Source organism: Collinsella sp. CLA-ER-H7, from assembly GCF_040092345.1.
In the GTDB taxonomy this organism is placed as follows: Bacteria; Actinomycetota; Coriobacteriia; order Coriobacteriales; family Coriobacteriaceae; genus Collinsella.
In genome coordinates, this window is record NZ_JBBNLT010000005.1 from 1 (window position 1) to 56,218 (window position 56,218).

59 protein-coding genes and 5 tRNA genes (1 of these 64 cut by a window edge) are annotated in these 56,218 nt (G+C 58.0%); 42 read left to right on the forward strand and 22 right to left on the reverse strand.

Translation table 11 applies throughout. The features are described 5' to 3' along the window. Nucleotides 1-142: 142 nt before the first annotated feature. Entirely contained in the window at nucleotides 143-1,663 is a 1,521-nt protein-coding gene (locus AAAX75_RS03945) for a hypothetical protein (protein ID WP_349091179.1), read from the reverse strand. Between the two features lie 170 nt (nucleotides 1,664-1,833). Between AAAX75_RS03945 and AAAX75_RS03950 the strand changes: the two genes are divergently transcribed. Then, nucleotides 1,834-2,043, forward strand: coding sequence for a hypothetical protein (locus AAAX75_RS03950; protein WP_147357156.1), 210 nt, complete (start codon nucleotides 1,834-1,836; stop codon nucleotides 2,041-2,043). A 7-nt stretch (nucleotides 2,044-2,050) separates the two neighbouring features. Here AAAX75_RS03950 and AAAX75_RS03955 read toward each other — a convergent pair whose 3' ends face one another. Genes AAAX75_RS03955 through AAAX75_RS03965 form a run of 3 tightly spaced genes read right to left on the reverse strand, consistent with a single transcriptional unit; the run spans nucleotide 2,051 to nucleotide 3,955 of the window. After that, complete coding sequence (locus tag AAAX75_RS03955; RefSeq protein WP_349091180.1) at nucleotides 2,051-2,614, reverse strand: hypothetical protein; 564 nt, start codon at nucleotides 2,612-2,614, stop codon at nucleotides 2,051-2,053. Between the two features lie 5 nt (nucleotides 2,615-2,619). Further along, nucleotides 2,620-2,847: a hypothetical protein gene (locus AAAX75_RS03960; RefSeq protein WP_349091181.1), complete on the reverse strand. Its 228-nt coding sequence runs from the start codon at nucleotides 2,845-2,847 to the stop codon at nucleotides 2,620-2,622. Beyond that, the gene (locus AAAX75_RS03965; protein WP_118267980.1) at nucleotides 2,840-3,955 is read right to left on the reverse strand and encodes an ATP-binding protein; all 1,116 of its coding nucleotides are present in this window, start codon (nucleotides 3,953-3,955) and stop codon (nucleotides 2,840-2,842) included. The genes AAAX75_RS03960 and AAAX75_RS03965 overlap by 8 nt, the downstream gene beginning before the upstream one ends. Nucleotides 3,956-4,484: 529 nt before the next feature. Between AAAX75_RS03965 and AAAX75_RS03970 the strand changes: the two genes are divergently transcribed. From AAAX75_RS03970 to AAAX75_RS04155, 38 genes are all read left to right on the forward strand, one after another. After that, on the forward strand, nucleotides 4,485-5,558 hold the full coding sequence (locus AAAX75_RS03970; protein WP_349091183.1) for a hypothetical protein: 1,074 nt from the start codon (nucleotides 4,485-4,487) through the stop codon (nucleotides 5,556-5,558). A gap of 94 nt (nucleotides 5,559-5,652) precedes the next feature. After that, nucleotides 5,653-6,471, forward strand: coding sequence for a hypothetical protein (locus AAAX75_RS03975; RefSeq protein WP_118267984.1), 819 nt, complete (start codon nucleotides 5,653-5,655; stop codon nucleotides 6,469-6,471). Between the two features lie 243 nt (nucleotides 6,472-6,714). Beyond that, the gene (locus AAAX75_RS03980; protein WP_055287420.1) at nucleotides 6,715-6,981 is read left to right on the forward strand and encodes a hypothetical protein; all 267 of its coding nucleotides are present in this window, start codon (nucleotides 6,715-6,717) and stop codon (nucleotides 6,979-6,981) included. A gap of 941 nt (nucleotides 6,982-7,922) precedes the next feature. Next, complete coding sequence (locus AAAX75_RS03985) at nucleotides 7,923-8,591, forward strand: DUF3990 domain-containing protein (protein WP_349091184.1); 669 nt, start codon at nucleotides 7,923-7,925, stop codon at nucleotides 8,589-8,591. Further along, nucleotides 8,572-9,261 (forward strand): helix-turn-helix transcriptional regulator, encoded by a 690-nt coding sequence (locus AAAX75_RS03990; protein WP_349091186.1) that lies wholly within the window; start codon nucleotides 8,572-8,574, stop codon nucleotides 9,259-9,261. The genes AAAX75_RS03985 and AAAX75_RS03990 overlap by 20 nt, the downstream gene beginning before the upstream one ends. A gap of 11 nt (nucleotides 9,262-9,272) precedes the next feature. Next, entirely contained in the window at nucleotides 9,273-9,458 is a 186-nt protein-coding gene (locus AAAX75_RS03995; protein WP_349091187.1) for a hypothetical protein, read from the forward strand. Next, nucleotides 9,458-9,970, forward strand: coding sequence for a Fic family protein (locus AAAX75_RS04000; protein ID WP_349091188.1), 513 nt, complete (start codon nucleotides 9,458-9,460; stop codon nucleotides 9,968-9,970). The genes AAAX75_RS03995 and AAAX75_RS04000 overlap by 1 nt, the downstream gene beginning before the upstream one ends. Before the next feature lie 45 nt (nucleotides 9,971-10,015). Beyond that, entirely contained in the window at nucleotides 10,016-10,804 is a 789-nt protein-coding gene (locus tag AAAX75_RS04005; RefSeq protein ID WP_195644992.1) for a DUF3825 domain-containing protein, read from the forward strand. Nucleotides 10,805-10,942: 138 nt separating this feature from the next. Next, nucleotides 10,943-11,017: transfer RNA gene (locus AAAX75_RS04010), tRNA-Val, on the forward strand. 379 nt (nucleotides 11,018-11,396) lie between these two features. Next, a complete protein-coding gene (locus AAAX75_RS04015; RefSeq protein ID WP_349091189.1) occupies nucleotides 11,397-12,554 on the forward strand; it encodes a hypothetical protein in 1,158 nt (385 codons plus the stop codon). Between the two features lie 121 nt (nucleotides 12,555-12,675). Next, nucleotides 12,676-12,748: transfer RNA gene (locus AAAX75_RS04020), tRNA-Ala, on the forward strand. Between the two features lie 198 nt (nucleotides 12,749-12,946). Beyond that, a tRNA-Ile gene (locus AAAX75_RS04025) sits at nucleotides 12,947-13,022 on the forward strand. Nucleotides 13,023-13,637: 615 nt separating this feature from the next. Further along, nucleotides 13,638-13,710 (forward strand) — tRNA-Ala (locus AAAX75_RS04030). A 75-nt stretch (nucleotides 13,711-13,785) separates the two neighbouring features. Further along, entirely contained in the window at nucleotides 13,786-15,816 is a 2,031-nt protein-coding gene (locus AAAX75_RS04035) for an ABC-F family ATP-binding cassette domain-containing protein (RefSeq protein WP_349091190.1), read from the forward strand. Further along, nucleotides 15,803-16,099, forward strand: a complete 297-nt coding sequence (locus tag AAAX75_RS04040; protein ID WP_168170409.1) for a hypothetical protein — start codon at nucleotides 15,803-15,805, stop codon at nucleotides 16,097-16,099. The genes AAAX75_RS04035 and AAAX75_RS04040 overlap by 14 nt, the downstream gene beginning before the upstream one ends. 9 nt (nucleotides 16,100-16,108) lie before the next feature. After that, nucleotides 16,109-16,792 carry a site-2 protease family protein gene (locus AAAX75_RS04045; RefSeq protein ID WP_138112570.1) on the forward strand — a complete coding sequence of 228 codons (684 nt, stop codon included), beginning with the start codon at nucleotides 16,109-16,111 and terminating at the stop codon, nucleotides 16,790-16,792. An 84-nt stretch (nucleotides 16,793-16,876) separates the two neighbouring features. Beyond that, a complete protein-coding gene (locus AAAX75_RS04050) occupies nucleotides 16,877-17,689 on the forward strand; it encodes a segregation/condensation protein A (protein WP_349091191.1) in 813 nt (270 codons plus the stop codon). An 11-nt stretch (nucleotides 17,690-17,700) separates the two neighbouring features. Then, the gene (gene scpB / locus AAAX75_RS04055; protein ID WP_138112574.1) at nucleotides 17,701-18,429 is read left to right on the forward strand and encodes an SMC-Scp complex subunit ScpB; all 729 of its coding nucleotides are present in this window, start codon (nucleotides 17,701-17,703) and stop codon (nucleotides 18,427-18,429) included. Continuing rightward, the gene (locus AAAX75_RS04060) at nucleotides 18,416-19,387 is read left to right on the forward strand and encodes a pseudouridine synthase (protein ID WP_349091192.1); all 972 of its coding nucleotides are present in this window, start codon (nucleotides 18,416-18,418) and stop codon (nucleotides 19,385-19,387) included. Before scpB ends, AAAX75_RS04060 begins: the two co-directional genes overlap by 14 nt. 66 nt (nucleotides 19,388-19,453) lie before the next feature. Beyond that, nucleotides 19,454-20,140: a (d)CMP kinase gene (gene cmk / locus AAAX75_RS04065; RefSeq protein WP_349091193.1), complete on the forward strand. Its 687-nt coding sequence runs from the start codon at nucleotides 19,454-19,456 to the stop codon at nucleotides 20,138-20,140. A gap of 3 nt (nucleotides 20,141-20,143) precedes the next feature. Then, a complete protein-coding gene (locus tag AAAX75_RS04070) occupies nucleotides 20,144-20,872 on the forward strand; it encodes a lysophospholipid acyltransferase family protein (protein ID WP_349091194.1) in 729 nt (242 codons plus the stop codon). A 2-nt stretch (nucleotides 20,873-20,874) separates the two neighbouring features. Continuing rightward, nucleotides 20,875-21,774, forward strand: coding sequence for a 4-hydroxy-3-methylbut-2-enyl diphosphate reductase (locus AAAX75_RS04075; RefSeq protein ID WP_349091195.1), 900 nt, complete (start codon nucleotides 20,875-20,877; stop codon nucleotides 21,772-21,774). Nucleotides 21,775-21,776: 2 nt separating this feature from the next. Then, a complete protein-coding gene (locus tag AAAX75_RS04080) occupies nucleotides 21,777-23,219 on the forward strand; it encodes a DUF512 domain-containing protein (protein ID WP_349091196.1) in 1,443 nt (480 codons plus the stop codon). 10 nt (nucleotides 23,220-23,229) lie between these two features. Then, a complete protein-coding gene (gene der, locus AAAX75_RS04085; protein WP_006236029.1) occupies nucleotides 23,230-24,564 on the forward strand; it encodes a ribosome biogenesis GTPase Der in 1,335 nt (444 codons plus the stop codon). Next, nucleotides 24,557-25,240 carry a glycerol-3-phosphate 1-O-acyltransferase PlsY gene (gene plsY / locus AAAX75_RS04090; RefSeq protein WP_349091197.1) on the forward strand — a complete coding sequence of 228 codons (684 nt, stop codon included), beginning with the start codon at nucleotides 24,557-24,559 and terminating at the stop codon, nucleotides 25,238-25,240. Before der ends, plsY begins: the two co-directional genes overlap by 8 nt. A gap of 9 nt (nucleotides 25,241-25,249) precedes the next feature. Beyond that, a complete protein-coding gene (locus tag AAAX75_RS04095) occupies nucleotides 25,250-26,257 on the forward strand; it encodes an NAD(P)H-dependent glycerol-3-phosphate dehydrogenase (protein WP_349091198.1) in 1,008 nt (335 codons plus the stop codon). A gap of 18 nt (nucleotides 26,258-26,275) precedes the next feature. Beyond that, entirely contained in the window at nucleotides 26,276-26,947 is a 672-nt protein-coding gene (gene rpe / locus AAAX75_RS04100; RefSeq protein ID WP_349091199.1) for a ribulose-phosphate 3-epimerase, read from the forward strand. Between the two features lie 6 nt (nucleotides 26,948-26,953). Beyond that, complete coding sequence (locus AAAX75_RS04105) at nucleotides 26,954-28,132, forward strand: aminotransferase class V-fold PLP-dependent enzyme (RefSeq protein ID WP_349091200.1); 1,179 nt, start codon at nucleotides 26,954-26,956, stop codon at nucleotides 28,130-28,132. Beyond that, the gene (locus AAAX75_RS04110; protein WP_349091201.1) at nucleotides 28,129-28,938 is read left to right on the forward strand and encodes a Nif3-like dinuclear metal center hexameric protein; all 810 of its coding nucleotides are present in this window, start codon (nucleotides 28,129-28,131) and stop codon (nucleotides 28,936-28,938) included. The genes AAAX75_RS04105 and AAAX75_RS04110 overlap by 4 nt, the downstream gene beginning before the upstream one ends. After that, entirely contained in the window at nucleotides 28,935-29,654 is a 720-nt protein-coding gene (locus AAAX75_RS04115) for a hypothetical protein (RefSeq protein ID WP_349091202.1), read from the forward strand. The genes AAAX75_RS04110 and AAAX75_RS04115 overlap by 4 nt, the downstream gene beginning before the upstream one ends. Nucleotides 29,655-29,656: 2 nt before the next feature. Next, the gene (coaBC, locus tag AAAX75_RS04120; protein WP_349091203.1) at nucleotides 29,657-30,871 is read left to right on the forward strand and encodes a bifunctional phosphopantothenoylcysteine decarboxylase/phosphopantothenate--cysteine ligase CoaBC; all 1,215 of its coding nucleotides are present in this window, start codon (nucleotides 29,657-29,659) and stop codon (nucleotides 30,869-30,871) included. An 80-nt stretch (nucleotides 30,872-30,951) separates the two neighbouring features. Next, nucleotides 30,952-31,028, forward strand: a tRNA-Pro gene (locus tag AAAX75_RS04125). A gap of 294 nt (nucleotides 31,029-31,322) precedes the next feature. Next, nucleotides 31,323-32,027 carry a CDP-alcohol phosphatidyltransferase family protein gene (locus AAAX75_RS04130; RefSeq protein WP_035138471.1) on the forward strand — a complete coding sequence of 235 codons (705 nt, stop codon included), beginning with the start codon at nucleotides 31,323-31,325 and terminating at the stop codon, nucleotides 32,025-32,027. Nucleotides 32,028-32,093: 66 nt separating this feature from the next. Further along, nucleotides 32,094-32,528, forward strand: a complete 435-nt coding sequence (locus AAAX75_RS04135) for an FHA domain-containing protein (RefSeq protein WP_349091204.1) — start codon at nucleotides 32,094-32,096, stop codon at nucleotides 32,526-32,528. 3 nt (nucleotides 32,529-32,531) lie between these two features. Next, on the forward strand, nucleotides 32,532-33,410 hold the full coding sequence (locus tag AAAX75_RS04140) for a MerR family transcriptional regulator (RefSeq protein ID WP_118227236.1): 879 nt from the start codon (nucleotides 32,532-32,534) through the stop codon (nucleotides 33,408-33,410). Nucleotides 33,411-33,450: 40 nt separating this feature from the next. Beyond that, a complete protein-coding gene (locus tag AAAX75_RS04145; protein WP_006235999.1) occupies nucleotides 33,451-33,981 on the forward strand; it encodes an adenine phosphoribosyltransferase in 531 nt (176 codons plus the stop codon). A gap of 32 nt (nucleotides 33,982-34,013) precedes the next feature. Continuing rightward, nucleotides 34,014-35,141, forward strand: a complete 1,128-nt coding sequence (locus AAAX75_RS04150; protein ID WP_346978494.1) for an NlpC/P60 family protein — start codon at nucleotides 34,014-34,016, stop codon at nucleotides 35,139-35,141. 169 nt (nucleotides 35,142-35,310) lie between these two features. Next, nucleotides 35,311-36,177 (forward strand): DegV family protein, encoded by an 867-nt coding sequence (locus AAAX75_RS04155; protein WP_349091205.1) that lies wholly within the window; start codon nucleotides 35,311-35,313, stop codon nucleotides 36,175-36,177. 73 nt (nucleotides 36,178-36,250) lie between these two features. On the opposite strand, the gene AAAX75_RS04160 is transcribed toward AAAX75_RS04155, so the two are convergent. Both AAAX75_RS04160 and AAAX75_RS04165 read right to left on the reverse strand, forming a co-directional pair. Further along, the gene (locus tag AAAX75_RS04160; protein ID WP_192934389.1) at nucleotides 36,251-36,862 is read right to left on the reverse strand and encodes a DUF1836 domain-containing protein; all 612 of its coding nucleotides are present in this window, start codon (nucleotides 36,860-36,862) and stop codon (nucleotides 36,251-36,253) included. Nucleotides 36,863-37,017: 155 nt separating this feature from the next. After that, on the reverse strand, nucleotides 37,018-37,956 hold the full coding sequence (locus AAAX75_RS04165) for an FAD-dependent oxidoreductase (RefSeq protein ID WP_349091206.1): 939 nt from the start codon (nucleotides 37,954-37,956) through the stop codon (nucleotides 37,018-37,020). A gap of 117 nt (nucleotides 37,957-38,073) precedes the next feature. Here AAAX75_RS04165 and AAAX75_RS04170 point away from each other — a divergent pair, with 117 nt between their 5' ends. Then, nucleotides 38,074-39,375 carry a glycosyltransferase gene (locus AAAX75_RS04170; protein WP_349091207.1) on the forward strand — a complete coding sequence of 434 codons (1,302 nt, stop codon included), beginning with the start codon at nucleotides 38,074-38,076 and terminating at the stop codon, nucleotides 39,373-39,375. 447 nt (nucleotides 39,376-39,822) lie between these two features. Here the strand turns inward: AAAX75_RS04170 and dut are convergent, their stop codons facing one another. The 3 genes from dut to AAAX75_RS04185 are packed head-to-tail and all read right to left on the reverse strand — an operon-like array spanning nucleotide 39,823 to nucleotide 41,215. Further along, nucleotides 39,823-40,266, reverse strand: a complete 444-nt coding sequence (gene dut / locus AAAX75_RS04175) for a dUTP diphosphatase (RefSeq protein ID WP_035138481.1) — start codon at nucleotides 40,264-40,266, stop codon at nucleotides 39,823-39,825. 4 nt (nucleotides 40,267-40,270) lie between these two features. Continuing rightward, on the reverse strand, nucleotides 40,271-40,714 hold the full coding sequence (gene nrdR / locus AAAX75_RS04180) for a transcriptional regulator NrdR (protein WP_022093781.1): 444 nt from the start codon (nucleotides 40,712-40,714) through the stop codon (nucleotides 40,271-40,273). 51 nt (nucleotides 40,715-40,765) lie between these two features. Further along, a complete protein-coding gene (locus AAAX75_RS04185) occupies nucleotides 40,766-41,215 on the reverse strand; it encodes a LysM peptidoglycan-binding domain-containing protein (RefSeq protein ID WP_035138484.1) in 450 nt (149 codons plus the stop codon). Nucleotides 41,216-41,378: 163 nt separating this feature from the next. Here AAAX75_RS04185 and lexA point away from each other — a divergent pair, with 163 nt between their 5' ends. Next, a complete protein-coding gene (gene lexA / locus AAAX75_RS04190) occupies nucleotides 41,379-42,023 on the forward strand; it encodes a transcriptional repressor LexA (RefSeq protein WP_035138488.1) in 645 nt (214 codons plus the stop codon). Next, nucleotides 42,023-42,727: a heparan-alpha-glucosaminide N-acetyltransferase gene (locus AAAX75_RS04195; protein WP_035138489.1), complete on the forward strand. Its 705-nt coding sequence runs from the start codon at nucleotides 42,023-42,025 to the stop codon at nucleotides 42,725-42,727. The genes lexA and AAAX75_RS04195 overlap by 1 nt, the downstream gene beginning before the upstream one ends. Here AAAX75_RS04195 and hflX read toward each other — a convergent pair. The 13 genes from hflX to AAAX75_RS04260 form a co-directional block, all read right to left on the reverse strand. After that, nucleotides 42,712-44,001: a GTPase HflX gene (gene hflX / locus AAAX75_RS04200; protein WP_349091208.1), complete on the reverse strand. Its 1,290-nt coding sequence runs from the start codon at nucleotides 43,999-44,001 to the stop codon at nucleotides 42,712-42,714. The two genes, AAAX75_RS04195 and hflX, sit on opposite strands and share 16 nt — an antisense overlap. Further along, a complete protein-coding gene (gene miaA / locus AAAX75_RS04205) occupies nucleotides 44,001-44,939 on the reverse strand; it encodes a tRNA (adenosine(37)-N6)-dimethylallyltransferase MiaA (protein ID WP_349091209.1) in 939 nt (312 codons plus the stop codon). Before miaA ends, hflX begins: the two co-directional genes overlap by 1 nt. Continuing rightward, nucleotides 44,939-46,309, reverse strand: a complete 1,371-nt coding sequence (miaB, locus tag AAAX75_RS04210) for a tRNA (N6-isopentenyl adenosine(37)-C2)-methylthiotransferase MiaB (protein ID WP_161115796.1) — start codon at nucleotides 46,307-46,309, stop codon at nucleotides 44,939-44,941. Before miaB ends, miaA begins: the two co-directional genes overlap by 1 nt. A 45-nt stretch (nucleotides 46,310-46,354) precedes the next feature. Further along, entirely contained in the window at nucleotides 46,355-46,672 is a 318-nt protein-coding gene (locus AAAX75_RS04215) for a stage V sporulation protein S (RefSeq protein WP_006235982.1), read from the reverse strand. Between the two features lie 74 nt (nucleotides 46,673-46,746). Continuing rightward, the gene (locus tag AAAX75_RS04220; protein ID WP_035138498.1) at nucleotides 46,747-47,832 is read right to left on the reverse strand and encodes an ATP-binding protein; all 1,086 of its coding nucleotides are present in this window, start codon (nucleotides 47,830-47,832) and stop codon (nucleotides 46,747-46,749) included. 1 nt (nucleotide 47,833) lies between these two features. Further along, nucleotides 47,834-49,384, reverse strand: a complete 1,551-nt coding sequence (rny, locus tag AAAX75_RS04225) for a ribonuclease Y (RefSeq protein ID WP_055309902.1) — start codon at nucleotides 49,382-49,384, stop codon at nucleotides 47,834-47,836. A gap of 256 nt (nucleotides 49,385-49,640) precedes the next feature. Then, nucleotides 49,641-50,333, reverse strand: a complete 693-nt coding sequence (locus tag AAAX75_RS04230; RefSeq protein ID WP_349091211.1) for a regulatory protein RecX — start codon at nucleotides 50,331-50,333, stop codon at nucleotides 49,641-49,643. 11 nt (nucleotides 50,334-50,344) lie between these two features. Continuing rightward, a complete protein-coding gene (recA, locus tag AAAX75_RS04235; RefSeq protein ID WP_022094695.1) occupies nucleotides 50,345-51,493 on the reverse strand; it encodes a recombinase RecA in 1,149 nt (382 codons plus the stop codon). A gap of 257 nt (nucleotides 51,494-51,750) precedes the next feature. Then, nucleotides 51,751-52,281, reverse strand: coding sequence for a CinA family protein (locus AAAX75_RS04240; RefSeq protein ID WP_035138501.1), 531 nt, complete (start codon nucleotides 52,279-52,281; stop codon nucleotides 51,751-51,753). Nucleotides 52,282-52,293: 12 nt separating this feature from the next. Then, nucleotides 52,294-52,932 (reverse strand): CDP-diacylglycerol--glycerol-3-phosphate 3-phosphatidyltransferase, encoded by a 639-nt coding sequence (gene pgsA / locus AAAX75_RS04245; protein ID WP_040359858.1) that lies wholly within the window; start codon nucleotides 52,930-52,932, stop codon nucleotides 52,294-52,296. Between the two features lie 9 nt (nucleotides 52,933-52,941). Beyond that, on the reverse strand, nucleotides 52,942-54,291 hold the full coding sequence (gene rimO / locus AAAX75_RS04250; RefSeq protein WP_022094698.1) for a 30S ribosomal protein S12 methylthiotransferase RimO: 1,350 nt from the start codon (nucleotides 54,289-54,291) through the stop codon (nucleotides 52,942-52,944). A 27-nt stretch (nucleotides 54,292-54,318) separates the two neighbouring features. Continuing rightward, nucleotides 54,319-54,816 carry a YajQ family cyclic di-GMP-binding protein gene (locus AAAX75_RS04255; RefSeq protein WP_161160281.1) on the reverse strand — a complete coding sequence of 166 codons (498 nt, stop codon included), beginning with the start codon at nucleotides 54,814-54,816 and terminating at the stop codon, nucleotides 54,319-54,321. Nucleotides 54,817-54,842: 26 nt separating this feature from the next. After that, a protein-coding gene (locus AAAX75_RS04260) for a helix-turn-helix transcriptional regulator (protein ID WP_349091212.1) crosses the window boundary here: on the reverse strand, nucleotides 54,843-56,218 show its 3' portion. It continues 136 nt past the right edge of the window; 1,376 of the gene's 1,512 nt are visible here — the last part of the coding sequence; its start codon lies off the right edge, out of view; the stop codon is at nucleotides 54,843-54,845.

The window sequence follows — 56,218 nt, forward strand, 5'->3', positions numbered from 1 at the left end:
CAAGCCCATAAGGAGGGCCTACGAGGCATGGGTCGAGGCCGGACTTCCGCTCGATTGGGACAGGCAAGCCTTCGAGGCCGAGCGCAAAATGGATTCTAAAAAACACCTTGCCAAATAGGAGCGTCAGCAGTCGGGAACCATTCTATTCCGCCTCTACGATTTCGTCTGCATTGCCTTCGGTTTCGTTGTTCGGCTCATTTATCTCAGTGTTCTTGGCCACCGTCTCTGTGTCACCGTCTTCTGCAGGGAGGTAATACATTAAGCCAAATAGCTCATTTATCGCTCTGCGAGTATTTGCAGCTGAGACACCGATGCGCTTCAGCTGCATTGCATAGACAAGATAGCGTAGAAGCAGCAAATCAAGAATGGCAGCACCTTTGAAATCCTTGTCAATGTTTCCATGGGCAAAGTCATTTCTTTGCTCAGCCAGCCTGCTTCCAATGACTTCGTAGGAAAATTCCTCATCATTCCTTTTGTATAGACCTTCCCCAAATACCCCAATCATTTCATGAAAATCTCGACCAGCCTGTACTATCTTCGATTCCAGATTGCTAAAGCCGATGCTCTTCTTTGCATATTTCAATATCTTTTTAGCTTTTCCGGAGCTTTGGTTAATGCATTCATCCATCTGAGCTGATGCTCGTTGCTCAGCAGCCACTCGAGCTTCTGATTTGACAACTCCGCTTGGATACGCTTGGTCAAATTCCCATTCAAATGCTGCGGAAGTCAGCACGAAGTCCGATGCATCGAGCGTATGTCCCTTTTCGTATGTTTCAGGAATATGCCTTAGGTAGATTTCTCCGTCTGCAATCGCTCCAAACATTTTAATCTCATACGGGTCCAGCAAAGACAGCTGAATATATCGACCTTTTTCAAGAGGCTTGGTATCAAATGGCTCTGAGGATCTCGCTAGCTTGAATTCAGCTGTGCTGGGGTAATGCGAGTCGTCGTACATAGCCTGCAGGCTGCAATCCTCAATTAGTGTGTTTTTGCTGAATGTCAGATATTTGAGGAAGTCTTCTGCTGCATGCCACAGGCGATAGAAAAACCAGTAATCGTCCGTTTCATCAAACTCGAAAATCATGCTGGAATTAAGGGTGATGGGTGGAGTACTAATTTTCATACTGCATGTCCACCCAACTGAGAAATACGCCGCGATATCTCTGCCCTCAAAGCGAAATGCTCTCTTCACGGTCGAAGTTCTGTCGAATCCATTTGTCCTGATAGAGATGATTCCCTTTTCTGTAAGGTCGTCAGAATCAAATACCTGCGAGAATGCCCTATTAACCGGATGAATGTAATTCAAGGCCCTGCCGGATAGAGTCATCCTGCAAAAACCATTGGTATTCGGGCTACATTCCAGATACCCAGCAACGTTGATATACAGAGTCGAATTTCGACTTCCGACAGTCGATTCCTCCCTGGTCAAAAAGATCAATCGCTTGCTTGTCTCGTTGCAGAAGCCGTCAAGATAAGGCACATCAACAGTCAAAGGGTCGCCGGATGTATACACACCGGGGCAAATTTCTTTTTTTAGCCAACCCCACATAATGTCATTCTTGCGTTCTTTGGGCGGGATGAGAACAACCTCAGAGCCATCGAACACAAAGACAATATCAACATCTTTGAATTTTAGAGTTCCCGAATACGTGTTGTCTGTCATCTTATTTACCCCTCATAATGACCTTTCCAGTCCTTGTTCGCAACCTTGTCGCCGATCCTCTCGAGATCGACGCAGGCGAAATGCCAGTCTCCTAACAGCTTGTCCAAGCTGGGCTTAACGGGTTCCACATCACCTGCGTGAACCCGAAGTCGGAGTGGGGGAAGCTGATAGTGAGGTACTTTCCCGAGCTCGCGCCGCTGCAGGCGATTCGGAACAACTATCCGAAGACCCCGCTCACGCTCGACCGCGTTGACGTGGGAGGTCGCGGCGGCATCAGGCAAGAGAACATCATCGACTGGATGCTGTCCGGGGCATGGCCAACAACGTCTCTTATGCCGAGTTCACAATTTAGACAGGAGAACCTGTACCCGCGAGATTAATTGCGTCTCATCCATTTCCTCGGGGGCAATCATCGAACTTAAGGTGGCGCATCGGAGCCATGGAATTAAAGAACTTATCACCGAAATAGTCGAGCAGAAACTCTGGAAAAGCCGATAGCACAAACACCGAACCGTCCTCGATCCGCATCCTTTTCTCCTCGCGGAAGATCGCATCGACCGTAACCAGCTCTCGATACGTCTCAAATGAAACCTCATCGAGACCGAGCAGGCACTTGCATCTCAATACGAAGGCAGCGATTGCATCTTTCCATTGGGGAAGCTCCATGTGCTTCCCCACGTTAACGTTTCCCTCTCCCGACTTATTTTTATATTGAGCGATTTCCGAGTTGTCAACAAAACAGCCTGAATGCGCCTGGCACTGCCCTGCGCGATAATCGTACAGTGCCTCGACCATCGGGTAGCTTATATAGAGCTTTCCGCTCTCGTGCTCGTTATCGAATGCGAGGAGCATCGCCTCCACAAGGGCATCGGACTCGCATCCAGGCGCATTGTTCTGATGAGAGTCGTAGTCAAAGAAGAGAAAGACCTCATCAACAGAATCCCTCTCCACGCCCTCTAGACATTTTCAGCAGAAGGCACCGTTTCTCTCAGTACCTCCACAACATCCAGATCGAAGTCCTCCTCTGCAAGCCGCTCGTAAAGCATGTAGATGTTCTGCGCCGCTGGCAGACAGATCACCCTCAGGTCATCTCTCCCTTTCAGAAAAAGATCCTTCATCTTCTCCGCAAAGCGCAGGTCACGCGACTCTCCTTCAACGATGAAGAGCGTGACCGGGCTAGCCATCGAAAGCACCGGCCTTAAACATCTTCTGGAGGTTATGCGCCAATCTGAGCTCCTTGGGTGTTAGCTTTTCCAGCGAGCGAATCTCCCCCTCCTTGAGAATGAAATAGACATCGGGACGCATGAGGTCGTTCGTCAAAAGGTCCGTGTTGTGCGTCGTAATGAAAACCTGGACACCCTCAAGGTCCCGTAGCATCTCCACGATCGACCGGGACAATTCAAAGTGATAAAAGGCATCGAATTCATCGATAAAGACCAAGGAAGCCTTGCTCATCTTGATATACCAGTAGTAGTACAGAGCAAGTGACATGGTGCCTGTCGAGGCGACCGACGCAAACGGAACGGTACCGCCCTCGAACCTGCAATAAAGCTCGGGAACTCCATTCACGTCCACGGATACGAGGTTCAGGGAGATTCCCTGCTGGCGCAAGAATTCTTGGAAGTCCTCCATCTTTCCTTCGCGAATAATGCCCTGGGTAAAGATATCCGAGCCAACCGAAAGCCCCTGATATCCACGCTCATCGAGCGAGTAGAACATGAGCATGTTGTCGACAAAGGAGGTGAAGGCTCTAAACGCCCTGGCAGACGGCTCATCTCGCAGTATTGCATTGCTCTTGACATATTTGACACGCGACAGCCTGTCGGACTCAGTGGGGAGATCGGTAGAAAGCGAGAGGGACTCGGCGCCCGGCAGGTCAACATGGCCCGTTTGAGCGTCGAACCTGTAGCTCAAGACCTCCACGCCAGCAATGTACAGACTCTCGTATACAAGCGTCTGTGGGTCGGTTTTCCCGTAGCGGTATACGACCTCGATATTGTCGAAGACAAAATCGTATTGAAACTCTGTAATTGAACTCTTTGAATTAAGGCACCGGTATGGCGAGTATTTTTTGAGCAGCTTTTCCTTGTCGGTCAGATGCAGAACAATGTCGAATATCGCGAGGGCGAAATTGGACTTTCCACTGCCATTCGCACCATATATGATGCCCTTTGCCTTAATGCCATCCTGAATTACCTGTTGATTGAATGAATAGTTGGCGGGATCGGATAGATCAAATGTAATTCGCTTATTGAAGCACTTGAAATTTGAAACCGAAAACTTCTTGAGCATGGCACGGCTCCTCTGCTTTCTGAGTCTATTTGAAACACAGGATAAAGTAGCTTAGCAAATTGGTCAATTTGCCCGTATTTTTAATACGGATATTCCGAAGAAAAACTACGGAAGTACGCGATATACGCCGGGCCTGTCCAACCGATCATAGTCTTCGCAGGGCAAGACTTCTTCGCGCGCGAGGGAGAATGTGATCTCGATCGTTAGGCGCACGCTGATAAAACTAGGCGGTACCGTCTCAGCGACCCCGCCTTACAAATCCGAAGGTTTTTCATCTAAATCTATTATGAACCATCTTTTATGGACTATCGGAACCATTTATCAAACAACATCATCAGAAACGTGAAGGGCGAATTCGGAAGCTGATTCTCCCTTTCACCGGCTGGCAAAACGATTTACACCTAATTGTGGACATTGCCCACGCGATTTCTCTTTGCTCCCGCATCGATCTCGCTAAACTAATAGGTGCTGCTACCAGGGCATTTTTCGGGTGCATATTCTATTGGCTCCTGCGAAGATCGGAGCGGCTATGTTTGCCGCCGAGTCCCACACCGGCCGTCATCACATCGCGATCGCTGCCATGGCCTGCCTATGCGTTTTGCTGGGCGGGCCTTCTTGTGCCGTGGGCGCGGAGAGCCTGTTTATCGCGGGCGCGACGTACTGCGAGCCGGGCGTGTCGGGCCCCGGCTGGGCCTGGACCGATGCCGGCCATCTGGAGCTTGACGGCTACGCGGGCGACGCCACCGCCGCCGACGGCGACCTGGTCGTGACGCTCGCCGGGCAAAACTCGGTGACGGAGTCGAATGCGCCCGATGCGGACATCACGCAGTGCGGCATGGAGGTGTGGGGCAGCCTGACGCTTCGCGGCACCGGGTCCCTGGCGGCATCGGGCTCGCAGTGCGGGATCCACGTCTCGCAGGCGCTCGTGGTGGACGGTTGCACCGTCGATGCCCGGGCGGACGGGGCCGATATTACGGACGAGGCGGTTGCCGGCGTGATCGCAGGCGACATGGCCGTGCGCGGCGGCGGGCGCGTCGTTGCCGCGGGCGCCGGGTTCGGAGCGGGCGTGCGCGCCTATGGCGTGTATCTGCAGGATGCGGGCCTTGGCGATGGTGCGGCCGGCTGTCGGCTTTCCGTCGATGCCTCGTGGCTCGATGCGACCGGTGCCGACGGCGGTGTTGCGTGCACGGGCGGGTCGCTTGTGTCCGCGCGGTTTGTGACGCCTGCTGACGGAGTCTTTGGTGCTGGTGGCGTGGTGGATGCTGCAGGGGTCGTGGCAGCGCACGTGGTGATTGAGCCCGATGTGGCCACGCCGCCGGCGGAGGAGACCGATGGGGTCGTTGTGCCTGGCGATAGCGTGGATAAGTCTCCCATCGATGCTAACCCCGCTGCCGGAGAGCCCACCACGGGGTCCACGGAAAATCCCGCGCTGAAACCCGCGGCCACGACAACCAAGACCACGGTCGCCAAGACGGTCAAGCCCAAGCCTGCCACCGCAACAACTGTGGCACTCCCCAAGACCGGCGACAACAACTGGATAGCCGCTTCTTTGGCGCTTTCGCTGCTTGGGACAGTGCTCATGGCTGCCGCATGTCGGTGCTGAAGCACCCATTTCGATAGACTATGTAGAAGGCCATATTCTTAACGACGCATTAGTAGATTAATTTATTACAACAATTGCTCAGGATTTATCTAACATGTACCACGAATCGGATCATACAGTTGACGCTGCCAAGAAAGAATTAAACGCCGGCCTCCTTGAGCTGCTTGAGCGTTGCAGCTATCTATACAACGAGGCATTTTATGCCAACACGAAACTAGCAATCCTTCGCGAACTGTCTAAAGCATCTTCCGACTATGAGAATGAAGTAATTTGCGCTGGCTGCTTCTTCAGCTTTACACAACTTGCATTAACCGAATCCTGTTTCATGAATTGCGCACGGTTATTTGATGCCAAAAGCGACGTCAGTATTGGGAACTTGATAGAAGACGTCAAGTCTCATTCTGCTGAAATCGACGCACTTGCAATCTCCTTATTTAATGATCGACCAAACTTTGACAGGCTTAATCCAATCGTTCATCCATTGGCAAAGGACGAGGAGCGTTTCTACCCCAAAGAAGTTGAGTCACAACGCTCAGATGAAAAGCTGTTCGGAAATCATTACAGAATGGTTACTGTGTGTATAACCACTCATGACCTTTCCAATTTATGGAAAAAACGACTCAACAGTCTCCGTAAACTAACTGACATGCTTCGCGATCAGCGAAATAAGGTTTTCGCCCATAGCGACATGGAAGCACTGAAATATGATGAGCTTGTTAGGCGACTTCCTTTAACTTACGGCGAAATTCAAAAACTAATCGACTTCGCACTCGATCTGACAATCGAATTATTTGCAAAAATTACTGGCATTGAAAAAGATCGATTGCCCAAGAACTACAACGATATACAAGGCCTCCTAAAATATGCGGAGGTTGGCATGGAGGCTGTTGAGCAGCATTTGGGTAATCTATAGGATTCAAGCGCCTGCAAGTAGTTAAGCATGCGAGCGCTTGAATCTGAAGACGATCCTTGACATAAAGTCCGACTTTCGCACAATGACGGTTTTCCATGCCAAAAAGACACTGAAGTGTGAGGTGGTTCAAATCTCAGTAATACAAATAATCAGCAGTTCAGGTCTTATGGGAATAATTCAATTCGCATCACGTTGCATCTAAGCGGCTGTTTATACTTGGATATAAACACTAAGGAGGCAGCAATGCTTTGGAGCTATGTTCAGCTAGATGACGGCACTCAGTTTGCCTACTCAGAAACACGAGACGACGGGACCGTTCGCGTAGCCGTCGAGCGCCCGGTTGATTTTGGTTTTGACCATGCAGAATGCTTTCTACCTGCGGTCAAATGGTTTAACGTCGAAGGATTTTCTACTGACGAACTGGATTTTTTGACCGAGTTCGTTAGATCAAACGCTCCGTTTATCTTCGAGCTTGCAGAACGGCAAAAAGCTGGACCGGCGGTGGCATAATGCCTCGAATTCTTGTTTTTGGACAGTTTGTTCTGTTCTTTTGGATCGCGGAAAACGGAGAACCCGTTCACATCCATGTAGGGGTAAAGACGGCGGCTGCTAACTCGACTAAGTTTTGGCTCACTAAAAATGGCGGATGCACACTTGCGAACAACGAGAGCAAGATTCCGGCTAAGGATCTCAGGGATCTTTCAAAACTAATCACCATGAACCATCGATACATTTGTGACAAGTGGCGCGAAACCTTTGGTGATGATTCCCTGACATTCTATTGCTAAACCGCAATTGAGCCATAATTACGCTTGTCGACATATCCGCTGTCGGCTCTCGCGTGTTACCTCACTACGACGTTCATGAGGCATATCTATTTGGATCCTTCGCTCGTGGCGAGCAAACACCCGAAAGCGATATCGACTTGCGTCTAGTCTGCGACGACACGATGACGTTCGGCACGCTATATGAACTTTCGCTTGAGCTCGAGATGGAACTTGGGCGAAAGATTGACATAATCACCAACCCACCAGAGCTCATGCGCCCAGCCTTCCGCAAAAACCTCGAGCAGGATGAGGTGCGACTATATGAAGCGACGTCAACGGAACTTGAGCTAACGAGCATGGTTGCGAGGTTTCTAGGCACGGCTTGCATCGCTTCTCCTTCATTTATATGCTTGTTTTAGAGTTTGGCCGTAAGGCGCGACCAACGAAATCAAAAGAAGGCCTACCGAGAAGATCTTGGTCGCAGAGCACGACCAACGCAATCTAAAAAAATGCTCGCCGAGAAGACGCTTTCGATCGTTCTGGTTGGAGGCGTCTCTTTTTCATACGATATCGAGCCTGCAGTGGAGCCTGGAATAGAGTCGACGATTGTTTTTCGTAAACGAGTATCGCTCTAGCGATAGTATGTTAAGCTATCGTTAGAGCGATACCAATTAGGAGGCTCACATGGTACTATGGCATGGATCTCAGAAGATTATTGAGGTTCCCCAGTTTGGCCTGGGGAAAGTCCATAACGACTATGGACAGGGATTCTATTGCACAGAGAGCCTTGATCTTGCAAGGGAATGGGCGTGTTCGGGAGACGCCGATGGCTTCGCAAATCGATATGAACTCGATATGGCGGACCTCAACGTTCTCGACCTTTTATCACCGCACTATTCAGTTCTACATTGGATAGCGTTGCTCGTTGAGCACCGTTCCTTTCGTAAGGACACTGCTATCGCCGTAGGAACATGTGAATATCTCCACGACCATTACTTACCTAGTACCGAAGCTTACGATGTGATTAGAGGATGGCGCGCAGATGATTCGTACTTTAGCTATGCCAGGGCGTTTGTAAACAATACAATCACTGTCGAACAGTTGAGTCGTGCCATGAAGCTCGGCAACCTAGGGGAGCAGATCGCGCTCAAAAGCGAGCGCGCGTTTAAGAACATTCGTTTTGCTGGATTTGAACGTGCGCCGCAAGCTCTGTATGGTCCATTGGCCAAGGAGCGAGATGAGGCGGCAAGGGCGCAGTATCGGGAGTTACTTGCCGAAAACCCGTTTGAGGGGATTCGTATCGTCGATATCGTTCGAGAGGGGATGATGGGAGATGACCTGCGCCTACAGTGAAATGTATCTCGAGGACGCCATGAGAACGCTAGGTGAGGCAGTCGATTTCGCCCTCTGTGACCAAGGGTTGAATCCACTTGAATTGACGGCAATCCTTTCGAACTCTCTTGAGATGAAGCAATTTGAGCGCGGTGTGCCACGCGTTGTCTGCGGCATGTCAGGCGACGAGCTCGCGTGTGAAATTATCGCCCGTGCGGGACTAAAACCCGCCGAATGCAGGGCGATTTATCCCTTCGATCGTTCCCCGGAATACTGGGCGGGCTGGGTTTTGGCCTATACGCAATGGACGAGCTGCTTGGGTTTTAGCGACCTATTCGAAGTCGCCCCGCTCGATTGGATTATCGGGTCGTACCATCCGCTTCACGAAGCACCCGAAGATAAATTCGCTGAGCTTGTCATCAATAAATGGAACAAGGTCCAGGCAGACAGAAAAGGTCTCAAGGCAGCGCGTAAGGCGACCGGACTGACACAAAAACAGCTCGCAACCCAATCGGGAGTTAAACTCCGCGCTATACAGCTATACGAACAGAACCAGCTCGACCTGCGCCGCGCCTCGGTCTCCTCGGCATTGGCGCTCGCAAATGCCCTAGACTGCGCCATCGAAGACCTCATCTGGCAACCGATCGCTCTGGAGTACGATTCGCAGACTATTTCGTCTGTAAAGCTATAGAGGAGTCAGACATGCCTTGGAGCTATGTTCAACAAGATGACGGCGCTGATTGCGTTGCTCAAGAAGATCAATCAACTGCGCACGTGGCAAATTCAGCATCACCGATTTTGCTCGACGGCGTCACGTCGATCGACGAAGCTATTCGGCTGACCATTGAGGGTATGCCCAACGCACTGAGGCTCTTGGAGAACTCATGATGGCGAACACGAAGCGGGGCACGCATCCGTTCGCGCCGCTCGTACTCGACGATGCCGGTTCGCTCGAAGCTATGGCCGCGGCTGTGATGCGTCTACACAGCACGCTGATGACCGTCGGGCGCTGCTATACGACCGACGCCGCGGGCGACCGTGCCGCACTTGAGCTTGGACGCGTCGAGTCCGTGCTTGCGGGTGCATTCTGTACGATATTCGGCCAATCGCCGGCCGATCGCTTCGCAGAAATCTTTGACCAGGTTACCTACGTGGCCGATCACATGGTTAAGGACCACATCTTTGAGGACGGCAACAAACGCACCAGCCTTGTCTTTGCATTGTCCGTCCTAAGGTTCGCCGGCACTCCGGTCATACTGTCCGACAGCTCCGAGCCCAAAGATAACCAGTACTACGCCTGGATCCAGGACCTCGTTTCCGGAATCCGCTATCGCGCCGATCTCGCGGAAGAGCTTAGGCGAAATTACGTTGTGTGTCACGACTGCGCTTCGCCCGTATAGAATCAAACCATCCGCACGCTGGTAATTGAATGGATTGGACACCGCATGGAACTCCCCAGCACTCTTTGCAGCAATGTGTACGACTTCGCGTTTTGCCCCGAGCCCTGCTACGACCGTCTGGTCGACCTCGCCGACCCCGAGGACTGGGGTCCCAGCAACCGCATCCTCAAAAACTACCTGTCGTTTTCGTTTAGCCGCGCGGTGTTCCTCACCGAGCGCGACGTGGACCAGACCGCACCGTCCAACCTGCCGCTGGTGTTTGACGACGACCGCTGCCTGTTTAACACCGGCCTGTACACACGCCGTTACGAGACTATCTACGGCCTATTTGAGCCCAACACCAAGCCCGATGCGCGCCAGCGCTGGTTTTTGAAGGGCTTCTTTAAGGAAAGCGACCCCATGCTGGTCTCGTTTGAGTACCTGCCGTGCCGCGTGCGCTTTGCCGAGGACCCCTCCGAACTGGTCTTTGACTACCGCCTTCCCATCCGCTCCAACATCGACCACATTCTGGGCGACGAGGAAAACCTTACGCGTATTCCCGCCAGCCTGATGGGGGAGGGCAACTCGCTGCTGCTGCGCCGTGCCTTTGAGGGCGCCGTCGTCGAGGCCGCCCGCCGCGCCGCAGCCAACTACACGCTCGCGGTGCCGCAGTTCTACGGCGGCCGGATCCAGCTACTCCTACCGCTGTGCCTGACCGGCGACAAGCCCGAGCTGGCGCTGACCATCCAGCGCGAGGATGGCTTCTACGCCGCGCGCACCTGTCTCACGCTCGACATGGCCTACAACAACGCACGACTTATCTGCCGCCCCGAGACCTCGTGGATAAAGCGGTAAATGGTGGTTTAGCTGCTGGTTTGCTGGTTAGGGCGCTTGCCATGGCGCGGCCGACGCCCACGAATTTACAATCGAGGGCAAAAAGTTCTTGGTAAACCACGCGCGGCTATGATAGTATCTCTTTTGCCGAAAGGCGACGGGCGATTGGCTCAGGGGTAGAGCATATCCTTCACACGGATGGGGTCACAAGTTCGAATCTTGTATCGCCCACCATCTAAAACATAGGTCAGAGGTGTTAAGCCTCTGACCTTTTTCTTTTTGACACCAAATCTGACACCAAAATCGAATCGATAATTTTAAACGCGGTTCTAGCTGATTTCTCCTGAACTGGCGTCATCGCGCGTTTTGCATAAAGCTCATGCGATCTTTCATTGAATTTGCCATGGGATTCACGCACAAATGTGGAGATAGGGACCACGGCCCCAGAACGCCTGCCAGCAGATTTGTGCCACACGGCGATCTTTAGGCGAAATGCGTCAAGCTATTTGTCGGCATTTGGTCAGCTTCCGGTACTTACCGGCATGATGCCGCCATTGATAATCGGTCTACCTGCAAACATAACGGCACGCAGCCAAAGCTAGGGGAGGCCCATATGGACGAGATCGTCTGCGCAAACACCGCATTCCGCTACTGGCGCTGTCCACCGCAGGTCCGTGACCTCTACCCAAGACTGCCAAGCCCTGAAGACGGCTGGCGAGCCCTATCTCAATCGCCCTTTGTAGTCGACGTCCTCAAGACCCCGATTGTTACCGCAACAGTGCCAGGTGGCGTTAACTACCATTCGGGATTACGGACAACAATCCACTGTGATGATACTTCGGGGGTTGATAGCACGCTGGAAACCACGATGAGCTTTAGGGTTACCAATCCACTTGCGACGCTATTCACCATGGCGCGCTTTATGTCTCCAACCGATCTTGTCCTTGCCATGTACGAATTTTGCGGATGGTTCTCAGTCTTTGAGCCCACCGTAGCAGCAGAAGCGGAACTAGATAAAGCCAATGACGCTGCCGAGAATGCAACCACCGAATCCCTCTTTGACCTCGATGAAAGCCAAGACGAACCACAATGGAAACGCGTTTATGCGCGCATAAAAGTCAAAGAACAGGCAAATGCGAAGGGGTCCAACGGACAAAAGAAAATGAAGGAGGTCATAAGGCTAAAGGGCACTTCGCTCTGGATGAGGAAGCCGCTCATCGAATTACACGAGCTTCATGAGTACGCCAGTAAGATGAAAAGACGAAAGTGGGGTACGAAGTTTTACAACGCCGCTCAGCTGGTGACAGGTATAGCAGCTTCTCCGCTTGAGGTTGCAGGAATTTTATTGCTATCGCTTCCTCGCTCTCGCGGCGGTGCCGGCTTTCGAAACATATATATTAACGACCTTACGCCGCTTACCGCAGCGGCTCAGAGCATTGCGGGGCAAAGAGTCTGCTACGGGGATATCGTGATCGTGAATCCCACCATAATGAAGGCGGGCATCGTGGAGATTCAGGGAGAGGTCATCCACGGATCAGGCGCCGTGCTCGACCACGATGCCAAACGCATGACGGCGCTGCAAAGTATGGGGTATGACGTCTTCTTGGTTACGCAAGACATGCTTAACGATGCCGAGCAGCTTGATGCAATCGTGCGAAGTCTTTGCTCGCGCCTGGAATTGCGCTATAGGTGTAAAACTAAGGCGCAAAAGACGACGGAAATTGAGTTACGAGCCAACATCCTATGTAACTGGCTGGAAATCGGTCGTTAGACGGGTGCCCTGCTCACTTCCGGACGCCCTCGGTCGGCTGCCCGCGATGCCGCCCCAGGAAAGTTTTTCCAAAATTGTCCTTGCATCGGCGGGGGAGTTCCCGTATAGTACTTCTTCGCACGGGGGCGTAGCTCAGCTGGGAGAGCGCTTGACTGGCAGTCAAGAGGTCAGGGGTTCGATCCCCCTCGTCTCCACCCGAGCATTGAATGAGGCTCCAACGCAAGTTGGGGCCTTTTTTCATATAGGCACACAAGGTCAAAGGCGGCACCATGATCCTCCTGGTCGACAAGATCGTGCGTTGAATGGGCGTCGCGTGCATGGTAGTATTTCACGACGTGGTTCAATGCGTTGGAGGCTGTTCTGCCACCCCAACTGTAAGTGCCACTTTATAAGGGCTCTTGGCGCAACGGTTAGCGCAGGGGACTCATAATCCCTGGGTTCTGGGTTCGAATCCCGGAGGGCCCACCAGAGAATCAAGAAGCCGGGCAAATAGCCCGGCTTCTTTTTGCTAAAGTTCCCACTCCACATGCCTGCGAAATTGTCTTGATAAACGTTTTCGGTCAAATCCACGCAATAGTTAATGCTGATTGACAAGAACCATTTCAAAACCATGCCGGATTACGGGGCTGGACCCGGACCGGCCGTCCATACCCTGCATTTCGCTGAATGCGCAAGTCGTCTACCTGCGGTTTTGATTTTACCGATTACGGCATGCTCGGGGGTTCCCGGCCTGGCCCCGTAAACCGGCATGGTTTTGAAATCGCCGGGTCGGCGGGAGCGCGATTGGCCCCGATAATGGGCCCGGCGCCGGCGGGATGGTCGTTGGGCGGATGGCGGCCCGTGGGGTGGAAGCGAAAACCGGCGAGCGGCGGAACCCGAGATGCCCTGGGGGCGCCGGGGAGGAGGGCGGCGGCAGCGCCGCCGCCCGCGGGGCGCGCCCCGCGGGCCGGATCCGGCATCGCGGGTCCCTTGCCCTCGAGTCCGCGCCGCGCTCTCGTCCCAGCGGCGCCCGCGCCTCCGGAAAGTTTTTCCAAAATTGTCCTTGCATCGGCGGGGGAGTTCCCGTATAGTACTTCTTCGCACGGGGGCGTAGCTCAGCTGGGAGAGCGCTTGACTGGCAGTCAAGAGGTCAGGGGTTCGATCCCCCTCGTCTCCACCCGAGCATTGAATGAGGCTCCAACGCAAGTTGGGGCCTTTTTTCATATAGGCACACAAGATCAAAGGCGGCACCATGATCCTCCTGGTCGACAAGATCGAAAAAAGCTTCGGCGCACGCGTCCTCTTTAGCGGCGCGTCCTTCCAGATCAACCCCGGCGAGCGCTTCGCGCTCGTGGGACCCAACGGCGCCGGCAAAACCACCATGCTCAAGATCATCATGGGCATCGACAGCCCAGACGCCGGCCAGGTCCAGTACGCAAAGGACTGCCAGGTAGGCTACCTAGAGCAGGAAACTAATCTGGAGCAAAAGGACACCACCATCCTTGCCGAGGTCATGGCCGCCGCCAAGGAAATCCGCCGCATGGGCGAACGCGCCAACGAGCTGCAGGCCCAGATCACCGAGCTCTCCGAGCAGGGCAAGGACGTCGACGCCCTCCTCAACGAGTACGGCCAGGTCCAGGACCGCTTTGAGCATCTGGGCGGCTACGAGCTCGAAAGCAACGCGCGCAAGATCCTGTCCGGCCTGGGCTTTAAGGTCACCGACTTTGAGCGCCCGTGCTCTGAGTTCTCCGGCGGCTGGCAGATGCGCATCGCGCTGGCCAAGCTCTTCCTGCGCCACCCCGACCTGCTGCTTCTGGACGAGCCCACCAACCATCTGGACCTCGAGAGCGTCCAGTGGCTGCGCGGCTTTATCGCCAACTACGACGGCGCCGTCCTCATCGTCAGCCACGACCGCGCCTTCATGGACGCCTGCGTCGACCACGTGGCCGCACTCGAGAACCGCCGCGTGACCACCTACACCGGCAACTACAGCAGCTACCTTAAGCAGCGCGAAGACAACCTGGAGCAGATGCGCGCCAAGCGTGCCGCGCAGGAGCGGGACATCGCCCACATGCAGGTTTTCGTCGACAAGTTCCGCTACAAGCCCACCAAGGCCGCCCAAGCGCAGGAGCGCATCCGCAAGATCGAGCAGATCAAAAAGGAGCTCGTCATCCTGCCCGAGGGCCACAAGCACATCGACTTTAAGTTCCCCGATCCGCCTCGCTCCGGCGATATGGTCGTGGGCCTGGAGGGCGTCTCCAAGTCCTACGGCGACAAGCACATCTACAGCGACATCGACCTCAAGCTCTACCGCGGCGAGCACGTGGCGCTCGTCGGCCCCAACGGCGCCGGCAAGTCCACCCTCATGAAGATCCTCGCCGGCCTGGAGCCGCCCACCACCGGCACCCGCGACCTGGGCACCAACGTGGGCGTGGCCTACTACGCCCAGCACGCACTCGAGGGCATGACCGAGTCCAATACCGTCCTGCAAGAGATCGACACCGTCACGCCCAAGTGGACAGTGCCGCAACAGCGCAGCCTGCTGGGCGCCTTCCTGTTTAGCGACAACGATTCTATCGAAAAGCAGGTCCGCGTCCTCTCCGGCGGCGAAAAGGCGCGTCTGGCACTGGCCAAGATGCTCGTGGCCCCCGAGGCGCTCCTGTGCCTGGACGAGCCAACCAACCACCTGGACATCGACTCGGTGGACATGCTCGAGAACGCCCTGCAAAACTTCCCCGGCACCATCGTGCTGATCAGCCACGACGAGCACCTGGTACGCGCTGTGGCCAACCGCATCATTGACATCCGCGACGGCAAGGTCACGGTCTACGACGGCGACTACGACTACTACCTCTACAAGCGCGAGGACCTCGCAGCCCGCGCCGCCGCCGAGGCGGCAGGGGAGAGCGCACCGGCCGCGGCCAAGTCCGCTAAGGTCACCGCGGCCCAGTCCGATGCGCCCGCCGCACCCAAGCCTGCCGAGGGCAAAAAGACCAAGGAGCAAAAGCGCGCCGAGGCCCAGGCCCGCGCCGCGCTCAACAAAAAACTCAAGGGCGTGCGTAACCAGCTCAAGAAGATCGAGACGGAGCTCGACAAAAAGCGCGCCCGCTATGACGAGCTTATGGAATTGATGGCAAGCGAAGAGCTTTATGCCGATCAAGACAAGTTCAACGCCGCGCTGGGGGAATATAACGGCCTTAAGCAAGAGCTGCCCAAGCTCGAGGACGAATGGCTGGAGCTTTCCACCCAGATCGAAGAGGAGACCGCGCGTGAACTCTCGTAAGGCCGCTGCCGTGGCGATGAGCATCATCGCCATCGCCTGTCGCATCTGCGGCATTTTTATGAGCGCGATGACCGTGCTGCTGTGCTTTAGCGGCCTCACCGCCAAGCTGCAGATCGTTGGCTTTGTCGTTGAGCTTTCGCGTGCACTGCCGAGCGCCATCGCCGGCTACGGCGTCATCACGTCGCCTTTTGGCGGTGTGTTCCGCCTGGATTATGCTATCGTCGCTGTGATCCTGTTTGTAATTGACTACCTGCTCACGCGCGCCTCGCGCCGCGTCCGCTAGGGGAGCGTTATGTCCAGCAGCTACATCATGAACCTGCTCGCCAGTGCCGTTGCCGTCATCGTTGGCATCGTGATCCACGAGAGCGCGCACGCCGCCGCAGCCTGGGCGCTCGGCGACAAAACGGCTCGCTCGCGCGGCCGCGTCTCGCTCAACCCGCTCAACCATATCGACCCGTTTGGCACCATCATCCTGCCGCTGCTCATGCTCGCAGCCGGTGGCCCGGTGTTCGCCTTCGCCAAACCCGTACCCGTCTACCTCAACAACCTCAAGCACCCCAAGCGCGACGAGGTCCTGGTGAGCGTAGCCGGCCCCGCATCGAACATCGCACTCGCGTGTCTTGCTGCCGCCCTCATGCGCCTGACCTATGGCAACCTCTACACCAGCATGTCCTTTGCCGTGGCATCGCAGATCATGAACTTCGGCGCCACGTTCATCGTAGTCAACCTGTCACTCGCGTTCTTCAACCTCATCCCGATCCCGCCGCTCGACGGCTCGTCGATCATCGTGCCCTTCCTCAAGGGCAAGGCGCTCGCCAACTACTACCGCCTGCAGCAATACGCCATGCCCATCCTCATCCTGGTGCTGTACCTGCTGCCCATGTGGACCGGCATCGACGTAATCGGTCGCTATTTCGACGTTACCGTGTATCCGCTCGCTGAGCAGCTGCTTAACTTCGCAATCGCCGCCATCTAAGGTAAACTAACAGGTCGACCGTGCAAAACGGTCGTAACATGCACCCAAACCGCGCCGCGAAGGCGCCGTCAAAGGAGGTCGAAGATGTCGTATCGCGTGTCGACGCAGGTCTACAGCGGACCGTTCGACCTGCTGCTGCAGCTGGTAACCCGCCAAAAAGTAGATATCGGCGCCATCTCGATCAGTGAGGTGGCCGAGCAGTACCTTGCCGAGGCCGAGCGCATCGAGGCACTGGACCTGGACGTGGCGAGCGACTTTTTGCTGGTCGCGGCAACCCTTTTGGACATCAAGGCCGCCTCTCTGGTGCCGCAGGAGGCCCCACGCAAAGTCGATGACGACGATGACGAGTTCGACGAAGGCCTCGAGGAACTCAGCGCGCTCGACGGCGACGCCCTGCGCGAGGTCCTGATCCAGCGCCTGATTGCCTACAAGCAGTTTAAGGGCGCGGCTGCGGCCCTCGGTGCCCGCATGCAGGCCGAAAGCCGCATGCACCCGCGTGTGGCCGGTCCCGACCCGGAGTTTCTGGGGCTCATGCCCGACTACCTGGCAGGCATCACCCTGCGCGGTCTCGCCGTCATCTGCGCCGACCTGGACGGCAAGCGACAGACCTTCCTGCTGGAGGCCGAGCACGTGGCGCCGCATCGCGTGCCGCTCGACCTGACCGTAGCCTCAGTCGACCGCTTTACCATGGCACACCAAACCTGCACCTTCCGCGAGCTACTGGACGGCGATGCCACGACCGAGCAGCTCGTCGTCACCTTCCTGGCCATGCTTGAGCTTGCCAAGCGCGGCTCGCTCACGCTGAGCCAGGACGAGATCTTCGGAACCATCTGCATCAACCGAGTCGAGGGAGCCGAGGTATACGTGCCCGGCGAGGGCCCCGAGCTCACTGAATAGGAGCCGCAACCATGTCAACCCTTTCCACGCTGGAGGCAAATAGCCTCAAAGGTGCCCTCGAGGCGCTGCTGCTGGTGTCGAGCGACCCGGTAAGTGCGCCCGCGCTGGCCGGCGCACTGGATATCGCCCCCGGCGAGTGCGCGTCGCTGCTCGCCGAGCTCAAGGTTGAGTACGAGGAGGCCAACCGCGGCTTTCAGCTACGCGAGGTCGCCGGCGGCTGGCGCCTGTTCACGCATCCTGCCTACCACGACGTAGTCGAGGCCTATGTGTTGAGCTGGGACACGCAAAAGCTGTCGCAGGCGGCGCTCGAAACCCTGGCCGTGATCGCATACCACCAGCCCGTAACGCGCGAGGTGGTCAAGGGCATCCGCGGCGTCAACTCAGACGGCGTCATCGCGTCGCTCGTGGACAAGGGTCTGGTGCGCGAGCTCGGCCGTGACCCCGAGCGCGGTCAGGCCATCATTTACGGCACGACCAACGCCTTCTTGGAAAAGTTCGGCCTGCGCTCCACCCGCGACCTACCCGACCTGGAGCAGTTTGCCCCCGACGAGCAGTCGCGCCAGTTTATCCGCGAGCGCCTGAGCGGCCGCAGTATTCAGTCCACGCTCGAGGAGCAAGCCGAGGACCTGGACGAAGAGCGCGAGCTGCTCGATACCGATATTGATGATGTCGAGGCGGTCGGTGGCGAGGAATTCCTGGCCACCGACGACACTGCGGAGGACACGCATGATGAGGACTAACGAAGTAGGTGAGACGTGCACCGCAAGTGCCACGGGCGCCACGACGCCCGCAGGCGACGCCCAGCCCGTCTATCCGCACACCATGCGCCTGCAGCGCTTTTTGGCGCGTGCGGGCGTGGCGAGCCGCCGCGGCTCGGAGGACCTGATGACCGCCGGCCGCGTGACCGTCAACGGCCAGGTCGCGACCGAGCTGGGCACCAAGGTCGACGTCGACCACGATCACATCGAGGTCGACGGCATGCCCGTCAAGCTCAACCAGGGCGCCGTGTACTTGATGCTCTACAAGCCGACCGGCTACCTCACCACCATGAGCGATCCGCAGGAGCGCCCTTGCGTGGCCGACCTGGTCCCCCGCGACCGCTTTCCGGGGCTCTTCCCGGTGGGACGCCTGGACCGCGACACCACGGGCCTTTTGCTCTTTACCACCGACGGCGACCTGTCGCAGGATCTGCTGCACCCCAGCAAGCATGTCTACAAGACCTACCAGGCACTCGTGGACGGGCAGCTAACCGACCGCGATCTTGAGCCGCTGCGTCGCGGCATAGAGCTCGACGACGGCCTATGCCAGCCGGCGATCTGCCGCGTCATTACCGCGCGCGAGGCAGAGGCTGTGGCTCCGCAAGGCGTCAAGCCCGGCACCACCGCCGTGGAGGTCATCATCCGCGAGGGTCGCAAGAATCAAGTTAAGCGCATGTTGAGCAAGATTCACCATCCGGTAATCCGTCTACATCGCTGCAACTTTGCCGGCCTGGAGCTCGAGGGTGTGGCCAAGGGATCGTGGCGCGAGCTCACCGACCGCGAGGTGCAGATCCTCAAAAGCGGTGGTATCCCGCCCAAGCAGGCCAGCGCCATACGCGGCGGCAAGCCCCAAGACACGCCCGCCAGCCGCACGCGTCACCACGGCAGCCACGGCTCCGCACCCAAGCGCAACACCTACCGCGAGCGCTACACGGGCTAGGCAAACCGCCGCGCCCCAACGCCCGCGAACCATACCAGCACGTCAACCACCGAAAGGAAGCATTGCATGATCGTCGCCATCGACGGCCCTGCCGGTTCCGGCAAGTCCACCATCGCCAAGGAGATCGCCCGCCAGCTGGGCTTTAACAAGCTCGACACGGGCGCCATGTATCGCGCCGTCACCTTCGCAGCGCTCGACCGCGGCATCGACCTGGATGACGAGGCGGCCATCGACGCCCTCGCCGAGCAGATCGAGATCCGCTTTACCAACGGCACCGGCGAGGACACGCGCCTGACCATCGACGGCCAGGACGCCTCGGCTGCCATCCGCACCCCGCAGGTTGACGCCAACGTGTCCAAGGTCTCGGCCTACCCAGGCGTGCGCGCAGCCATGCTCATCCACCAGCGCCGCGCCGCCGAGGACCGCGACATCGTCGCCGAGGGTCGCGACATCGGCACCGTCGTCTTCCCCAACGCGCAGGTCAAGGTCTTTCTGACCGCCGACCCGCGCGAGCGCGCCCGTCGCCGCGTTCTGCAGCGCCACCAAAACGACGCCCAGCCGCTCACCGAAGAGCAGCTGGAGGCCGAGGTCGACGAAACCCTCAACGCCCTCAAGCAGCGCGATAAGCTCGACAGCAGTCGCGAGGTCGCCCCGCTCGTACCCGCCGAGGACGCCGTGCACGTCGACTCCACCGCCCACACCATCGACGAGGTCGTCTCGATAATCGAGGACCTCATCAACCAAAGGAGGTAGCCCATGCGCCTGTTTAAGCAGACGCCCGAGGATTATTACAACGCTCCCTATGCCGAGTTCCCCGTGCTCATCCGCGGCACCGTCGCCGTAGTCATGGCCATCCTTTGGGCCTTCTCCAAGCTCATGTGGCGCTGGAAGGTCGAGGACGCCGATCTGCTGTTTGAGCGCCAGGAAGGCCGCGGCAGCGTGGTCATCTGCAACCACACCTCGATGGCCGAGCTCTTGGCCGTGGAGACGGCACTGTTCTTTGGGGGCCGCCGCATTCGTCCCATCTTTAAATCTGAGTTTGCCAAGAGCAAGATTGTGCGCTGGGCCTTTAGCCGCGTTGGCGGCATCCCCGTGGAGCGTGGCACTGCCGATATGAAGTGCCTGCGCGCCGCCCAGCATGCGCTGCAGCGCGGCGAGGACGTTCTGATCTTCCCCGAGGGCACGCGCATCCGCTCGCGCGAGATCAAGCCCGAGGTCCACGGCGGTTTTGCGCTCATCGCTCAGATGGGCAAGGCACCTGTGAACCCGCTCGCCATCTGCGGCTGGTCCGACATCACGCCCGTGGGCAAAAAGATCATGCGTCCCAAGAAGTGCTGGATTCGTGCCGGCAAGGCCGTCTCGTTTTCCGATGCACCGGCCGGGCTTAAGCGCACGGAGCGCCTGGCCTGGTTTGAGTCCGAGGCCATGAACCGCGTCTACGCCATGCGCGACGATCTGTGCGCCGAGCATCCGGGCAGGTTCTAGCCATGAGTGAGAACGTGACGAACACCGCCGCGGCTACGTCCGACCAGGCAACCGCGCCGACAATCGAGATCGCCGCCCACGCCGGCACTTGCTACGGCGTACAGCGTGCGCTCGATATGGCGCTGGCGGCCGCGCCGCAGGCAGGAGAGTGCACTCAGGTCCATACCTTGGGTCCGCTCATCCATAACCCCATCGTGGTACGCGAGCTCGCTGAGGCAGGCGTTGGCTTGGCCGAAACCCTGGACGACGCAGCAACCGGCACCGTGATCATCCGCGCCCACGGCGTGGTGCCGCAGGTCATCGATGCTGCCCGCAAGCGCGGCCTCAACGTGATCGACGCCACCTGCCCTTACGTCAAGAAGGTCCACGTGGCCGCCGAGCGCCTGGTGCGCGAGGGCTACCGCGTGCTCGTCGTGGGCGAGCCGGGCCATCCCGAGGTCGAGGGCATCCTGGGCCACGCAGGCGACGATGCGCAGGTCGTGAGCTGTGCCGCTGACGCCAACGCCTTGTCGCTCAAGGGCAAGGTAGGCCTCGTCGTGCAGACCACCCAGACCGCGCAGAACCTCGCCGAGGTCGTGGCGGCTATCACCCCGCGCGTGCAGGAGCTGCGTGTGATCAACACCATCTGCGCCGCCACGAGTGAGCGTCAACAGGCAGCAGCCACACTTGCCAACCGCTGCGACTGCATGGTCGTCGTAGGCGGCAAGAACTCGGGCAACACCCGCCGCCTGGCGCAGATTTGCGCAGACGCCTGCGAGCGCACGTATCACATCGAGGAAGCTTCCGAGCTCCAGGCCGCGTGGTTTACCGACGCTCACCACATCGGCATCACTGCCGGAGCCTCCACCCCACAAGAACACATCGAACGCGCCGTCACGCGCATCAAGGAGCTTTGCCGCTAACCATGGACCAGACCGTACCCGCATACGCCGCCGAGGTGGCCGATTACGGGCGCAGCCGCGACCCCGAGCCGGGTGAAGGCGCGCTCGTTAAGAACGTGCGTCCCGAGTCGCCCGCATGGGATGTGGGTATCGAGCCGGGCATGCGCGTGCTCACGGTCAACGGCGAGCAGCTCACCGACATGATCGTGTGGCTCTGGGAGGCCGACGACGATACCGTCGACCTCGAGGTTTTCGACCCGCGCGACAACAGCGTCACCCCCGTCGAACTCGACCGCTTCCCGGGAGAGGACTGGGGCCTTGAATTCGATGGTCCCATCTTCGACGGCATGCGCACCTGTGTGAACGCCTGCGTGTTCTGCTTTATGACCATGCTGCCCAAGGGCGGCCGCTCCACGCTCTATATTCGCGACGACGACTACCGCCTGAGCTTTTTGCAGGGCAACTTCGTCACGCTCACGAACCTCACCGACGAAGATGTTCAAAACGTCATCCAACGCAATATGAGCCCCATGAACGTGTCGGTCCATGCCGTGAGCCCCGACGTCCGCCGTCGTATGATGGGCCGCAACGCCCAGCGAGGCATGGACGTACTCGAGACCATCATGGCCGCCGGCATCGAGATTCACGCGCAGATCGTGCTGTGCCCCGGCATGAACGACGGCGAGGAGCTGGAAAAGACCCTGCGCTTTTGCGAGGAGCACGAGCAAATCACAAGCCTGGGCATTGTGCCGCTCGGTTTTACCAAGCATCAGAACCGTTTTACCTGGTCATACAGCGATAAGCCCGAGCTAGCGCGCGAGACCATTGCCATGATCCGTCCCTACCAGGATCGTGCCTACGAACGCTTTGGCCGCCACACCTTCCAGATGAGCGACGAGTTCTATCTGGACGCCGGCATCGATCCTCCCGAGGCAGACTTTTACGACGGGTACCCGCAGTACTACGACGGCATCGGCATGATCCGCTCGTATCTGGACGAGACCGACGACGTGCTCGCTGCCGATGCCGAGCGACTGGCCCGCGTCCGCGAGGCCATCGCCGCCCGCAGCCAACACCTGCTGTGCCTCTCGGGCGCCAGCGCACGCGACACGGTGGCCCGCTTTGTGGAATCGCCCAAGGGACTCGCCGGCACTGTCACGGCCATCAAGAACCGCTACTTTGGCGGCAACGTGGACGTGACCGGCCTCATCGTCGCGTGTGACATTCTGGAGCAGCTGCCGCAGGACCTCTCGGGGGTTATGCTCTTTGTGCCTAAGCTCATGTTCAACGCTGACGGCATGACGCTTGACGAGTATCATCGTGACGATTTACTCGCAAGCCTTACCAGTCGCGGCGCCGAGGTTCATGTGGTGTCGACCATGCCGCATGAGCTGCTCGATACCCTGGAGCACATCCTTGGCATTGTGCCCGCGGACTCTAACATTTCCACTGACCCTACCCATTAAAGGAGTGCAGATGAAACCTATCGTCGCCGTCGTCGGACGCCCCAACGTGGGCAAGTCCACGCTCGTTAACCGCCTGGCCCAGACCTCGGACGCCATCGTCCACGAGTCCCGCGGCGTCACGCGCGACCGCTCGTACCACACGGCCGATTGGAACGGCCGCGAGTTCACCATCGTCGACACGGGCGGCATCGAACCGCTCAAGAGCGATGACGTCTTCGCCACGTCCATTCGCGACCAGGCCCTCGCCGCCGCCGAGGAAGCCGCCGTCATCCTGTTTGTGGTCGACGGCCGCACCGGCGTCACCGAGGAGGACGAGTCGGTCGCCCGCATGCTCAAGCGCTGCGACAAGCCGGTCTTTCTGCTGGTGAACAAGCTCGACAACCCCGATCGCGAGAACGACAGCATCTGGGAGTTCTATTCGCTCGGCATCGGTGAGCCCACGCCGCTCTCGGCCCTGCATGGTCATGGCACGGGTGACCTGCTCGACGATATCGTGGCCCTGCTTCCGGAGGAAGAGGACGAGGTCGCCGATGAGTTCCCCGACGCGCTGAACGTCGCCATCATCGGCCGCCCCAACGCCGGTAAGTCCTCGCTGTTCAACCGCATCCTGGGCGCCGACCGCTCCATCGTGTCCAACATTGCCGGCACCACGCGCGACGCCATCGACACGGTCGTCGAGCGCAACGGCAAGCACTACCGCATGGTCGACACCGCGGGCATTCGCAAGAAGAGCACCGTGTACGAGAACATCGAGTACTACTCCATGGTCCGCGGCCTGCGCGCCATCGACCGCGCCGACGTAGCGCTGCTCGTCGTCGACGCCTCCGTGGGCGTCACCGAGCAGGACCAGAAGGTCATGGGCTTGGCCATCGAGCGCGGCTGCGCCATCGTGGTGCTTCTCAACAAGTGGGATCTGCTCGACGACGACCGTAAGCGCGAGGCCTGCATGGAGACCATCGACCGCCGTCTGGGCGTCATGGCTCCCTGGGCCCAGTACCTGCGCATCTCTGCCCTGACCGGCCGCAGTGTCGAGAAGATCTGGGCGATGGTCGACGCCGCCGAAAAGACGCGCTCGCAGAAGATCAGCACCTCGCGCCTCAACACGTTCCTCACCGACCTGCGCGAGTTCGGTCATACCGTGGTGGACGGCAAGCGCCGCCTGCGCATGCACTACGTGACCCAGACGGGCGTCAACCCGCCGACGTTCACGTTCTTCGTCAACCACAGCGATCTGGTCAACGACACCTACCAGCGCTACGTAGAGAACCGCATGCGTTCGACCTTCGACTTTGCTGGCACGCCCATTCGACTCTTCTTTAGGAAGAAGGAGCAAAAGGATGCATAATCCGATTCTGCTGACCGCCATCTGCGCCGTGGTCTCGTTCTTTATCGGGGCGATTCCGTTTGGACTGATCCTGGGCCGCGTCTTCAACCACACCGACATTCGCAAGGCGGGCTCCGGCAACATCGGCACCACCAACGCACTGCGCGTAGCCGGCCCCAAGGTGGCCGCGCTCACGCTGCTGCTCGACTGCCTTAAGGGCGCCATCTGCGTCCTTATCGCCCGTCCACTCATTGCCGACTTGGGCTATGGTTTTCCGCCGAGTATTATGGCCCCCGGCGCCGCCGGCGACTGGATGCTCGGCGTCATTTGCCTGGCAGCGGTGTGGGGCCATATCTTCTCGCCCTACCTCAACTTCCATGGAGGCAAGGGTATCGCAGTTGGTCTGGGCGTTATCCTCGCCTGGTACTGGCCCATTGGTCTGTCGCTGCTGGGCATGTTTATCGTGGCCGTCGCCATCACCAAGTTCGTGTCGGTGGGCTCGCTTGCCGCGGCCATCGGTCTTCCCATTGCCGCTTGTGCGGTCTTTCCGTACAGCAGCCTAGGACTTAAGTTTTGCATGGCGATGATCGGCATCACCGTGGTGTGGGCCCATCGTGCGAACATCAAAAAGCTCATGACCGGTAAGGAGTCCAAGCTCTCGTTTACCAAGCGCGTCACCGAGCCCGACGATCATTAGGAGAGAGTCATGAATGTTGCGCTGATTGGCTCTGGCTCCTGGGGAACCGCCGTCGCCGGCCTTGCCGCCGCGCGAGCCGAGCGCGTGACCATGTGGGCCCATAGCGAGCAGACGGCCGCCGGCATCAATGGCGAGCACCGCAACCCCCGCTACCTTGTGGGCTACGAGCTGCCCGGCAACGTCGTCGCCACGACCGAACTCGTGCAGGCGCTCGACGGCGCCGAGGCCATCATCTTTGCCGTTCCTTCGACGCACCTTCACAGCGTGTGCCACCAGGCCGCGCCCTTTATCGCCGCCGATACCCCGGTGCTCTGCCTCACCAAGGGCATTGAGCCCGAGTCCGGCCTGCTCATGAGCGAGGTCATCGCCAGCGAGATCGGCAACGAGGCGCGCGTGGCGGCGCTCTCCGGCCCCAACCATGCCGAGGAGATCTGCCGCGGCGGGCTTTCTGCCGCCGTCATCGCCAGCAAAGATCCGCAGATAGGGGAGACCTTTAAGGACCTACTCCTGTCCACGGCCTTCCGCATCTATCTGTCGCAAGACATGACCGGTGTCGAGGTCTGCGGCGCCATGAAAAATGTCATCGCCATCGTGTGTGGCATCTCCGCCGGCTCGGGCGCAGGCGACAACACGCTCGCCCTCATCATGACGCGCGGCCTAGCCGAGATCAGCCGTCTGGTGCACGCCCGCGGCGGTCAAGCTATGACCTGCATGGGACTTGCCGGCATGGGAGACCTCATTGCCACCTGTACCTCGGAGCATTCGCGCAACCGCACCTTTGGCTACGAGTTTGCCCACGGCGTTTCGCTCGACGAGTACCAAACGCGCACGCATATGGTTGTCGAGGGCGCCGTCGCGGCCCGCAGCGTCAGCGAACTTGCCCGTTCACTGGGCGTAGACATTCCGCTCACCTTTGCCGTGGAGCAAACGCTCTACAACGGTGTTACTTTGGATAGGGCACTCGAGATTCTTACCGACCGCGTCCCCTCTCAAGAGTTCTACGGACTCACCGACTAGCGCAGAAAGGCTACTACCATGGGTTCCATCAAAATCGCTCCGTCCGTCCTTTCGGCCGACATGGCCAACCTCAAGGGCGAACTCGACAAGATCGCCGCTGCCGACTACGTGCACTTCGACGTTATGGACGGTCACTTTACCGGCAACCTCACCTTTGGCGTTGACATCCTCAAGGCCGTTAAGCGCTCCACCGATGTACCGGTCGACGCGCACCTGATGGTGTCGAACCCCGACGAAACGGTCGATTGGTACGCCGACGCCGGTGCCGACATGATCACCGTGCACTACGAGGCCTCCACGCACCTGCACCGCACGCTCACCCATCTGCAGCAGCGCGGCGTCAAGGCCGGCGTGGCGCTCAACCCCGCCACCCCCGCGTGCGTACTCGAGAGCATCATCGACGTCGTCGATATGGTGCTGCTGATGAGCGTGAACCCCGGCTTTGGCGGCCAGAGCTTTATCCCCGGTACCATTGCCAAACTGCACGAGCTCAAGACCATGTGCGAGCGCCACGGCGTTTCGCCCATGATCGAGGTCGACGGCGGCATTTCTTCCAAGAACATCACCGAGGTTGTCAAGGCTGGTGCCAACGTTCTCGTGGCCGGTTCCGCCGTATTTAAGTCCGAAGATCCCGCCGCTGAGGTTGCGCTGCTGCAGAAGCTGGGCAACGAGGCTGCACAGGAGGCATAAATCCTTATGACCGCAGGTCAAAACCGCATACCCGTGAATCTTGACTATGCCGCCTCGACGCCCATGCGCGCCGAGGCGCTCCTTGCGCAGCGTGAGTACGACGACAGCGAGCTTGCCGGCGTCAACCCCAACTCGCTGCACTCGCTTGGCCGCAAGGCCGCCGCACGCCTGGAAGTCGCCCGTCGCGATATCGCCCGCAGCTTTGGCGCACGCGTTCGCCCGTCCGAGATCATCCTTACCAACGGCGGCACCGAGGCCAACCAGCTGGCGCTGCTCGGTCTTGCAGAGGGCGCTCGTCAGCGCGATCGCAAGCGCGATCGTGTAATCGTTTCGGCCATCGAGCACGATTCGATTCTGGACAACCTGCCGCTGCTGCGTGCCGCCGGCTTTACCGTCGACCTGGTGCAGCCCTGCCGCATGGGCTACATTGAGCCTGCCACGCTTATCGAGTTACTAGGCGACGACGTGGCGCTCGTGAGCATCATGGTTGCCAACAACGAGACCGGCGTGGTGCAGCCCATCCGCGAGCTGGCCGCCGCCGCACATGCTGCCGGCGCCCTGTTTCATACCGATGCCATCCAGGGCTATCTGCATTTTCCGCTCGATGTCACCGAGCTGGGCGTCGATGCTATGACCGTTGCCGCGCACAAGATCGGCGGCCCCGTGGCATCCGGCGCGCTCTACCTTAAGAACCGCACGCCGCTGCGTCCGCGCATCTTTGGCGGTGGACAGGAAGCCGGACGTCGTGCCGGCACGCAGGACCTGCGCACGCAGCTGGCCTTTGCCGCCGCCGCCTCCGCGCTGTTGCCGACCGTGGCCCAGGAGCGCGCGACGCTGCAGGCCTTGTCCGACAAACTCTACGCCACGCTTACGGCTCATCCGCGTATTCATGCCACCATGGGCGACTACGTACAGGCCGATCGCCTGCCGGGCATGGTATCGATCTACGTCGACGGCATGGACTCCGAGGAGCTCATCGTCAAGCTCGACGCCGCCGGCTTTGAGGTTTCGGCCGGCTCGGCGTGCTCGAGCGGCAGCATGGACCCGAGCCACGTGCTCAGCGCAATGGGCATTGGTCGCGAGCAGGCGCTAGGCGCACTGCGCATCTCCTTCGATGACCGCGTGGACCCGGCTGACCTGGACGACTTTGCCCAGACGCTGCTCTCGATCGTAGGTGCTGCATGATCGTCGCCGAGCTTGAACGCGCGCTGCTGGCGCGCTACCCCAAGGCGGACGCCGAGAGCTGGGATCATGTAGGGCTCTCCGTGGGAGATCCCGCTGCTGAGATCACCGGTGTTGCCTGCGCGCTCGATGCGACCGAGGCTAATGTTCGCCGCGCGCAAGAAGCCGGTGCCAACGTGCTGCTGACGCATCATCCCATATACATCAAGGCGCCCGAGGCCTTTTGTCCGGCGGATGCCACACGCCCCCAATGCAGCGCGGCGCTCTACGAGGCGGCCCGTTGCGGCGTGAGCATCATATCGCTCCACACCAACCTGGACCGTTCGCACGAAGCCCGTGTCTGCCTGAGCAAGCTGCTGGGTGCCGCACCCGTGAGCTCACTGGAGTACGTGGACGACCCCGAAGCCACCGGCCTGGGCGCGCTTGCGACGCCCAACGACCCGTGCACGCTGCGCGATCTTGCCACCCGTGCTGCCACGGCCTTCGGCAGCGACCCGCGTGTGTGGGGCGAAGCCGATCGCCCGTGCCGCACCGTCGCCATTTTGGGCGGCTCCCTGGGCGACTTTGGAGAGCTCGCCATCGCCGCGGGCGCGGACGTTGTCGTGACGGGCGAGGCGGGCTACCACGTGACGCAAGACCTTGCCTTACGCGGGCTGCCGGTGATCTTGCTCGGTCACGACCGCTCCGAAGAGCCGTTCGTTGATATATTGATGAACTCTGCAGTTGACGCCGGGGTCGACCCCCGTCATGCGATTAAAATACTGAACCCTTGCCAATGGTGGACTGTGACAAAAGGAGAGAACTTATGAGCGCCGGCGCTACGCTACTCAAGCTGCAACAGATCGATTTGGAGCTCGCCCGCAACAAGAGCGAACTTGCCAATATACCGGAGCTCAAGGAGCTCGCTTCCAAGCGCAAGACCTATGTGAAGCTCAAGTCCGAGATGACCAAGCTCTACGCCCAGCGCAAGGATCTGGATATTGAGCTCGACGATCTCAACACCACCGAAATTCAGACCAACAACGCTATCGAGGCTGCCAAAAAGCGTCACGTCGACGGCTCCGACTACCGCGAGGTTCAGGACCTGGAGAATGAGCTCGCCACCTTGGCCAAGCGTCTGGACAAGATTGAGCACACCCGCAAGGACGTCGTTGTCGCCCATAAGGAGGCGCTCGACCGCGAGACCCGCGCGCAGGCCATCATCGCCAAGTTCGAGGAGGGCGTGAAGGCCGATACCAAGGCCGCCCGCGCCAAGGCTGCCGACCTGCAGGCTCAGATTGACGCCGCCACGAAGGAGCGCACCGCGCTTGCTGCCACGCTGCCGGCCGACGTTCTCACCGACTACGAGCGTCTGCTCAAGCAGTTCCGTGGCCTGGCCGTCGAGACCATCCAGGGCAATATCCCCACGGTTTGCCACACCGCGCTGCAGGCATCGTCCATGAGCGACCTCAACCACGACGGTAGCGAGATTACGCACTGCCCGTACTGCCACCGCCTCCTGGTACTCCCGAGCAAGGAAGCCTAGCGATGACGGCGGCATCCAACAATTCAATGCAACTTGAGGGAAAAACGATCCTGCTGGGCATTACCGGCGGGATCGCCGCCTATAAGTCGTGCAATATCGTGCGCCTGCTGCAAAAGCGCGGCGCGCGCGTCAAGGTCGTTATGAGCGAGCATGCCACGGAGTTCGTGGGGCCGCTTACCTTCCGCGCGCTCACCAACGAGCCCGTTGCCGTGGGCCTATTCGACGATCCCTCCGACCCCATCCACCACATTTCGCTGGCGCAGGAGCCCGATCTGGTGGTCGTTGCGCCCGCGACGGCCAATATCATCGCCAAGATGGCAAACGGCATCGCCGATGACCTTATCTCCACCACGCTGCTTGCGACGCCGCGACCCATTGTGATCGCACCCGCTATGAACAACGGCATGTGGAAAGCGCCGGCTACACAGGCCAATATGACCACGCTGCGCGACCGTGGCGTCCGCGTGGTGGGACCCGGCAGCGGCTACCTTGCCTGCGGCGACGTGGACACGGGACGCATGAGCGAGCCCAAGGACATCGTCGAGGCTGTCTGTGAGGTGCTCAACCCCGCGCCTCAGAATCTGGCGGGCAAGCGCATCGTCATCACCGCTGGCCCCACGCACGAGCCGATCGACCCCGTGCGCTTCATCGGCAACAGGTCGTCGGGCAAGATGGGCATCGCCCTGGCGGGGGAGGCCGCACGCCGCGGCGCTGCGGTCATGCTCGTGTTGGGACCGACATCGCTCGATGTGCCCCGCGGCGTGGAGTGCGTGCGCGTGCAGACCGCCGCAGAGATGCTCCAGGCGGCGCTGAGCGCCTTCCAGACGGCCGACGCGGCCATTTGCGCGGCCGCCGTTGCCGACTATACCCCCGCCACCCCTGCCAACCATAAGCTCAAAAAGTCCAACGAACGCTTGGATCGCATCGAACTGGTCGAAACGGTCGATATTTTGGCCGAGCTCTCGCGCCAGAAGGGCGAGCGGTGCGTGATCGGATTTGCGGCCGAGACCGATAACGTTGTCGAGTACGCCGAGCGCAAATTGGCCCGCAAGGGCTGCGATGCTATTATCGCCAACGATGTCTCGCGCGCCGATTCGGGCTTTGGAACCGACACTAACAAGGCCTGGATTGTGAGCACAACGGGTACGCAAGAGCTTCCCGTGCTAACAAAACCCCAGCTCGCAGATACAATTTTGGACTTGCTTCAAAATTTATAAAAAAGTTCTTGCACAAGGCTAAAGTTTCGGGTTAATATACTCCCTGTTGCGAGCGAGAGCAGAGCAACAAACAAAAGCTTCGGGACGTGGCGCAGCTTGGTAGCGCACTTGACTGGGGGTCAAGGGGTCGCTGGTTCGAATCCAGTCGTCCCGACCAGAAGTTTGCAGGTCAGGCACCTAGTGCCTGACCTTTTTTGTTTTTAATCACCATGATTATTTTGCTTAAAGCAACAACGTTCCCGCTCGATTTGACTACCGAATCAAAACGTGTACATCAGCCACCAAAATCGACATTTTTCGACATGTTTAGAGGCTGATGTACACGAATGCGAAATCCCCGTCGCCTAAAAGCACCTTCCACATGTCTGGACTCTCTATGCTTACGCTGGATAGACATCGCCGGAACGGGTATAGTATCGAAAGTTTTGTCGTTAACCAGCGGGGGAGTCCTGTGGGCATCAAAAAGAAGATCAAAAAGGAGCTTATCGGCACTTCCGATTACCCGTCGAATAAGATCTTTACGATCTCCAATTTCATCACCTTTACGCGCCTGATCCTCACCCTGGTATTTCTGTACCTGTTTGTGACGGATAACAACCGTGTCATCGCCATCGTTATCTACGCCGTTGCCGCCTCCACCGACTGGATGGACGGTCAGATCGCCCGCATGACTAAGACGGTCTCGTGGCTCGGCAAGGTCATGGATCCCATTTGCGACCGTGCGCTGCTGTTCACCGGCGTGCTGGGACTGGTGGTTCGCGGAGAGCTGCCCATCTGGGTCTGCGTGCTCATTATTGGCCGCGACATCTATCTGGGCATCGGCACGCTTATCGTGCGTCATTATCACCGTCGCCCCATCGATGTCGTCTTCCCCGGAAAGATTGCCACAGCGCTGCTCATGACCGGATTCTCGCTCATGCTGCTCGGGTTCCCCGTTGTTGACGGCCTGCAACTTTTACCTTCAACCCTTACGGCCTTCCCGGGCCTCAACGGAAGCTCGGTGCCCCTCGGCATCTTCTTTGTGTACGGCGGCGTGATCTTCTCCATGCTCACGGCTGTCATCTACTCCATTAAGGGCGGAGTGGCCATTAAACAGGCTCTCGCGCATCCCGAGGACGAGGACATCGACTTTCTGAACCCTGAAATCGAAGACTGATTCGTTGGGGTATGATTACGTACGGTTCATTATTTGCGGCACGTCCGCGATAAGTTAGGGGTTGTCATGGACAACATGGTTAACAATATGCCTCAGAATGATAAGACTGCTGACGCTACCTGCGTATTCCGCGTGCCTGCAAGCGACGTCACCGTTCCCGACCTCATGGCCAACGTGCGCATCACCGCCCCCGTTCTGTCCATCGTCAAGGGTCCGCAGACTGGTGCCGCTTTTGAGCTCGAGGACGACGTGACCACCATCGGCCGCGATCCTGCGAACGGCATCTTCCTCAATGACATGACCGTTTCGCGCAGCCACGCGCGCATTATTCGCGAGGGCCTTGGCGCTCGCATCGAGGACCTGGGCTCGCTCAATGGCACCTGGGTCGACGGTGCCATCGTCAATGCAGCCCCGCTGCACGACGGTTCTTCCGTCCAGATTGGTACGTTTACGCTCATCTACCACGAGAGCACGCCGGAGCGCATCGAAACCGGTGAGTAGGGCATGGCCGAACGCAACTATCTGAGTATCGGCCAAGTCGTCAACCTACTTCGAGGCGCATACCCCGATCTTTCGAACTCAAAAATTAGATTTCTTGAGGATGAGGGGCTCATTACCCCTCATCGTACGCCTAAGGGATACCGTCAGTACTCCAAGGAGGACGTTGATCGCCTAGAGGTCATTCTGCACTTGCAGAAGACCCGCTACATGCCGCTCAACGTGATTAAGCAACGCTTGGAAAACGCCACGGACCTGTCAACGCTCGCCTACGAGGTGGGCTTGCTGTCCGATGTTCCGCTCAAGACGGAGCCCAAGGAGACTAAGCAAAAGCTGCATCCCATCGAGACCATTCCCGATATGCTGGGCGTCGAGATTTCGTTTATCCGCTCGCTCGCCGAGAACGACCTCATTCGCATCATCAAGAGTCCGCAGAATCGTGAGCTCGTCGATGGCCGCGATTTTCCGATCATCCGCTACTGCTCTGAGCTGTCACGCTTCCATATCGAGCCGCGCAACCTGCGTCAGTACGTATCTTCCGCCAACCGCGAGTCCTCGATGTTTGAACAGGTGCTCGTGAGCATGCTCGGAATGGATACCTCCGATGACGAGCGCGACGCCAAGCTCGAGCGTGCGTTTAAGAAGCTTCACGACCTGACGGAGGGCGTGCACACCGCGCTGCTCAAGAACCGCGTTTTTGAGTCGCTCAATGCCGTGGTCGAGGACGCCGACATCGATGCACTCGATGAGGAAATCACACGTTCCGAGTCCACCAAGGCCAAAAACGAAGAGACAGCCGCGCCGGCTTCGCACGAGGATTCTCTCGTAAAGCCGCTCAAGGTCGTCGCCCCTTCGCAATCCGGCACCGCTACCGCGGGCAAATAACCGCTGCCGAAATTTCGGCAACCCATTGAAAGGTCATGTAATGTACGACTTCGAATCTCAAATCGTCGACATCCCCGACTATCCCGAGCCCGGAGTCATCTTTAAAGACATCACGCCGCTCTTTGGCAATCCCGAGGCGCTCAAAGCCATGACCGATGCCCTCGCCGAGCACTTTGCCGGCATGGGAATCACCAAGGTCGTGGGTCCCGAGGCTCGCGGCTTTATGGTTGGCGTACCGGTGGCTGTAGCACTTGGCGCCGGCTTTGTTCCCGCACGTAAACCGGGCAAGCTGCCGCGCGAGACCGTAAGCCAGAGCTACGAGCTCGAGTACGGCACCGATTCAATTGAGATCCATGCCGACGCTATCAGCTCTAAAGATACCGTGTTGATTCTGGACGACTTGGTCGCGACGGGCGGAACCGTCGAGGCAACAGGTAAACTGGTGCGAGATATGGGCGCAAAGCTTGTCGGTTACGGTTGTATCCTAGAGCTTGCGTTTCTCAACCCGCGCGAGAAGCTCACGCCGTCTGATGACGATGTGGAGCTCTTTAGCCTGGTGACGGTGGACTAGCCGTTACCCTTAGTTACTGGAAAGGAAGCTACATGCGCACAGCAAACACGCACAAAAACATGGCACGCTGCGCTGCTACGGCAACCCTCGCTTGTGTTTTGGGCTTGGGCCTCGCGGCTCCTGCCTACGCCGATACCGCATCCGACCTTGCCGCTGCTCGTACTAAGCTCGAGCAGATCGGTACCCAAACCCAGCAGATTTACGATGAGCTCGCCACGCAGACGCAGGCGCTCGATCAGACTGCCGGCGAGATCACGCAAAAGCAGCAGGAGATCGCCGATGGTCAGGCCAAGCTCTCGACCTATGTCGCCGGCGAGTACAAAACCGGCGGTCTGAGCCTGCTTCAGGTTCTGACGGGTGTCGATGACCTTAGCGATATGCTCAACCGTCTGTTCTACTACGGCAAAGTTTCCGATAAGCAGGCTCAGACCATTCAAGAGGTCAAGGAACTTAAGCAGCAGCTCACCGATAAGCAGTCCGAGCAGGAAAAGAACGTCGCCGCCACGCAAAAGAAGGTCGACGAGCTTAACGCCCAGCAGGCTGAAGCCCAGAACGTCGTAAACTCTCTGGATTCACAGCTGCAGGCCGAACTAGCCGCCGAGGCCGAAGCCAACGCCGCGCTGCAGGCCGGCATCAACGCCAGCACCGCCGAGAAAGCCACGGTGAGCAACGAGACTGCCGGTACGACCGAGAACACCAACAACGGTGGCCAGACCAGCAATAACAACAACCAGGGCGGCAACACTCCGGCTCCTACGCCGGCACCTGCTCCGACGCCGCAGCCCTCCACGCCTGCTCCGGCTCCGACGCCTTCTGCTCCGAGCCAGTCCGTCGATGGCGGTTCTGTTGTCTCGCGTGCATACAGCAAGCTTGGTTGTGCTTATTCCTGGGGCGGAATTGGCCCGAACAGCTTCGACTGCTCTGGTTTTGTTAGCTATTGCCTCACTGGTCGCTATTGCCGCCTGGGCACCACGGGCACCTTTATGGGCTGGACGCGTGTGTCCGATCCGCAGCCCGGTGACGTTGTGGTCAACTCATACCACACCGGCATTTACATCGGTGGCGGTCAGATGATTCATGCTTCCGACTACAACACGGGTGTTATCATCAGCTCCGTTGCCGCCGGCATGAACAATAACTACATCTTCGTGCGTTACTAAGTCATCTTACACAGCGTGTGAATGTGGACCTCGTGGCTTTAAGTCGCGAGGTCCATTCTTTTTTTTCTCTCTCATCTTAGACGGCTATCTAGTATTCAAAACTAGATAGCCGTCCATTCGGTTTGCAAGAAGGCTATAATTGTTGATGAACAATTAGAAAGGACCCTCTATGAGCTGGGCACTTATCTCCGATTCAAGCTGCAACCTCCGCGATTGGCAACCGACCGCGCCCTATACCACCTTTGCATTTGCGCCCCTCAAAATTCGAGTGGGGGAGCGTGAATTCGTCGATGACCTTTCGCTCGATGTTCATGAGCTCAACTGCGCTGTTCAGGCGGAGACGAACGCTTCTTCGAGCGCTTGTCCCAGCGTAGGGGAGTGGGCCGAGCTCTTCAAATTGGCAGACAAGACCATCTGCATGCCGATCTCTGAGGGTGTGTCGGGCAGCTACAACGCGGCAGCCACTGCTCGCGATATGGTTCTTGCCGAGGAGCCCGACCGACAGATTCATCTAGTCAATTCACGCGCAGCTGGCGGCAAAATGGACCTCATTTTCTTGCTGTTCGACCGCTATCTTGCAGACAATCCGAATGTCTCATTCGAGGATGCTTGCGCATACTTCGATAGCCTTGAACAGAACAGCAAAATCCTCTTCAGTTTGTGCAATTACGAAAACCTCGCCAAAGCCGGACGTATCCCTAAGGCAGCCGGCGTCATTGCCAACAAGCTCAATATCCGCATTTTGGGCACGGCGAGTGAGGCCGGTAAAATCGAACTCGTGGGGCACACGCGTGGCGAAAAGAAGATGCTCAACAAGATCATCGACACTATGGAATCCGAGGGCTTTACGGGCGGTGAGGTCATCATCGATCACGTTGAGAACGAAGCTGGAGCCCAAGCGCTTACTGATCGCATTGTCGAACATTGGCCCGGCTCCAAGACCATCATCATGCCCTGCAACGGCCTGGATTCCTATTACGCCGAGATGCACGGCCTGATCATCGGCTACGGCATGGGCGTAGCTTCGGGCAAATAAAGTCCAACCAAGCAAAAAAACGGGCGGGACAAAGCGACAGATGGCTCTTTGTCCCGCCCGTTTTATACGTCGGCTAGCTATTAAACCCGTTGAACTTGAGATAGCTCATCAGGTACGCTTTCGAAACAAAGGATGAAACCGCGCTGCGCACAAGCAGCGACTCACGCGTTACCTGATGCGCCGTATCGGGAACCGGCGTCTGCTCGACAGAAAACGCCGAACGAATCGATGCCTCGAGCTGATCGACCACATAGTCGAAGGCCGTCGGGGCATCGTAGCTCAAACGCTGAATGTTAAAGAGCGCCTGCACCGCAGCAATAGGTAGCACCTGCTTAAAGATGCAGATAGCGATCAGGCGGGCAATCTGCTCGCGACCATACTGCTTTTTGACCGGAGCAGGCACCAGACCGACCTTCACGTAGTTATTGATCATCGATGGCGTAATGACAGGCTGCTCAACGCAAATAGACAGCGGCTCCATCCACAGCGCAACATACTCAATGACCTGGTCGCGGTAGAGCGTCACATTGGGCAACTGGTCATAGCGCGGCAGACTCAACGTATTGAGTTTGCGCACGATATCGGACTGAATAAATGCATCGGGCAGCACAGTGGGCTGAATATCCTCAGGCTTAATGCTGACCGACGAATCGGACATCGGGATAACGCGTTTGGCGTGGTTCATAAGGATCCTCCGTTCATTAGCTATATTGTATTCTAGGTTATCTAGTTTTGCATACTATATAGCAGGAAAGTAAAAGTGGTTGGACAGCACATTGATGCACCGTCCAACCACTTTGTTTTAAAGATAGCAACCTTACATAAGATATATTATCGTACTTATCCGCGGAGAAACGCGTATGCGCCCGTTGCTGCTATGGCTCCGTCAGAAACGGCGGTCACAACCTGACGTAAGCGCTTGGAACGGATATCGCCAGCAGCAAATAGACCTGGCGTGCGGGTCGCCATGGATTCATCAGTCAGAATGCCGCCATCAGGCGCCAGATCGACAAGATGCTCAACAAGCTCGGTATGGGGTTGCGTCCCGGTAAAGACAAAGATGCCAAACGAGCCAGGCTCAAAGGTCTCAGCATGCGTCTTACCGCTTGCATTGTCCTTGAACGTAATTGTCGTGGGCATCGCTTCACCAGAAAGCTCAACAATACTAGTTTGGTACCTAACTGTAATATTGTCCTTTTTGAGTACTTTCTGAACAACACCATCAGGCGCACGGAACTGGTCGCGGCGCAGCACGATGGTCACACTGCTGGCAATGTCTGACAGGAACAGTGCCTCTTCGCATGCCGAATTGCCACCACCGATTACAAAGACCTGTTTGCCGCGGAAGAACATGCCGTCACATGTTGCGCAATATGAAACGCCACGACCGCGATAGGTATCCTCGCCAGCGAAACCTGCCGGACGCGGCGTGGCACCCATGCAAGCGATAACGCTCGAGGCAAGCGTATCGCCCATATCGTGATGCACCGTAAACAGCGCTGCATCGGCATCGTAATCGATACCCGTAACCATGCTCCATGTAACCTGCGCTCCCAGCCCCTCTGCATGTTGCTGAAAACGCTCGCCGAGTTCGGCGCCACTCAAGAGCGGAATGCCCGGATAATTCTCGACCTCATTGGTCGTGGCGATCTGTCCACCCGACATGCCCTGCTCAATCACGGTCGTCGTCAGGTTGGCACGCGCAGCGTAAATGGCGGCAGCATAGCCCGCGGGGCCTCCACCGATAATCGCAACATCAATCGGCTGATCGGTAGTCATGAAGAATCCTCTCGTCGAAACGTTGTCGTTCTTTGCGCTCATACCCAAATTTACGTGAACATGACACTCATGCACTACAATGATAAATCGCGTAACAAAGCTGAAGGGGAGTTATCGATGGATCAAACGCAGACGAGCAATAGCGCTCCCCTGCCCATGCAAGCCACTCCCCAACCGGAGCAAATGACCGTTTTACTTGCACAAAAACCCCTGGTAACCATTGTGCACGCATCAGTTGGATCGGGCCACAAAGCCGCCGCCAACGCGATTGCACAAGCATTTGACCTTATCCGCGGCACCAAGGGAATCCCTGAGGATATTGAAATTGAAGTGCTCGATATCCTTGGTTTTGGACGTATTAAATTCGACGGCAATAAGACCGCGGCTTCTTTTACGGGAGCAACACGCCCCATTTACGACCTGACCTGGCGATATACGCTTACGGGGCATCTTCTCTGGGGTGGCGGCACGGCATGGTCGCGAATTATGTTCCCCGCCTTCAACGAATATATTCGTCGCCGCAGGCCTATAGCCGTGGTCGCAACGCACATCACAGCAGCCAATGTTGCCGTGGGTGCCCGCGTTATTACGGGTATCGATTATCCGGTCATCTGCGTACCAACAGACTATGAAGTCGAAGGCTTTTGGCCCCACAAGGACACCGACCTGTTCTGCGTGGCCAACGAGTTTATGGCCGAAACGCTGCGCCCCCGCAAAGTTCCCGAGTCAAAGATCCGCATAACGGGCATCCCCATCCGAGCCGGTTTCGATTCAAATTACGATCGCGAGGAAGAGCTGAGCAAGTTCAATCTCCCCATAGACAAAACCGTCGTATTGGTGATGGCCGGCGCCAGTTTGCCCCAACCATACGTGCGTTTCCGTGCCGCGATGGACCACACGCTCCCCTTCTTACGCAGCTTTGAGGACATGCACTTTGTCTTTTTACCGGGCAAGGATAAGGAATACGCCGCCCGACTCAAGACGCTCTTCGACGCCATGAAGCTCGACAACGTCACGGTTCTGGACTACGTGGACGACATGGCGGCCCTCATGCACGGCTGCGACCTGGCAATCCTCAAATCAGGCGGACTCACGGTCACCGAGTGCCTGTGCGCTCATCTGCCGATGATCCTGCTGGGCAAATCATACGGTCAGGAAAAGGCCAACACCACGATGCTTACCGGCATGGGCGCCAGCATGCACGTCACCACCGCACGTGAACTCATCGTAACCCTACGTCACTTGCACGACCATCCCGAATCACTCAAAGCCCTACTCATCAACGGCGAAGTACTACGCCGCCCCCACGCAGCCGAAGACATAGCCATCGCCACCATGGAGCTCGTAGGCAAACCCCAAAAGCGCAAACGAGCCTTCTGCCGCTTCTACTGGGGAGGAAAGCCCGCGCATATCCGCTAGTCGAATGTCCGCCGCTCTGCCGGAGCCGCCCTTATATCATTCCATGCTCAAACATTCTCGCTTCGCAGGGCGCACTAATCCCACCCGTCCGGGACTCACCCATATCATTCCATGCTCAAACATTCTCGCTTCGCTGCGCTCGCTGCGAAACTGCGCGTGGAACGATATGGGTGAGTCCCGGACGAGAGGCTTCCTGCTTGAAAACAAATTGCAATCCGACTAGAAAGCCGGTGCGACAAAGGAGAAACTCCCTTGTCGCACCGGCTTACAAATCGATTAATGCTATCAGCTTCCAGCGAAGAGGCACGGTAGTTACAAGCATGCAAACGTAGCTCACCCGTGGGAGGGCCCTATATATCGTCCCACGCGCAGTTTCGCAGCGCAGCGAGAATGTTTGAGCATGGGATGATATATAGGGTCCTCCCACGGGTGAGCGGACGGAAGCAACTAGGCGACGCCGGAGGAGCCGAAGCCTCCGTTGCCTCGGTCGGTTTCGTCTAGTTCTTCTACTTCTATGAGGTTAACCGTGGGGACTTCTTGGATGACGAGTTGGGCTATGCGGTCGCCTTTGTTGATTTGGATGTTGTTTGAGGGGTCCAGGTTGATGAGGATAACCTTGAGTTCTCCTCGGTAGTGGGCGTCGATGAGGCCAGGCGTATTGACTATAGACAGGCCCTGCTTGATGGCGAGACCGCTGCGGGGCTGGACGAAGCCGGCGTAGCCATCGGGCAGGGCGATGGCCAGCCCGGTAGAGACCAGACGACGTTCGAAGGGCTTCAGGACGCAGTCCTCGTTGGAGCGCAGATCCAAGCCGGCATCGGTGGGATGGGCGTATTTGGGAAGCTCGACAGTGGGGTCGAGACGCTTTATGTTGACGGTAATGCAGGACATGGAATCACCTTAGCTTGTCGAGCTCTTGCAGAAACTCATCGACGTCTTTGAAATCGCGGTAGACCGAGGCAAAGCGGATGTACGCCACCTTATCGATCTTGGCCAAGCGCTTGAGCACCATGTCACCCAACTCATGCGACGTGACGGCCGTCAGCGTGCGAGAGCGCAGCTCGACCTCGATATCGTCGATAATCTCATTGAGCTTCTTAGTGTCGATATCGCGCTTGATGGTGGCACGCATCAAGCCGACGAGCAGCTTATTGCGATCGAACCGCTGCTTAGTTCCGTCCGACTTAATGACCTCAATTGGGTCTTCGCATCGCTCGAACGTTGTAAAGCGGTAGTTACACGAGCAACATTCGCGACGGCGCTTAATGGTGTTATTTGACTCCTGCATACGGGAATCAACGACGCGGGTATGTGCCTTGCCGCATTTAGGACAGCGCATGGTACCTCCTCTTAAACGATAACAAGAGTACCATGCGCAGCGCGATAATGATTACGAACGAGCAGGAACCTTAAGATGCGCACTGGCGGCGAGCGAACCATGCTCCAGATGATTGACGTTACGGATCATGTCGGAAGTCTCTTGCGTGGAAAGGCCTTCGATTGGATATTCCTCGGCAAGCGACCAAAGAGAATCACCAGGCTGAACGCGAATGGTCTCGTAGGTAACGTTGGAAACGGACTCGGCATACGCGGCGTGACGAGCGCTAAAGACCGACGTAGCGAGGACAAAAAAGAGCGTGAGCGCAACGGCGACGGCAACAATCGTCGAGACCTTCAGGGCAGCGGGAGTCGGCGCGGCAACAGCATACTGAGTGCGAGCAGACTTTACGGGCAAAGGCTGATAACCGGAACGTCCACCCTTGACAACAGTAAAAGCGGGCGCGGCAGGCGTCTCGAGCTTAAGGGCGAGGTTTCCCTGGACCATATTCGTTGCGTTCATCATGTTCTCCTCTCGCGTGTTTTGCTGAGAACAGTTTTATCAAGCCGCGCGGACAAAAATGTCTAGCGCGAGAACGAATGTTCGGTTATTATTATCTTCGAACAGTTGTTCCTGTCAAGCAAAATTCGAACATTTGTTTGACATGGGTAGAGAGGATGCCCTGATGGCTCGCAAAATTACCAAGCGTCAGCAGCAAATTTACGACTTCATCAAGGAATATCAACAGGAGAAGGGTTATCCGCCCAGCGTGCGCGAGATGGCTTCTGCCGTGGGCCTATCCTCTCCCAGCACCGTGCACGCCCATCTCTCTGCCCTGGAGGCGCGCGGGCTACTCAAGCGCGATGCCACCAAACCGCGCGCCCTGGAACTCTTTAACGAGGACGGTTCCTCTGTCTCAATTTCTAAATCTGACGAGCCCACCGCACCTCGCGGAACGGTCTCGCTACCGCTCGTTGGTCGCGTCGCGGCTGGGATTCCCATTCTGGCCGAGCAGAATATCGAAGACACTTTTACTATCCCGACCGAAATCGCCACTGATCAGGGTTCCTTTATCCTTGAGGTGCATGGGAGCTCAATGATCAATGTCGGCATCTTCAATGGCGATTACATCATCGTCCGTGAACAAAAGAGTGCCATGAACGGCGAAATTGTCGTGGCCATGATTGATGGTTCAGCGACCGTCAAGACGTTCTACAAGGAGCAGGGACGCGTACGCCTGCAGCCCGAGAATGACACCATGGAGCCTATCTATGCAACGAATCCCATCATCTTGGGCAAAGTCGTCGGCTTAATGCGCCGGTTCTCGTAATGCAAAAACGCATCACCATCTTTGATACCGTCCGCGGGTTTACGATGATTTCAATGGCAGGTTTTCACGCTTGCTACGATCTCGCCTACCTGTACGACTGGGATATGCCCTGGTTTACCCAGACCGTCTTTCAAGACATCTGGCGCGCCAGCATCAGCTGGGTATTTTTGTTTATCGCGGGTTGGATGTGCACCCTTTCGCGCAACAATATCAAACGTGCCGCCAAATACGCCTTAGCAGCACTCGTCGTCTGGCTGGCAACAACACTTGTCTCAGTCGACGATTCGGTTAATTTTGGCATCATCTACTGCATGGCCGCATGTACCGGCATCGTGGCGTTGACCGATCCCGTCCTTAAGAAGATATCGGCGAGATGGGGCATGTCGCTATGCCTTGTGTTGTTCGCCCTCACCTGGAGTATCCCCAAAACGATCTACCCTGTCCCCTACCTGGCGTGGCTGGGATTTCCGAGCCTTGGGTTTGTTTCAGGTGATTACTACCCCATCATCCCGTTTATCTTTATGTATCTTGCAGGATACTTCGCCGCACATATAGCGCAGGGAATCGATAAGACCGCCCTAAGCTGGGCCTACGCCAACCCCCTGCCGGCGCTCGCCAGCCTTGGACGTCATGCACTCCCCTTTTATCTGCTGCATCAACCCATTATTCTGGGCTTTTTGGAGCTCGTCTACTCGGTGCGATAACGCTTGAGCCGCGGCGCGATACGGGCCGGCAGCTTCGCCACAATACGAACGCCGTCCTCAAGATATTCCTCGTGCAAAAGGGTTCCCTGCTCATGCACCAGCGTGATGAGGGCGCCCTCGCGATACGGGATATCAGCAGAGAGCAACACATCGGTAGCAGCCGCCTCACGAGCAATACGGTCGACGAAATCGTCGAGTCCCTCGCCCGTCTGGGCCGAGAACAGCACGGCCTCGGGATAACGACGACGGAAGCTCAGACGATCAACGCTATCGAGAAGATCGATTTTATTGAATACGGTCAGCGTTAAACGCTCTCCAGCGCCGATCTCATCAAGAACGCGGTCGACAGCCTCAAGCTGCCGCTCATAGTCCTCGTCAGACGCATCTACGACTTTGAGAATTAGATCGGCACCCAACACCTCGGACAGCGTCGATTTAAAGGCATCGACCAGACCATGCGGCAGCTTTTGAATAAAGCCGACGGTATCAGTAATCGTCATGCCGCGACCGCCGGGCAGGCGATACGAACGCGTCGTCGGGTCGAGCGTAGCAAACAGCTTGTCCTGCGAAAGTACCGTAGAGCCGGTCAGGCGATTGAGCAACGTCGATTTACCGGCATTGGTATAACCGGCTAACGCGACGCGAAACGCCGGTGACTCAATGCGGCTCTTGGACTGGACATCGCGATGCTGTTCAACCTGCTTGAGCTCACGACGAAGCGCGGCAATCTTATTGCGAATCAAGCGACGGTCAACCTCGAGCTGGCTTTCACCCTGGCCAAAGCGCGAACCGATGCCGCCGCGCGTCTGCTCCTTGGCAAGATGGCTCCACATGCCACGCAGACGAGGCAACAGATATTGAAGCTGCGCCAGCTGCACCTGTAGACGACCCTCGCGCGTCTGGGCATGCAGGCCGAAAATATCAAGAATGAGCGCCGTGCGATCGATGATCTTAACCGGTTCGCCCACGGCCTTCTCCAGATAGGACTGCTGTGAAGGCGTCAGATCGTCGTCAAAAATAACGACATCGGCATCCATGCGATGCACTAAGCCGCACAGCTCTTCAACCTTGCCGGAACCGATAAACGATTTAGGATAGGGTTTAACCAGTCGCTGCGACAAACGAGCAACACACCGGGCGCCAGCCGTGTGCGCCAGGCGCTCAAGCTCATCGAGCGAGCGATCGAGCGGCCACGCATTGTCGCGCCACTCGACGCCGACAAGAATGGCACGCTCAGGCTCGGGTGCTGTGGGAACGAGGGGAAACTGGGCCATCAGTCAGCCTTGATGCGATGCAAGATATCCTCAACGACCTCATCGACCGTATATTCGTCCATATCGAACCACACAATACGATCGTCGCGCTTAAACCACGAAAGCTGACGCTTGGCATAGCGACGCGAACGCATCTTAATGAGTTCACGAGCCTCATCCATAGTCATCACACCGTTAAAAGCATCAATGATTTCTTTGTAGCCAATCGCCTGCATCGAAGTGAGCGCATCTTCAAGCCCCTGGTCCATAAGGCCACGGACCTCATCAACAAGACCCTGCTCAAACATGAGGTCAACGCGCAGGTTAATGCGCTCGTAAAGCAGCTCACGATTGTGTGTCAAGCCAAACCACAAGGCATGATAATGCTCACATGGAACACTAAACTGTGACTTTTGCTGTGCGTAGGAAACGCCGTCATCATGCATTTCGAGCGCACGAATCACGCGGCGCACATTATGAGGATGAATGACCGCGGCAGACTCAGGATCGCGCTCGGCAAGCAGCTTATGCAGCGCTTCCTCACCAATGCGCTCGGCAAGTTCCTGATAACCCGCACGGCGATCGTCCTCAAGTTCTCCCGAGGGAAAATCCATCTCATCGAGGGCGGCCTTGAGATACAGGCCCGTACCCCCGCAAAACACCGGAAGACGTCCAGACCCGAGCAGGCGCTCAACATGCGCGCGAGCGTCTGCCTGGTAAAGCGCCGCAGAGTACGCGACGCCCGGCTCTACGATGTCAACGAGACGCAGCGGCGCCGTACACTCATCGGGCGTCATCTTTGCGGTGCCGATATCCATACCGCGATAGATTTGCATCGCATCGCACGACAGCACTTCAGACGAAAGGCGAGCGGCCAAACGGTCAGCGACGTCACTTTTACCAACCGCCGTCGGACCGACGATCGCAACGGCGGAAAGACCTGCCCCGGGAGAAATCATTAGCGCGGCTCACCCACAACGGAGCCTGACAAATACCACGTCTTAGCAACGTCGACGTCAACATCAACGATCTTACCGACAAGCTGGTCGATGCTATATCCCTCGGGAATGGGCGCATGAACGGTCTGATTCTTGGGGCTCTTGCCCAGCAGCACCGCATCGTTCTTTTTACTCGTACCCTCAATGAGCGCAGGCACCACGGTATGGAGCTCACCCTGGTTGTACTCGTGCGCTGTCGTCTCGATAACCTTGACCAGACGGTTAAAGCGCTCAAGGATGACCTCGTGCGGTGTGGGATCATCAATCTCGGCGGCCGGGGTACCAGCGCGCTTGGAGTAGATGAAGGTATAGGCCTGGGCATAGCGGACCGTCTCGGCAAGCGAGAGCGTCTGCTCAAAGTCTTCTTCAGTCTCGCCTGGGAAGCCAACGATAATGTCGGTCGAGAGCGCGATATCGGGCATACGGTTGCGAATGCGATCGACCAGGCCCAAATAGTCCTCACGTGTATAACGGCGATTCATCTCTTTGAGGATCCGCGTCGAACCTGACTGGACGGCCAAGTGCAGCTGCGGCATAACGGCAGGCGTCTCGGCCATGGCGTCGATGGTCTCGGGCAACAGGTCCTTGGGATGCGAAGACGTAAAGAAGATGCGCTCCACACCCGTATCGCCCACGGCACGCAGCAGATCGGCAAAACGCGGCTTGCCAAACAGATCGCGACCATATGAGTTAACGTTTTGGCCCAGCAGCGTAATCTCACGCACGCCCTGGCGCACCAAACCGGTCACCTCGTCGACAATCTCCTCGAAGGGGCGGCTCTTTTCGCGACCGCGCACGTACGGCACGATGCAATAGGTGCAGAAATTATTGCAGCCCGTCATGATGGGCACCCAAGCGTGATACTGGGTCTCTCGATGCCACGGCATGCTCATGGCATCCGTATCCTCATGCTCATTGGTGCGGATATGACGCTTGCCGTCAAGGAACGCCTCGGCAATGAGCTCGGCCACATGTGCGATAGAATGCGTGCCAAAGATGACATTGACGTTATCGACGTTGGTGAGCAGTCCCTCGCCATCACGCTGCGCGATGCAGCCGCCCACGGCAACCACACGCTTGCCCGAAGGCGAAGGCGGCAGGCTTTTGCAGGAATTGCACTGACCGTACAGGCGAGTATCGGCGGCCTCGCGCACGCAGCATGTCATGAAGACAACGATATCGGCATGCTCAAGATCGAGCGCCATGAGGCAACCATACGAATCGAGCAGACCGCTCACGCGCTCAGAGTCGTGCTGATTCATCTGGCAGCCAAAGGTGCGGATAAAGTAGGTTTTACCGGCAAGAATATCGCGTACGGAACGCTGATCCATGTGCATAAGTCCTAACGTTGGGGAGCGAAACGAGGCTAGCAGAAGCTATGCCACAGGCTTAACATCATCCATGACGACGTTATCCATAGCAGCTCGATTGATCTGGTGAACGTAGATAGAAAGGCGGATGGCCGTGCGCGACTCCCCGTTAATGAGAATGTCGGAGAACACGGGCGCGCAGGAAATATCAAAACCGGTTGGGATCAAAAAACCGCGCGCGATGGCAACGGCCTTAATGGCCTGGTTGACAGCACCGGCGCCGACACACTGGATGTTGACGGGTACACCATCCTTGACCATGCCGGCGATGGCGCCGGCAACGGACGCGGGCGATGATTTGCTTGATACCTTCAGGCAATCCATGAAGAAACTCCTGCGTTTAAAAGTACGTTTTAACTGCAATAACTGTATCGTACCGAGAGGACTCGGTAAAGGCACTATTCCTCTTTGGCAAGATCGAAGGTCACAGTGATTCGATCACGCGAAACACGAATCTTTGGGTCGCCGCAAAGGTTGAGATAGTACCTGGCGGCAAGGTCATTGAAGTCCCGCTCCACAGCACGCGAAAACTGTGCCATGTCATCCTTGGCAATACGTAGCCCGCGACGATCCTTCGCGAGATCGACAGGAGCCGGCGCATGCGAGGACGAATCACGCTCGCGCAGCAGACGCGCGGTCACACCGCGAACGGGCTTAATCTGCCCTGCCAAAATGCGATGTGCCGTGCGCTCGGACATCCCAAGACCCAAACCCGAGCAGATACGGATAAAGTCCTCGGCATCAGAGGCAAGGCCTAAACGATCGACAACCGGAAGCTCGCTCTCGTCATCAATAAACAGGAGACGAGACGTATCGAGCCGACTTGACGCCTGAGCATAAAGGGTCGCGGCAATCTCAGACGGAGAACCAAGATAGACATCGCAACCACGCAGCTCCTCGAGCGCAAACTCACAGGCAGCGCGAATAATATTATGCGGGCCGCGAGCACAGACATAACGTCCGTCCTCATCCTTGACGGCCTGGGGCCAGCTGGACTGATCGGCACGCTCACTGAGGCGGTCGGCTGCAACGCTCACCTTAAAGGCTGAACCAAGATCGACGCCGGACGTGACCACACGGGCCTCGTCGGTGTTCTGCTTGATCGAAAACAATGCCATGCCACGACCGTGAACGCCCCAACGGTCCATCTTCATGCTCTCGAGCTTGGAGGTAACGCGGGCATCGAAGATTCGCTCTTGCATATCCTGCGGAACGCCCGAACCGTTATCCAGAAAGACAAGCGTGCGGACGCCATCTTCCTTGGTCGTGGCGAGATAGACCTTGTCGGCGCCGGCATCGCGAGCATTACGGAGCATTTCGATGACGATATCCTCGACATGCTGAATGTCGTGTTTTGCCTGGCGCCGCTCGGCCTCCGAAACGCGGAGGCGGACATACCCCTCGCCAAGGTTCTCCTCGACGCGAAGGTTGCCCTCCCCCGACATCGACGCGATAAATGAGATGAGCTCGTTCGCGTCGCTCATGTTATTTAGCGATATCGACAGCGCGGCTCTCGCGAATCACGACGACGCGCACCTGACCGGGATACTCCATCTCTTCCTCGATCTGATGGGCGATATCGTGAGCCAGGACCGTGGACTGGGCATCGGAGATCTTGTCCGGCTGAACCATGACGTGGACCTCGCGACCAGCCTGCATGGCATAGGTACGCTCGACGCCTTCATGGGAGTTGGCAATCTCCTCGAGCTTCTCAAGACGCTTGATGTAGTTCTCGGCAGACTCGCGACGGGCACCGGGGCGAGAGGCGGAGACGGCATCGGCGGCCTGTACCAGGACATCGAGCACCGTGTTGGGGTCGACATCGGCATGGTGAGCCTCGATAGCGTGGACGATAACGGGCTTCTCACCATAACGGCGGGCAAGCTCGGCGCCGATGACGGCATGCGGGCCCTCGACGTCGTGGTCGATTGCCTTGCCAAGGTCGTGCAGCAGGCCGGCGCGCTTGGCGGTCACAACGTCCAGGCCAAGCTCGGAAGCCATCACGCCGCACAGGTCAGAGACTTCGAGGGAGTGCTGAAGCACGTTCTGACCAAACGAAGTACGGTAGCGCAGGGCACCAAGGGTCTTGACGATCTCGGGATGCAGGTCGTGAATGCCGGTATCGAAGGCAGCCTGCTCGCCAGCCTCGCGCACGCGCTGCTGAACCAGGTCGGCAGCCTTGTGATACATCTCCTCGATGCGAGCGGGGTGAATGCGGCCGTCGGCGATGAGGTTCTCGAGGGCAACACGAGCGGTCTCACGACGGACCGGGTCGAAGCTCGAAAGAACGACGGTCTCGGGCGTATCGTCGATCACGAGGTTGACACCGGAAACCTGTTCGAAGGTCCGGATGTTGCGACCCTCGCGACCGATGATACGGCCCTTGAGGTCATCAGAGGGAATGTGCACGGAGGTAACGGTGACCTCGGCTGTGTGGTCGGCAGCGCAGCGCTGAATCGCCAGGGACAGAATCTCCTGGGCGGTCTTGTGGCACTCGGCGCGAACCTGCTGCTCGGACTCGCGAATGATCGTGGCGGCCTCGTGGGTGACCTCGCCGCGAACCTTATCGAGGAGCTCCTTGTGGGCGTCCTCGCGGGTAAGGTCGGCAATACGCTCGAGCTCGGAGGTCTGCTTAGTGCAGAGCTCCTCAAGCTCGCGGGAGCGCTTCTCGACCTGACCGGCCTGGCTGGACAGCTGGTGCTCACGCTTGTCGAGAGCGTCGTTTCGGCGATCAAGGGACTCCTCGCGCTGCATCACGCGGTTCTCAAGCGTACGAATCTCGCTCTTACGCTGCTTGTCCTCGGCCTCGGCGGCCTGCTTGTTCTTGATGATCTCCTCTTTAGCCTCGAGCAGAGCCTCTTTTTTGAGGGTCTCGGCCTGACGCTTAGCATCACCGATCAGGGACTCAGCCTGTGCGTGTGCCGACTGGATCTTTTCGTCGGCCTCGTGAAGACTACCCTGCTTGGCGGTGCGCATGTAGGCAATGGCGGCGATGGCACCCAAAACGATGCCAACGAGCGCTGCGATGATAGGCATGCTCACTCCTTTTATGGATTCGTTACACAACAAAGCGAACCGTCCTTACGAACGGCTCGCGACATTTGAGTAATATGGGCGCAGCTTATGCGGGTCGGATACAGATAAACATATAAACAAACTCATCACAGATGAGCACATATCACAAAGCAAATGACAGTGTTTATCGTACGTTGAACCACAACAACTGTCAAATAAATGGCCCCAGCACGGCGGCTAAAACGCGGTGAACGGCAGGGCAACAAAGCGCATACGCCTAAACTGCACATTCCTCGCGTTCGACATCGAGACGTGCCTTAACGGCATCGGCGGCGATGTGATACGAGAAGCCCTTGCCCATCAAAAACCGAACCAGTTTTTCGAATCCGCGCGTCTCTGGAACACGACGCTTGGCGAGCAGGGCTGACGCACGCGTCAAATCGTCTTCGACGGCAAAATAATCCTCGGGATAACCGGGAATGTCATCGAGCACGACATGACGGCGCTTGAGCTCGGTCTCGATTTTGCGCTGTCCCCAACCGCGCCGCTTGCGCTCCTCGATAAAGTACGAGCAAAAGCGGCTCTCGTCTAAAAAGCGATACTCGGTGGCGCGCTCGACGGCGAAATCAATCGCAGGCTGGTGAAAGCCGTAGCGAGCCAGCTTGTCACGGACCTCACCCGTCGCATGGTCGCGGCGCGATAACATCTCGGTCACCATGGTAAGTGCACATTTACGCTCAATGAGCTGCACCGCCTCACGGAAGTTGTCCCAATCACAGGGAAGATCGGGGCGGTTTTTGACATACAGCCGCGCGACCCGCACGGGAATCCAAATGGACCGCTCAAAACCGCCCTCAAGCTCACAATCGATATGTGCGCAAGGCTTTTTGGACGCATACCCGCTCGAGAACGAGGAGGCCGCCTTCTTATCGGGAAAGACGACCGTGGCCTCGGTCACCGTATACGACATGAGCGTAACCGCTACTCGTCGTCATCATCGAGCATGGCGGAACCATCGATGGCGTAAAGCTCGTCAAACTCCTCAGGCGCAGGCTGATCGGTCAGCTCGACCTCGGACGGAGCATCGTCATCAAACTCAAGTCCGCAGGCAAGGCGGACCTTATGCTCAATCTCGTCAGCGCAATCGGGGTGTTCGCGCAGGAACGCCTTGGCGGCCTCGCGACCGTTGCCGAGCTTGTCCTCGCCATAGGCAAACCAGGAGCCCATCTTCTTGCAGATGCCGCACTCGACAGCCATGTCCAGAATCGAGCCCTCCTTAGAGATGCCCGTACCGTACATGATGTCGAACTCAGCAGAACGGAACGGAGCTGCCACCTTGTTCTTAACGACCTTGGCGCGCACGCGGTTACCGATAACCTCGTCCTTAAGCTTAATGCTGTCGATACGGCGAATGTCGATACGCACCGAAGAGAAAAACTTAAGGGCGCGGCCGCCCGTCGTAGTCTCGGGGTTGCCGAACATGACGCCGATCTTCTCACGCAGCTGATTAATGAAGATGCACGTCGTGTTGGACTTAGAAAGCGAGCCGGCGAGCTTACGGAGCGCCTGGCTCATCAGGCGAGCCTGAAGACCGACCGTAGTGTCGCCGATTTCTCCCTCGATCTCGGCACGCGGGGTCAGCGCGGCGACAGAGTCGACGACGATGGCATCGATGGCGCCGGAACGCACGAGCATGTCAACGATCTCGAGCGCCTGCTCACCCGTATCGGGCTGGGAAATCAGTACCTCGTCGATATCCACGCCAATGCGCGCGGCATACGTGGGATCGAGCGCATGCTCGGCATCGATAAATGCCACAACGCCACCCATTGCCTGGGCCTCTGCCAAAATCTCGAGCGAAAGCGTCGTCTTACCGGAGGACTCAGGACCGTAAATCTCGACGATACGGCCGCGCGGCACGCCGCCGATACCCAGCGCGGCATCGAGGGCCAGGGCGCCCGTGGGAATGGCCTCGACCTCGAGCTCGGGACCACCGTCGCCGTACCTCATGATGGAACCCTGGCCGAATTTCTTCTCGATCTCGGCCTTGGTGGTGGCGATCATCTCATCGCGCTCTTTACCCGTCGTGCGAGCATGAACGGTACGTACGGGACCTGAATTCTTGGCCATGAATAGCCCTCCTCTTAACAACCTGCATCGATAATAAACGAACGGCTGTTCGTGGTCAACCGTTCAGGCCAATCATATGCAGGCGGTCTTTCCAAAACCCAACCAAACGCCGACCAAACACTGACCAAATGCTTGACCACAAAGGACCAAATATGAACAAGGCAGGCAAAAATACATCTACAACCAGCACAAACGCCAAATGAGCCTAAGGTCCCTATCTCCACAATTAAGGGGCTCGAAGGCCCCTTAAAACACGTCTATACCATAGAGTTGAGCACAAGGGCAATGCGACCCAATGCCTCCGTGACCGCATGGGCACGAACACACGAACGGTCGCCCTCATAGTGGCAGCGCACAGAGTCCACAACCGGCACGCCCCCATCGGCGGAACGATGCGCCCAGCCAATATAGAAAGTGCCCGCCGGATCGTCCTCAGTGCCACCGCCGGGGCCGGCATAGCCCGTTGCGCTCACTGCAATATCGCTCTGGTACAGCTCCAGCGAACCCACCGCCATCTCGCGCGCGGTCTGATGCGACACCGCGGTATAGCGGTCAAGCGTCTCCTGCTCAACACCAAGAACGCGATGCTTAATCTCATCGCAATAGGTCACCGCACCGCCACGCAGCACCGCCGAGGCGCCCGGGATATCGGCAATCGTCGAGGCGATCATACCCGCCGTCAGCGACTCAGCCGTCGAAACCGTCACGCCCCGAGCGCTCGCGCGCTCGACAATATCACGCGCCAGCTCCTCGTTATGTGCGGAAATCTGCTCAAAAGAGTCCGTCATACCCACCAGGACCTAGACCGAAAAGACGATCTTGCGGCAGTTCCAGAAGTACTGGGCGCCCGAGATAACGGTCAGGACAACGGCAACGGCGTACAGGAAGCGCGACACCGAGTAGATGCCGAGCGTTAGCGCCACCGGGCCAAGGTGCAAGCCGGCCATAGCAAAAACGCACAGGTAACCGCAAATGGAGACCATCGTGGTTGCCGTCTTGTACTTGCCGAGCTTATCGGCCGCAACGACCACACCGGCCGCACTCGCGACCATGCGAAGGGCGCTCACCAGAAGCTCACGGAACAGGATAATGAACACGGACCACACGGTCACTGCGCCAAAATCCAAGAACAGCAGCAGGGCCGAGAACACGAGCAGCTTATCGGCGATGGGGTCCAAGAATTTACCGAAGTCGGTGATCTCGTTGCGCGAACGCGCCAGATAACCGTCGACCTTATCGGTGCACGACAGGATCACATACAGAATGAAGGCAGCGGCGGCGAGCGGACCGTCAAAGGTGCTCCAATCCGTACCGGCAACACTCGTGTGAGAAAGCGCCGACACGATCATGAACACCGGGATAAAGACGATGCGCACGCACGTCACGATGTTGGCGGGCGTCCAGACACTCGTCAGTTCCTTATTGCTCTCGTTAGCCACGACGCTCTCCTACTCCACAACATGACCGATAAGCTCATAGCAGAAGCTATCGGTAAACTCGACGGTCAGAATATCGCCCACGGACGCCTCGCTGGCGTCCAGATGCACCGCGCCATCGGAATCGGGCGCCTGGAACCAGGCATGGCCGATCAGCTCGGCGCCATCCTCGGTCTCTTCGATACCGTCGACGATTACCTGGGCGCGCTCACCCACATGTGCGGCGGTGGCGGCAAAACCGAGCGACTCGGCCAGGTCCATGGCCTCCTGGGCGCGCTCGAGCTTGACCTCTTCGTCGACCTGACCCTCCATCTTAGCGGCCAGGCTGCCCTCCTCCTGCGAGTAGGCAAAGACACTCGTGTAGTCAAAGCCGACGGTGTCCATAAAGTCGATAAGATCGCGGAACTCGTCGTCGGTCTCGGTCGGGAAGCCGACCATGGCCGTGGAACGAATCACGATGCCGGGGATGCGCTCGCGAAGGTCGCGGAACAGATCCTCGAGCTCCTGGCGCGAACCAGAACGGCGCATGGCCTTGAGAATGCGCGCGTCGCAGTGCTGCACGGGGATATCGATATAGGGCAGCACCTCGGGCGTATCGCGAATCGTCTCGATGAGTTCGTCAGTCATGCCCTCGGGCTGCAGATAGAGCACGCGGACCCAGACGTTGTGCGGGCGCACGGCCTCGGCGACGGCACGCAGCAGCTGCGCCAGATTGCGCGGCGAGCCATCGGCGACGTCCTCGTCGGCAAAGTCGGTACCCCAGATGCCCGTGTCCTGGCCGATCAGCACGATCTCGCGCACACCGCCGGCAACCAGGTCGCGCACCTCGGAGATGATGCTCTCGGCATTGCGCGAATGATAGCGGCCGCGGATGTAGGGAATCATGCAGAAGCTGCAGAAGCGGTTGCAGCCATCGGAAATCTTGACGTAGGCGACAGCACCCTCGACGGTGCGTTTGACCTGCGGGATATAGGCTGCAATCTCGCGCTCGACACCCAGCACGCCATCGATGACCGCCACGATGCCGTCCTCCTCGTCGGCCTTCACAAAGGCAGCGACCTCGGGCAGCTCGTCAGGTAGGTCATCGCCATAGCGCGACGGCACGCAGCCGCACATGACGATGGGGCAAGAACGAACGCCGTCCTGAACCTCGTTGGCGAGTTCGAGCGTGGTCTCGATGCTCTCGGACGTTGCGGAGGCGAGGAACGAGCAAGTATTGACGATGGCAATATCGGCATCCTGCGGGTCGAATGCCTCCTCGTAGCCCGCGGCGGTCAAAAGAGAACGCATGCGGTCAGTGTCAACCTCGTTCTTAGCGCACCCGAGGGTGATGTAGAGCACGGAGCCCAACGGTGTATCCATGTTGGAGAGCGGTCCTTTCGATTGATATTAGCGGTAGTTGGTGAACTGCAGCGGCTGGCCGTAGTCCTGGTCGCGCAGGAACTGGATCACGGACTGCAACGCGTCCTTCGAAGCAGAGGAAACACGCAGTTTGTCGGCCTCGATGGTCACCTTGACCTTGAGCTTTTGGTCCTTGATGTCCTTGTTGATCTTCTTGGCGGTCGCTTGGTCGATACCCTCGACGATATGGCCGAGCACGCGCACGGTGCCGCCCGATGCCGCCTGCGGAGCATCCCACGAGACGGCCTTGAGGTCGATGCCGCGCTTGATGAGCTTGGAGCTCAGCACGTCGACAATCTGCTTGGAGACAAAGTCGGCCGGGGCGTTGATCGTAAAGAGCTTGTCGCCCTTCGAAAGCTCGATCGTGGCGCCGGAATCCTTAAGGTCATAGCGCTGGGAAATCTCGCGCGTGGTCTGCTGAAAGGCGTTATCGACCTCTTGCATGTTGACCTCGGACACGACGTCGAAGCTGGAATCTTTAGCCATGATGTTTCCTTTCGCGTACGAGCGGCCTAGTAGCTATCGTACGAATTGTCGGTAGAATCGGTGGGTGTCTGACCGTCAGTTGCGGTATCGGCGCCATCCGTGGACTGGGCATCGGTACCGTCGGTGGTATCGGTACCATCGGTGGTGTCGGTACCATCAGAACTTTCACCATTCTCGGAATCAGACGTCTCCTTCTTGGGAACGGTGATCGTCACACGCGCCACGCCCGAGGTCTTGGTATCGTAACGAACCTTTTCACCGTTCTTGGTAACGGTGACATCGGAAGGCTTGGACGTGGTGATCTCGATCGAAGACTCGGGCGTGTACTCCTGCTCAAAGGGGCCAGTCGCCTGGGCGCCATAGACCGACTTGCCGTCAACCTTGACCTCAATCCACGCGGTCTTTCCCTTGGCAACGGAGACTTTGACCTTCGTGACCTCGTTCTCTTCCTTCTTGGCCGTCGTCTTGGTAGCGTCCGAATCAGTCGACTCATCCGTCGCCTCATCGGTGTCATCGTCCTCGTCGACCGTTTCGGTCTTCTTAGAAGACTTCTTGGTCGTCATCTTGGTAGCAGTGGGCGTCTCGGGCGTGTTCTCGGGCGCCGAAGATGCGCAGCCACGCAGAAGCACCACGATGAGCACAATCAACAGCAGCACAACGGCACCGATGCCGGCGTAGACGATACGCGGATCGAGCCCGTTGTTTTGAGGAGTACGTGATCCGCCGCGTCCACGACCGGAACTGCTGCGGCCGCCTCCCTGAGGCATACGACCGCGATTGCTATCGGAACGGCCGCGATAGCCGCCCTGGCCCTGAAGGCTGCGCTGACCCGAGCGGGGCGCAAGCTCACCGCGGCCTTGATAGCCACGCTGGCCCGAACGCGAAGCCGAAGAGTGCTGGCCATACGGCTGTGATTGAGAGCGAAGACGCGGCGTCACCTGCGTGGTATCGGCATCCGCATAGCCACCGCGAGAGCGTCGCATAGAGGCACCACGGTAACCGCGATCGGAATAGCCGCCGTCCCCGTAGCCGGCACGAGGGTCACGCGCCACGCCGCGGGCAGCGGGAAGTGCACGGTCCTCGGGCATCGGCGTACTGCGGAACCGGTCACGCTGTGAGCGAATCTCCTCGCCCGAACCCGTCTCGGTAATATAACCGGCCTGCTGAGGACGCTGTCCATAGCGGGTCGAACGACCGCCCTGAACCATCAGGAAGCGCCCGTTATCGACCGAGGAACGCGAATTGACGTAGCCGGCGGCGTCCTGAAAACGACCGCCCTGCTGGGACGTCTCGCGTTCGTATGCCATCAGGTCGTCAAAGTAGGCATTGACGACCTCGCGCGGATTGAGGCCCAAAAAGCGAGCATAGCTCGAAATCATGCCCTGCGCATAGCCGCGCGGCG

Bases quoted from the DNA above. Each gene is read 5' to 3' on its own strand.
- AAAX75_RS03945 (WP_349091179.1), bottom strand. From the start codon at position 1,663: ATGACAGACAACACGTATTCGGGAACTCTAAAATTCAAAGATGTTGAT.
- AAAX75_RS03960 (WP_349091181.1), bottom strand. From the start codon at position 2,847: ATGGCTAGCCCGGTCACGCTCTTCATCGTTGAAGGAGAGTCGCGTGAC.
- AAAX75_RS03965 (WP_118267980.1), bottom strand. From the start codon at position 3,955: ATGCTCAAGAAGTTTTCGGTTTCAAATTTCAAGTGCTTCAATAAGCGA.
- AAAX75_RS03970 (WP_349091183.1), top strand. From the start codon at position 4,485: ATGTTTGCCGCCGAGTCCCACACCGGCCGTCATCACATCGCGATCGCT.
- AAAX75_RS03975 (WP_118267984.1), top strand. From the start codon at position 5,653: ATGTACCACGAATCGGATCATACAGTTGACGCTGCCAAGAAAGAATTA.
- AAAX75_RS03980 (WP_055287420.1), top strand. From the start codon at position 6,715: ATGCTTTGGAGCTATGTTCAGCTAGATGACGGCACTCAGTTTGCCTAC.
- AAAX75_RS03985 (WP_349091184.1), top strand. From the start codon at position 7,923: ATGGTACTATGGCATGGATCTCAGAAGATTATTGAGGTTCCCCAGTTT.
- AAAX75_RS03990 (WP_349091186.1), top strand. From the start codon at position 8,572: ATGACCTGCGCCTACAGTGAAATGTATCTCGAGGACGCCATGAGAACG.
- AAAX75_RS03995 (WP_349091187.1), top strand. From the start codon at position 9,273: ATGCCTTGGAGCTATGTTCAACAAGATGACGGCGCTGATTGCGTTGCT.
- AAAX75_RS04000 (WP_349091188.1), top strand. From the start codon at position 9,458: ATGGCGAACACGAAGCGGGGCACGCATCCGTTCGCGCCGCTCGTACTC.
- AAAX75_RS04005 (WP_195644992.1), top strand. From the start codon at position 10,016: ATGGAACTCCCCAGCACTCTTTGCAGCAATGTGTACGACTTCGCGTTT.
- AAAX75_RS04015 (WP_349091189.1), top strand. From the start codon at position 11,397: ATGGACGAGATCGTCTGCGCAAACACCGCATTCCGCTACTGGCGCTGT.
- AAAX75_RS04035 (WP_349091190.1), top strand. From the start codon at position 13,786: ATGATCCTCCTGGTCGACAAGATCGAAAAAAGCTTCGGCGCACGCGTC.
- AAAX75_RS04045 (WP_138112570.1), top strand. From the start codon at position 16,109: ATGTCCAGCAGCTACATCATGAACCTGCTCGCCAGTGCCGTTGCCGTC.
- AAAX75_RS04050 (WP_349091191.1), top strand. From the start codon at position 16,877: ATGTCGTATCGCGTGTCGACGCAGGTCTACAGCGGACCGTTCGACCTG.
- scpB (WP_138112574.1), top strand. From the start codon at position 17,701: ATGTCAACCCTTTCCACGCTGGAGGCAAATAGCCTCAAAGGTGCCCTC.
- AAAX75_RS04060 (WP_349091192.1), top strand. From the start codon at position 18,416: ATGATGAGGACTAACGAAGTAGGTGAGACGTGCACCGCAAGTGCCACG.
- cmk (WP_349091193.1), top strand. From the start codon at position 19,454: ATGATCGTCGCCATCGACGGCCCTGCCGGTTCCGGCAAGTCCACCATC.
- AAAX75_RS04070 (WP_349091194.1), top strand. From the start codon at position 20,144: ATGCGCCTGTTTAAGCAGACGCCCGAGGATTATTACAACGCTCCCTAT.
- AAAX75_RS04075 (WP_349091195.1), top strand. From the start codon at position 20,875: ATGAGTGAGAACGTGACGAACACCGCCGCGGCTACGTCCGACCAGGCA.
- AAAX75_RS04080 (WP_349091196.1), top strand. From the start codon at position 21,777: ATGGACCAGACCGTACCCGCATACGCCGCCGAGGTGGCCGATTACGGG.
- der (WP_006236029.1), top strand. From the start codon at position 23,230: ATGAAACCTATCGTCGCCGTCGTCGGACGCCCCAACGTGGGCAAGTCC.
- plsY (WP_349091197.1), top strand. From the start codon at position 24,557: ATGCATAATCCGATTCTGCTGACCGCCATCTGCGCCGTGGTCTCGTTC.
- AAAX75_RS04095 (WP_349091198.1), top strand. From the start codon at position 25,250: ATGAATGTTGCGCTGATTGGCTCTGGCTCCTGGGGAACCGCCGTCGCC.
- rpe (WP_349091199.1), top strand. From the start codon at position 26,276: ATGGGTTCCATCAAAATCGCTCCGTCCGTCCTTTCGGCCGACATGGCC.
- AAAX75_RS04105 (WP_349091200.1), top strand. From the start codon at position 26,954: ATGACCGCAGGTCAAAACCGCATACCCGTGAATCTTGACTATGCCGCC.
- AAAX75_RS04110 (WP_349091201.1), top strand. From the start codon at position 28,129: ATGATCGTCGCCGAGCTTGAACGCGCGCTGCTGGCGCGCTACCCCAAG.
- AAAX75_RS04115 (WP_349091202.1), top strand. From the start codon at position 28,935: ATGAGCGCCGGCGCTACGCTACTCAAGCTGCAACAGATCGATTTGGAG.
- coaBC (WP_349091203.1), top strand. From the start codon at position 29,657: ATGACGGCGGCATCCAACAATTCAATGCAACTTGAGGGAAAAACGATC.
- AAAX75_RS04135 (WP_349091204.1), top strand. From the start codon at position 32,094: ATGGACAACATGGTTAACAATATGCCTCAGAATGATAAGACTGCTGAC.
- AAAX75_RS04140 (WP_118227236.1), top strand. From the start codon at position 32,532: ATGGCCGAACGCAACTATCTGAGTATCGGCCAAGTCGTCAACCTACTT.
- AAAX75_RS04145 (WP_006235999.1), top strand. From the start codon at position 33,451: ATGTACGACTTCGAATCTCAAATCGTCGACATCCCCGACTATCCCGAG.
- AAAX75_RS04150 (WP_346978494.1), top strand. From the start codon at position 34,014: ATGCGCACAGCAAACACGCACAAAAACATGGCACGCTGCGCTGCTACG.
- AAAX75_RS04155 (WP_349091205.1), top strand. From the start codon at position 35,311: ATGAGCTGGGCACTTATCTCCGATTCAAGCTGCAACCTCCGCGATTGG.
- AAAX75_RS04160 (WP_192934389.1), bottom strand. From the start codon at position 36,862: ATGAACCACGCCAAACGCGTTATCCCGATGTCCGATTCGTCGGTCAGC.
- AAAX75_RS04165 (WP_349091206.1), bottom strand. From the start codon at position 37,956: ATGACTACCGATCAGCCGATTGATGTTGCGATTATCGGTGGAGGCCCC.
- AAAX75_RS04170 (WP_349091207.1), top strand. From the start codon at position 38,074: ATGGATCAAACGCAGACGAGCAATAGCGCTCCCCTGCCCATGCAAGCC.
- dut (WP_035138481.1), bottom strand. From the start codon at position 40,266: ATGTCCTGCATTACCGTCAACATAAAGCGTCTCGACCCCACTGTCGAG.
- nrdR (WP_022093781.1), bottom strand. From the start codon at position 40,714: ATGCGCTGTCCTAAATGCGGCAAGGCACATACCCGCGTCGTTGATTCC.
- AAAX75_RS04185 (WP_035138484.1), bottom strand. From the start codon at position 41,215: ATGAACGCAACGAATATGGTCCAGGGAAACCTCGCCCTTAAGCTCGAG.
- lexA (WP_035138488.1), top strand. From the start codon at position 41,379: ATGGCTCGCAAAATTACCAAGCGTCAGCAGCAAATTTACGACTTCATC.
- AAAX75_RS04195 (WP_035138489.1), top strand. From the start codon at position 42,023: ATGCAAAAACGCATCACCATCTTTGATACCGTCCGCGGGTTTACGATG.
- hflX (WP_349091208.1), bottom strand. From the start codon at position 44,001: ATGGCCCAGTTTCCCCTCGTTCCCACAGCACCCGAGCCTGAGCGTGCC.
- miaA (WP_349091209.1), bottom strand. From the start codon at position 44,939: ATGATTTCTCCCGGGGCAGGTCTTTCCGCCGTTGCGATCGTCGGTCCG.
- miaB (WP_161115796.1), bottom strand. From the start codon at position 46,309: ATGGATCAGCGTTCCGTACGCGATATTCTTGCCGGTAAAACCTACTTT.
- AAAX75_RS04215 (WP_006235982.1), bottom strand. From the start codon at position 46,672: ATGGATTGCCTGAAGGTATCAAGCAAATCATCGCCCGCGTCCGTTGCC.
- AAAX75_RS04220 (WP_035138498.1), bottom strand. From the start codon at position 47,832: ATGAGCGACGCGAACGAGCTCATCTCATTTATCGCGTCGATGTCGGGG.
- rny (WP_055309902.1), bottom strand. From the start codon at position 49,384: ATGCCTATCATCGCAGCGCTCGTTGGCATCGTTTTGGGTGCCATCGCC.
- AAAX75_RS04230 (WP_349091211.1), bottom strand. From the start codon at position 50,333: ATGTCGTATACGGTGACCGAGGCCACGGTCGTCTTTCCCGATAAGAAG.
- recA (WP_022094695.1), bottom strand. From the start codon at position 51,493: ATGGCCAAGAATTCAGGTCCCGTACGTACCGTTCATGCTCGCACGACG.
- AAAX75_RS04240 (WP_035138501.1), bottom strand. From the start codon at position 52,281: ATGACGGACTCTTTTGAGCAGATTTCCGCACATAACGAGGAGCTGGCG.
- rimO (WP_022094698.1), bottom strand. From the start codon at position 54,291: ATGGATACACCGTTGGGCTCCGTGCTCTACATCACCCTCGGGTGCGCT.
- AAAX75_RS04255 (WP_161160281.1), bottom strand. From the start codon at position 54,816: ATGGCTAAAGATTCCAGCTTCGACGTCGTGTCCGAGGTCAACATGCAA.